We start from the raw sequence: 54,936 nt of genomic DNA on the forward strand, positions 1-54,936 counted from the left end.
CTATTAATTCTGATGTAATCATAGCCTGCATAGATACTTTCTTTGCTGTGGTGGAGCGGCCAACCGTTATTGTAGTAGATCAAGCTTCTATTCATACTAGCAATGCCATTTTCGAGAAAATTGAAGAATGGAAAGAACGCGGTTTAACTATATTTGAATTGCCTACTTATTCACCTGAATTGAATTTAATTGAGATTTTGTGGCGGTTTATCAAATATCAATGGCTCGAAATAGATGCCTACTCGAGCTGGCAATCTCTTGTTTCATCTGTAGAAAAAATTCTTAAAGAATTTGGAGATAATTATGTAATTAATTTTGCTTAACTACTTATCTAGGACTAATTCAGCAACGGAGGAAACGGCATTGCCGTTTCCCTACCGCAAAATAATCAATCTTCCTGGCTTGGATGTAACCATCACCCGATTAATTGTAGTGCCGTGTCCTGACTGAAAGCATCCAGGATACAAGCCCCCGGATTCATTCCGAAAGCAGACTCAGGACCCAGAAATAAAAAACCTGTATCCGAGAAACTTGCCGAACGTATTTATCCGTGGGGTCAATGTTTCAATCTAAAATCTAAAATCTAAAATCTAAAATCGATTGACTGTGGGTAATATCAATCGCTAGCTGCTGTTTCCAATTTCTGCCCAATTCTCGGTTCCGTACCATTCAACAACCGCTGAATATTGCTGCGGTGTCGCACAATTACAAACACACCGCCCGCAATTCCAAACAATACATAAGCCAGCGGCTGATGTAAAGCAAACATCAATCCAGCCACGCTAATTGCCCCGATAATCGAACTTAAAGAAACAATTCGCGAAACCGCAAATACTATCCCGAAAATTCCGAAAGTTCCCAAACCAACGGGCCAGTACAAACCCAGCAAAACTCCCAAACTCGTAGCCACAGATTTACCCCCCGTAAACCCCAGCCAGATTGATTTGCTGTGGCCCAAAACAGCCGAGAAACCCGCCAAAGTTGCCATCCAAGGGAGGAGAGTTGCAGTATTTTCTAAACCTGCTGCGGTTGCTAGCTGGCTGGTAAAAGTGAGAGAGTAAATGTAGCGGATTAGGACGATCGCACTTACCCCCTTCAACACATCCACCAACAAAACCCCCAACCCCGGCCACTTCCCCAAAGTCCTCAGTACGTTAGTCGCACCAGTCGAACCCGAACCAACCTCTCGAATATCAATTCCTAGCATCCATTTCCCCAAGGCGTACCCCGTAGGAATCGAACCAAGCAGATAAGCTGCTATTAGCAATGCGCCATTTAAAATTATCCAGCTAGCCATTTTTTAATTTGAGATTTCCTGTACTTTTAAAATTTGCAACCTTTCCCTAGCATAATTAGCAATTAGCAATTAGCAATTACTAATTAGCAATTACCAATTACCAATTACCAATCAAAAATCCTTAGCAGTCGTCAAAGTTTGCGGATCTGCAGCAAAGGCCAACCATAACGGAAATTGCAGGATTGACAAACTAATTAAATCCTCAGTTTCATCAATGACAATTAGGGGCAATTTGCCATCTTTCACCAGTCGATCGGCTTTTTGAGCCAAAGCCTCCGCAGACTCAAACATAATAATCCCCCTTTCCGGGCCAAAATCGCTGCGAGTAATGCCCAAACAGTCCTGCAAACCCCGGCGCCACTCTCCCAAACGTTCGGGACTGTTCGCGAGCACCAAAGTCCGCACCCGTCCACCGTAGACGCTTCTGAGTACAGAAATAATTGTCGAAGTAATCAAGATATTTTGCAAGCGCGAACCCATAGTCCGCAAAGCACCCCTTCCTCCTTGGGTGAAAAACCAGTTAGAAACTCGTTCCGCGTGGATGGGTTCAAAAGTGCGGCGGAGTTGCCAAGGCGGGCCGTAGTAGTCGGGGACAGTGCGATATTGATCGAGGGTGCGGCGAATTTGTTTGGCTTGTTCTTGAAATCCCTGTTCGGCAAATTTGGGATTTACCGGTGCTGAGGATTGAGACTCCTCAGCAGCAGTTCGCTGTGGTGTCTCTTGCACCGGCGGTGTCAAATCTAAGAGTTCGGCGGTAGCGGCCAAATCCTGCAAACTGCCTACTAAATAGTCTTTGAAACCCTGGACTCGAATTGCTAAATCTTGGGAAACGCCGGCAAAAGTGGTTCGCATTTCCTTTTGAATTCGATCGCGCCGCCGTTCTAGTTTTTCAACTTCGATTTGTAGCGCTTGTTTGCGCTGATCTAGTTGAATCAAGCCGTCTTGTACTAAACGCCCGATCGATGCTTGAGCCGCGCCCAACGCTTCTATAGCATTGGCTTTGTCGGCTTCCAAGGCGGCAATTTTTTCAGTCAAAGCTTGTTCTTGCTGCTGCAATTCTTTGACTCGCTCTGCCAACTGTTCGGTAACATTTTCTGGGATGGGCGTTACCGTTTCTTCGGTTGCTGTTGGCTGCGAGTCTGTGGGAGGCTCGATTTGAGCGATCGGACTTTCTGATTCGCCATCGTCGGTGTTGGGCCCAATTTGGGCGAGTGCGCCTGCTTCGTCCACGAATTGGGCGATTTCGGCATCTTCCTCGTCCAGCGGCGGGTCTGTTTCTGCCGGGTGTTGGGCTGGCATTTCATTTTCGTCGAGCCACAAATCTTGTGTTTGAGATAGAAGTTGGTACTCCGTCTCATTCACGGGTAAATCGACTTCGCCGTCACCGCTTGGGGCGGCTGGTTGTGGTTGCGGTTCTTGGGTTGGAGATTCGTCTGAATTCATGGGAAATTTTGTTCGGCGTGGGGCACAGAAAAGTTAAAAATTTAAAATTAACAACTTTTTTAGTCTTGACGGGGACAGCGCTGTTCTAAGCAGGTCTGTAGCATTTTACGATCGAACAGAACCGGCAGAAAGTGAATGCTGTTAATTTCTTTGAAATAGAACAAAATCGGCACCGCGGGCCAAAATATCCGCCAATTTTGCCATTCTCGGTAAGGAAAGCGGCGGATTAAGTTGGACGATCGATAAATGTCCAAATCTGTTGGGGTAAATTGCAGCCGGATGGTGGCTGCTTGGTACATCAGAAACAAGCCGAACAGCGCAAGTGGCAAACTCGCCCACTTCTGCACGAACAGCAGCGGTAGGGCCGCCAGTACCAGGACTAGGGGAATCGCATAACTCGGGGCGAGTTCGATCGTACTTGTCGGCGCAGTCGAAGAGGCAGTTGTAGTCACGGTTTTAAATCAAGGGTAGTAAACTAATGTTGCCAATTATTCATATTTTATCCGTTTCTTAGCTTACAGGCCTTTGAGTACGCTAGAGCCCGTCCCCTGAAACATCAGCCAAGTCAGGAAAAAGTTCACAATAAAAATAGCCAGCAAAGCCGTCACCACCGCTGTGGTAGTCGATTGACCGACGCCTTTTGCCCCGCCGGTGGTGGTCAAGCCCCAGCTAGTGCCGATTACAGCAATCAAACCACCGAACACAAAAGCCTTAATTGCCGCGCTGCAAATATCCCACAGACTCAGGAAATTGCGGACTGATTCTAAAAACACGCTTTGAGAGATGCCGTACATCGTCGTAGCAATCAGCAGTCCACCGAGGATGCCGGTGACGAGACACATGATTGTTAAAATTGGCAGCATCAAGCAGCAAGCTAGGACGCGGGGAATTACTAAATAGTCGATCGGGTCTGTTCTGAGCATCAGCAGGGCATCTATCTGCTCTGTCACCTGCATCGTGCCGATTTCCGCCGCAAAAGCCGAACCTACCCGTCCCGTCACGATGACGGCTGTTAAGACGGGGCCGAGTTCGCGAGTCAAAGACAAAGCCAAAACGCCACCGACGACATTGCCGGCACCGAGGTTAATAAACTCCCTCGCTACCTGAATAGTAAATACCATGCCGACAAAACCCGCAGTCAGCAAAGCAATCAGCAGAGATTCCGGGCCGACTGCTGCCATTTGGTCGAGGGTGTTGCGGCGGTGAATTTTGCCCTTCAGTAAGTGCAGCATGACTTGGCCACCCAATAAAGCTGCTGCCAGCAACCGCTGACTCCACAAACTGAGGCTGGAAGATGTAGTGGTGCTCAAGGGGATTTCGAGTATAGAACAACTGCAAAAAATGAAATCTATCTACAAATCTTAAACAAGTTTTTTCTCTAACATTTAAGATTTCTGACAGAACCGGCCACTGAGGGCGATCGCTGCCTATCGTAGAAAAGGACAAGTTTTGTTTGCTTGTACCTTTCGGCAGTTTAGCTGAATTTACTGACTCTTATGAGCATTTTTCCCAATTTTCTTCGCTCTCTACTGCTGACGGGCCTGTTGAGCTTTGTCGCCCCCTTATTGTTAATCGGCGCGGGATTGACTAGCTTTTCGCTGATTGGCTTCGTGCCTGCTCTCCAAGGAGTTGGTCGTTCTGGAGAAGACCTGATTTTGCAGTTCTTAGCTACTTTCGGCAGCGGCTGTCCCCTCCAGGGTTTTTTGGTGATCGGTCTAACATTTAGTTTGGTGGGTGCTTTGTTTGATACCTACGCTTCTTATCAGCATTCGCGGTGGAGTTAATCGAACCTTCGATTTTAGATTTTAGATGGCAATTCCTCGCTCGAATCTAAAATCTAAAGTTGCTGGGTTCGGGTTGGATCGGATACCCGCCCCTTTTGATGATTTTACAATACCGATCGCGAATGTTCGGAAATGCGATCGGCCTTTTTGCGGAAAACCGAATCCCCCTATTTCGGAAGCTGGAATATATTAAATACAGGTTGAGTCAAGTGTTTCTCAACCCTAAAAACTTCAGATAGTCGAGGTATTAGTTATGGCACTTATTCGTTGGGAACCTTTGCGGGAAATGGACTCCTTGCAACGAGAAATGAATCGGTTGTTTGATAGCTTGACACCGGCAACCGATCGCGCATCTAACGGTTCTGCTTTTCTACCCCCCGCCGAACTCGAAGAAACTCCCGAAGCCATCCACCTTAAGTTAGAAATTCCGGGCATGGAAGCTAAGGATTTGGACGTACAAGTAACCGCAGAAGCTGTTGCTATCAGTGGCGAACGCCGTCAGGAAACTAAGAGTGAAGATAAAGGCATGACTCGCTCTGAGTTCCGCTACGGTTCGTTCCGCCGGGTGATTCCCCTACCCGCACGGGTTCAAAATGACAGCGTAGAAGCTGAGTACAAAAATGGAGTTTTAAACCTGAATTTGCCCAAAGCGGAAGCAGAAAAGAACCGCGTGGTTAAGGTTCAAATCGGTGGCTAATAATTGTTTCCTACTTTAGTTAGTTAATTAGTAGGGGGGCGCAAGGCACCCCCTATTTGTTTTGGGAATAGATTATTGGTCATTGGGAATTGATAATTGGGCCGAAAAGCATTGGGCCTTGCGAGTTTGAGGAATGATCCTTCCATCTTCCATCTTCCTCTTCCATCTTCCATCTTCCATCCATCCTTACATCCGAAGAAAGCGAATCCGTTGTCGAACTTCCTTGTTCCGATTCTTCAACCGTGCTAAACTCCAATAAGCAATGGTTGGTGAGGAGACTTGCGTGCCCAGTCAGGGAGTTGGAGGAAATGGAATTGCATCTGAGTTTGGAGACTTAACCGGGATGACTCGCGAAGAAGTCGATGATTTTTTGCGCGGATTGGGTGCTAAGGTAAAAATTTCTTCAGGAAATTATGTTGAATACAAATTTTCTGACAGGTCAAAAGTCATAATTCGCACTAATAGTGAAGTTGTTCGCCTGCCAGCACCGCGATATGGCTCAGATGGTAGAAGAATAAACTGGGGTTTGCGTCTTGACAAAGATGGTAGCGTACTCCAAACACGCGATGAATTTGGCAATCAGATTCCTGATACGCACATTACTGGAGAAAAAGTGAGTAATTAATATGCCTGATGACTACAACTTGCTTAATTTAGGTGGACTTACATCCCTCGTGAAAAATGTCAATGTGTCTTTGTGGGGGAATGAAGTATTACTGGAATGTATCTACGATCCTACAGGCGATCAATTGCCTTACTCTTTAGTTTTTCAAGACTGCCGAGAAATTATGTGGGAGGTGCATGATGAAGAGGAAGTAAAAGAACCATTAGCTGATTTGATTGGTTTTCATTTGGGTGAAAACGCGCACCGGAAAGCAGCTTTGATTCATACGGATATTTTTGAAATTTCAATTTTGTACGGCAGTTTTAGCATTCACAAGGGAGAAAACCTAAATGCTGAAGATTTAGAGACAGAGGTTTTGGTATCACAAGCGCAAGCAGTCGTTTAGTAATTTCGATTTTAGCTGTGAGATTTTAGATAAAAGACTTGGCAATGAGTTGAGAAACAGAGGTTTTGGTATCACAAGCGTATTGCGTAGCTACTTGCAAAAGGTAATGTGCTAAACTCGAAAAGGCAATGGTTGGTGAGGAGACTTGCGTGCCGAGTCAGGGAGTTGGAGGAAATGGAATTGCATCTGAGTTTGGAGACTTAACCGGGATGACTCGCCAAGAAGTCGATGACTTTTTGCGCGGACTGGGTGCAGAAATCAGAACTACTAGAGATGGTTATGTTGCATATAAATTTTTTGATAAGTCAACACTAATGATCCGTCCTAACGGTGAAGTGATTAGAACGCCTGCACCAAAATATGGCTCAGATGGAAGAAATATCAACAAAGGTTTGCGTCTCGATAGAGATGGTAATTTATTGCGAACGAGAGACGAATTTGGTAATTTAATTCCAGGGACTCACAATACGGGAGAGAAATTAAATGAGTGATTGGAAGGATGACTATAACTTGCTTGGATTGGGTGGTTTTACATCTTTAATCACAAAAGTCAACGTATCTTTATGGGGAAACGAAGTATTAATTGAATGCGTCTACAATCCAGAAGAAAGATTGCCTTATATGCTGGCATTCAAAGACTGTCGCGATATCAGTTGGACTGTACACGATGAAGAGGCTGTGGGCGAATTGGAAGCTGAATTCTTCGGAATTTCTTTGGGCGAGCCGGAACACCGCAAGCCTGCGGTGATTACTACAGACATTTTTGAAATTTCTATTTTGTACGGCAGTTTTAGCATTCACAAAGGAGATAATTTTAACTCACCCATAGCAGATTTAGAAACAGAGGTTTTGGCATCGGGTACGCCAGTATTGTACAAATAACCAATAATATGGTTTCCGGTTGCATCGGAATGATTTAACCGCAGAGAACGCAGAGAACACAGAGGGAGATAAGAGAGATGAATAATTCCGATGCTAACAGATTTGATATAACCAGTAACCAAATCAGTTTACGATACTTAATAGAACTTTTTTCCCAGATGAGGTAAAACACAATGCCTGATATTGTTGATATTGCCGTAGGTGCAGGTTCGTTCCAAACCCTCGTAACAGCCGTGCAAGTAGCTAATTTAGTAGACGCGCTCAAAAGTCCGGGCCCTTTTACTGTCTTTGCACCCAATGACGATGCTTTTGCCAAATTGCCGCCAGGAACTATCACAACCTTAGTGCAGAACGTTCCCCAACTGACCAGGATTTTGATGTTTCACGTCGTATCGGGGAAGTTTATGAAGGCTGATTTGGCAAAACTCGGTTTTGTTACTTCCTTGGAAGGTTCGCCGATTAAAATTGATTGTTCTGACGGTTTTGAGGTGAAAAATGCTACAGTTGTCGCTGCGGATATCGAAGCTGATAACGGCGTCATCCATGTGATCGATAATGTGATTTTAATGGGCTAGTTTCACGGTCTATTGATTTTCAATTTTCGATTTTTGATTGACTCTACAGATGAATTTGAGGGTTTGAACTTTGGTCTAATTTTTTTGGGTTTAAGCCACGGAAGTCTGGATATCGCATCTATCTTTAGGTGTGATGTTAAGTCGCAGCGGGAGCGAGAGCTTGCATTGAGCAGTGTCTCTTTGCTCCCGATCGCGCCTTGGTTTTTTAGCGCGTGAAGGTAATTTAAATATAAAACCGTTGTCTTTTCGTCGGATATATTTTAAGATGATTGTTTACAAAAATTTGAAAATCAATAATTATTATAATATAAGCAAACCAGTGTGGTGAGCACTATGCAAATCCTAGCCACCAGCCTCAAAGCAACAGTCCGCCAGCGTACCTTGGAACTGCAAGTTCTCAACGAACTTACTGCAAAAGTTCAAGCCAGTCTCAGTGCTGATGAAATTTGGTCTGCGTGTCTGGCACATCTCGATCGCCTCATTCCCACACAGGCGATCGCCCTTTTGACGCTACCGGACGATCGAATATACCTGGAACACTTACAGCCGTTAAGTGCTAGCACCAAAGCCGAAATGGAAGGGCGCTTGCAAGCTGCTCGCGCTGAATGGCTTGCTGGCAATCGGGACTGGGCGCACAACATCACTCCCCCACCAATTGCTCAGTTTCAGTCGGTCTTGATGGCACCAGCCAACCTGGATGAAAGTGAAGAATTGTTGGGAGTATTTTTCATTGGTGCAGAGCAGGCCAATGCTTTTAATTTGGAACACCTTTGTTTGCTCCACACGGCCGCTCAAATTTGTACAAAACAGTTAAATATACTAGCAGCTAAAACGACCAGTGTCAAGGATAAACTAAAAAATAATTTTGCTCTGGATTCGGAAAGTCAAGAACTATTGTTGCGGGCTTTAATGACAGGTACGCCGGACAGAGTTTTTGTGAAAGATAGAAACTTTAGATACATTTTTGTCAATCAAAGTTTTGCTGAATATTTGGGGAAAAATGTTGAGGAAATTATCGGCAAAGATGATATTGAATTAGGGTTTTCAGCCGAATTAGTATTTGGCGATCGCAACGGCCAAATTAGGGGCATCCGCGAGGAAGATCGAGCTGTGCTGGGGGGGGAGAGGGTTCGTAATCCCTACCAGACGATCCTCTTTGAAGGTGGCAAACAGCAGATATTTGACACGCAAAAAGTGCCACTGTGCGATGCAGAGGGTAATATATTTGGGGTTTTAGGTTTTTCTAGAGAGATTGGTCAATTGCAGACCACAGATGAAGCCAGGAATCAAAGCCAAGCCAAACTGCAAAAAATTACTGCTAGCGTACCGGGTACGGTATATCAAATAGACTTACATCCAGACGGCTCGATGGCCTTCTCGTTCGTGAGCGCGGGCTGCCGAGAATTGTATGAAATAGAACCAGAGGCTGCTCAGCAGAATTTTAATGTAATTGTTGATATGATTCATTCCGAAGATCGAGATGATTTTATCAACTCGGTGACGCTTTCTGCTGAAAATTTGCAGCCTTGGCGGTGGGAAGGAAGAATTGTCACTCCGTCGGGAAAACTTAAATGGGTGCAAGGAGCTTCCCAGCCAGAATTTCAAGCATCGGGGGAGATAGTTTACTACGGCTTATTCACGGATATTAGCGCCCGGAAACAAGCTGAACTGAAGCTGCAACTTTATCAACAAATCTTTTTGAAATCCAACGATGCGATCGCCATATTAGACCCCCAAGGCTATTACTTAGAAACAAATCAAGCTCACACGGCTTTGCTGGGTAACAGCGCGTCAAAATTGTGGGGAAAAACACCTGCAACTCACATGGGAGAACAGGCATTTATGTCTGTGCTGCAAACCTTGGCAGAAACAGGGAGTTACCGAGGCGAAATGACCTGTATTAAGGCTGTGCAAGAAGGAATAGTTGAGGTGGAGGTTTCGGCTTTTGCGGTTTTAAATGATGCTGGGGATGTAGTTTGTTACGTAAGTGTCAAAAGAGACATCACTGAACGCAAGCGAGCTGAGGAAAAACTAAAACTTTACCGAGAAATATTTTTAAACTCCAATGATGCGATCGTCATTATCGATGCTGACGGGTTTTTCGTCGAACAAAATCTTGCTCACCAAACGCTTCTAGGATACACAGACGCGGAATTAGAAGCAGAAGCTTCGCCGCTGGTTGCGGGGGATCGCTTTTTGGCAATTGCCCAAAGTTTAGCAAAAACAGGAAGTTTTCGGGGCGAAATTATTAACTCCACTAAAAAAGGCCACACGCTGGCGATCGACGTTGCGGCATACTCTGTGATTAACAACGCCGACGATGTAATTTGTCATGTCTGCGTCAAGCGCGACATTACCGAACGCAAAAAAGGAGAAGAAGAACGGCAAAAATTTGTGTCGCTGATTGAAAACAGCAGCGATTTTATCAGTATGGCTACTCTGAAAGGCAAAACGCTGTTTGTCAACGAAGCCGGACGAAAACTGGTGGGTGTAGAGAATCTTTCGGCAGTGCTTTATACGGAGATTTGGGATTATATTGGGCCCTATTTTCAACAGAAATTCAGTCAAGAGATTTTACCAACAATTATCAGTCAGGGCCAGTGGCAAGGCGAAGGTCAAATGCAGCACTTGGCCACCGGACAGCCCATTGATGTTGTGATGAATGCTTTTCTGGTCAAGCACCCTCAAACCACCGAACCGCTGTGCTTTGCTGCGGTAATTCGCGATGTCACCGAACGCAAGCAAGCTGAGAGAATGCTGCGGGAACAAGCAGAACGGGAACGGCTGGTTTCGGCGATCGCCCAGCGAGTCCGGCAGTCTCTCAACCTCACTCAAACTCTGAGCACTGCTGTACAAGAAGTGCGGCAGTTGCTGGCAACTGACCGCACGGTAATTTATCGTTTTGATTCCGAGGAAACAGCGATTGTGGTTGTGGAATCTGTAGGGGATGATTGGATGCCCCTGCTGGGAAGAAAAGTTCAAAGAACATCCTTTGGGGAAAGTTATGTATGGCTGTACAGTGCAGAAACAATTCAAGCAATGGCAGATATTTATACTGCAAATTTGAGCGAGGAACACCGAGATTTACTTGCTAGTTTGCAGGTAAGGGCTAATGTAGTTGTACCAATTTTTATAGGCGATGAAAGTCAGGGTTTGGCAGCAGAATATTCGCCGGAAACTCGAAGTGAACTGCCGGGAAGGAGTTTGGAAACGAGTCACAATCGGTTGTGGGGATTGCTGATTGCCCATCAGTGTAGCGCTCCGCGTGTTTGGACTGATTCTGAGATGGATTTGCTGGGAAGGTTGAGCGTGCAGTTGGCGATCGCCATTCAGCAATCTACTCTTTTTGAACAAGCGCAGCAGGCACGAGAAGCAGCCCTAGAAGCGTCTCGAATGAAGTCGCTATTTTTAGCAAATATGAGTCACGAAATCCGTACTCCGATGAATGGAGTGATGGGGATGACTGATTTGCTGCTGAAAACGAATCTTACTCCAGAACAGCTTGACTTTGTACAGACGCTGAAACTCAGCGGCCAAAATTTACTCTCCATCATTAACGATATTTTGGATCTCTCCAAACTGGAAGCAGGAGAAATGCGCTTAGAAACAATCGAATTTAACCTCAGTATCTGTGTGAATGAAGTGCTGGATTTGTTGGCGACTCCCGCACAAGCAAAAGGTATAGAAGTGGTGGCCCTGATTGACAGCGACGTGCCGCTGCAAATTAAAGGTGATGCAGCGCGGTTGCGGCAAATACTCACTAATTTGATCAACAATGCTATTAAGTTTACAGAAGCAGGAGAAGTGGTAATTGAGGTTGCTAATGCTAGTAATTCTGAGTTATTGGCAGCCAGCGATAATCAGAGAATTTTAGAGAATATCGAGCCGGTAAAAATAGAAAACAATGACTCGATGCTCCTGCTGTTTAAAGTGACAGATACAGGAATTGGGATTGCTCCCGAAGACAAAAGAAAGCTGTTTCAATCTTTTACTCAAGTTGATGCCTCTACGACAAGAAAATACGGTGGCACAGGTTTGGGGCTGGCTATTTCTAAGGAGTTGGTGGAGTTAATGGGTGGCAAAATCGGTGTGGAAAGTACCCCTGGCAAAGGCTCGACTTTTTGGTTTACTGTGCCGACAGTTACGGAAAATTTAACTGCTGTCGGGACAGCGTGCGAAGTTAATTTTGAAACGGTGCTGGCGGGGCGAAAAATGTTAGTTGCCAGCGACAAGCCGACAGTGCGGAAAGTGCTAGTGAGAATGGCTGTTTTGTGGGGAATGGAGGTTGAGGAGGTTGAGAACGGTTGGATGACGATCGCATCTCTGTACAAAGCTGTCAGCCTTAATTCCCCTTACGATATCGTTTTGGTTGATATTCAGTTGCCGGAAATGGTGGCGGGAAGTCTCGAACGCTTGAGGATTTCTGAGCCGGCAATGCAGCAGACGCATTGGGTGGTGCTGACTTCAATGACTCAGCTTGCAGAGGCGAAACGCTTGGTAGATAGCGGTTTTAGCGGGTATTTAACTAAACCTGTTAAAGCTCACCGACTATTTGATTGCTTGGCGAATGCGATCGCCCCGATGACGCTGATTGAGGAGCCGCCGGCAAATCCAACTTCCAATCGAGCCTCAGCTATTGACAACCGGGAGTTAGCAAGTTTAAAGATTTTGTTAGTTGAAGATACTCCTATCAATCAAAAAGTTGGTCTCAATCAACTCAGAGTTTTGGGATGCACTGCGGATGTCGCCAATAACGGCGCAGAGGCGCTATCTATGGTTGCTCTGAAAAAGTATGACATTGTGTTGATGGACTGTCAGATGCCGATTTTGGACGGTTACGAAGCAACGCGGAAATTGCGCCGCCGGGAAGCGGCAGATGCTGCTGGCAAGATGGAGTCGCATCAAAAGACGGTGGTGATTGCGATGACGGCGAATGCTTTGAAGGGCGATCGGGAAAAGTGTCTGGCGGCGGGCATGGACGATTATATTAGCAAACCTATTGCGATCGAAAAGTTAAAATCGGTACTAGCAAATTGGTCGGTCAAACTAAAAATTGGAACTCCCAAGTTTAAGGCCGAGGAACTTCAAAACTCTGAGCCAGATATCGAATCGGTAGTAGATATGGCACGTTTGCACGAAATTTCGGGCGCTGATTTAGAGTTTGAGCGGGAAATACTGCAAGCTTTTGTGGTGGATACTGGTAGTTATTTAGAAGCTGCTAAGGGGGCGATCGCCTCGCGAGATATGGAGACGCTGGCCCGCCACGCTCATCAAATTAAAGGTGTCAGCGCTACGGCGGCGGTGCGGTTAATGCCCGATATGGCAGATCAGCTTCAAAGTCTGTCCGAATCAAATGATTTGGAGGGGGCTACAAAAATCATCGCTGAATTAGAAATAATTCTGGCGAGGGTTCAAAAGTTGGTGGCTACTGAGTAGTCAATTTTATTGTGCACCGGGCCCGTGGAGCCCGATCCCTGACAATCAAGCATCCAGGATACCCGCCACGTGATTCATCCGTCCAGAAATAAAAAACCTGTATCCGATGAAACTTGCCGAACGTATTTATCTCGCGCAAGTCAATGCTTCAATCCTAAAATCTAAAATCTAAAATCTAAAATCTAAAATCGATTGACGGCTCTTGGCAGCCCCCACGAGCGAGCGCGTGTAAAGATTGTTAATCTTTTATCAAGATATTTATCTCAATGTGAAGGAATTGGGAACTCTTATAACATCTTGTGTGTTGTAACTTGTGACACTACTGTATTAAGTTATTGTGGTCAAATATAAAATAATCATTAAGCCGATCGCTCTGAGGGTGCTTTTCGTCGATCGGCTTGAGACACCAAGACCCGCTTTTCGCTATCCCCGCCCATTAAGTGCGTATTTACGCTCAACGAGGTTTTATGACTCCAGTCATGTTACGCCAACTCTGGTCATTAATTGAGACCACCCAAGCTACTCTGTTAGTCAATTTAGACGATGCCACCCTGGTACAGTGGCTGCTGAAGCAGTTAAAGACGAACTCTGCGCTTAATGGCAAAGAAGCAGATGTGTTGGACGAATACATCCAGTCTCGGCTTTCCCTAATCCGCGATTTAGCTGAGCAACGGCTAGCACCAGAGCTACTGTGAGCGGATTCAATCAAAATCGGATAAATATTCCAGGGAACGGCGATGCTCGCTCCCGCTGGGCAGAAATAGCAGAAAAGAAACCGGGTTTCGAGGATAAATCTTAGGTTTGACGACCAGGCCTCCAGCCAGAAACCGGGTTTCTAACTCTGGGCTCCTAGTTTGCTCAAAAAAACACAGGCGGGTAGTCGGTGCAGTTGCCACAGTGCAGCACCGGATGCAGAACGGCTAATTTGAAGCCGGAGGCTTTTGTAGATCGCCGATCGCCACAGTTCTCGACAGCTACAAGGTAGGATTGTCAGGAAAGCGTTCTATTAAAATCTATGCGTAAATGGGGATTTCTGCTGCTAGCAAGCGTGTTATTTGCGGCACCGTTGGCATCTTGTAGGGATCGATCGGCACAAACCGGACAAACAACAGCAACAACTGCGGCAGGTGGCAACTCGCAACAAGGTTCCAGCCGGATAGATACAATTGTCAGCCGCGGCAAACTGATTTGTGGCGTCAGTGGCGAACTGCCGGGTTTTAGCTTTGTAGACGAAAAAGGCAAATATTCGGGACTGGATGTGGATGTGTGCAGGGCTGTGGCGGCGGCAATATTTGACGACCCCGAAAAAGTCGAGTACCGAAAACTCAACGCCAAAGATAGATTTACAGTTTTGCAGGCGGGAGAAATCGACATTCTCAGCCGAAATACTACCTACACCGCGAGTCGCGACAGCACTACCGGACTCGAATTTGCCCCGGTGATCTTTTATGACTCTCAAAGCATCATGGTCAAAAAAGACAGCGGCATCAAAAGTTTAAAAGATTTTGCGGGCAAATCTATCTGCGTGCAGACAGGTACGAGCACCGAACAAAATTTGTCTGACCAAATGCGAAAAATAGGAGTTAAATACACTCCTGTCGTGTTTGAAGATGTGAATTCTACCTTTGCGACTTATCAAGAAGGTCGCTGTCAAGGTGTTACTGCCGATCGATCGCAACTTGTTTCTAAGCGGACAACTCTGCCGAATTCCGAGAATAATGTTGTTTTGCCGATCGTGATGTCAAAAGAACCGTTAGCCCCAGCGGTGAAAAGCGGCGATCCTAAATGGTCTGACGCGGTGAGATGGATTATTTTCGCGGCGATTGAAGCTGAAGATTTGGGAATTAATTCGGGAAATGTAGACCAAATTGTGGCAAGCACTACAGACCCGAACGTCAAACGTTTGCTAGGAACAGAAGGAGATTTAGGTAAAGGTTTGGGACTCCCGAACGACTACGTAGTCCGCGTTGTGAAGAAAGTCGGGAATTACGGAGAAATGTACGATCGCAACCTCGGCCCCAAAAGTACACTCAAGTTAGAACGGGGTCAAAACAGACTCTGGAAAGATGGCGGTTTGCTTTATTCGCCCCCGTTCCGTTAGTAAAGCTATGTAGGGTGCGTGACGGTAAAAATCCCCATCGCCAATCAAGTAACTATCAAGTCACGCACCAAAGCTATGTAGAGTGCGTGACTTGAAAAATCCCGATCGCCAATCGAGTAACTATCAAGTCATATCAAATCCGGTAGCATCGGAATAATTCATCTCTGTATTCTCTCCCTCTGCGTTCTCTGCGCCCTCTGCGGTTAAATAATTCCGATGCAACCGGAAACGATATCACGCACCAAAGCTCAATCTCGCCTGGATTTGCCAGCAGATTTATCAAATATAATTTAAGTTATGAACCCAGAACCTCCACCGGGCAAAGCCCAGAGATTTCCCAATTTTAAAGATATATCAAAACTGCTGCGGGACGATCGCTTCTGGAAAATTGCCGTACAGGCGATCGCCCTAATTTTAGTAATAGTTGTGATCGCCATTCTTTGGGACAATCTCAGTGCTAATTACTCGCAACTGGGGATTGCATTTGGATTTGATTTTCTCAATTCCCAAGCATCCTTTGACATCGGCGAAAGCGTGATTCCCTACAGTCCAGAAAACAGTTACAGACAAGCTTATTTTGTCGGCTTAATCAACTCGCTGCGGGTGATGGGTATCGGCATTGTTTTCGCAACAGTTGCGGGTTTGACGGTAGGAATTGCGCGCCTTTCCGACAATTGGCTGCTGCGGAATTTGGCTGGTTTGTATGTGGAAATTTTGCGAAATACGCCGTTATTGCTGCAATTATTTTTCTGGTATTTTGCAGTTTTCATTTCCCTGCCAAAACTCGAAGACAATCAGCAGATGAGGGGGCCGATTTACTTCACAAATCGCGGCATTGCTGTACCAACAGCGGTGGCTTTGCCTGGTTTTGAGATTTGGTTGATTTTGCTAACTGTCGGAGTTTTGGCGGCGGCGGGGCTGTGGATGTGGCGGGCGCGGGTGATGTTGGAAGAAGCTAAGCCGGGAAGACAGTTGTTTTGGGCTCTAGGTGCGATCGGGCTAAGTGCAATCTTAGCTTGGATTATCACCAAAAATCTGCCTTTTCGGCTTGATGTTCCGCGCTTGACACCAGCATTGCAACTCGAAGGAGGATTAAAATTCACTCCAGAATTTGCAGCCTTGGTGACAGGACTCAGCTTGTATACTGGCAGTTACATTGCAGAAATTGTGCGGGCCGGAATTCAGTCAGTATCGAAAGGCCAGTGGGAAGCGGGAAAGTCTTTAGGGCTGAAGTCTGGAACAATGATGCGGATGGTAATTTTGCCGCAAGCTTTGCGGGTGATTGTGCCGCCTTTAACCAGTCAGTATCTGAATTTGGCTAAGAATTCGAGTTTAGCGGTTGCGGTTGCTTATCCCGACGTTTATTTTGTGGTGGGCTCTCCGACGTTGAATCAGACCGGTCGGGCGATCGAAGCAATGTTAATTATCATGGTAACATACCTAACAATTAGTTTGATAGTTTCTCTGTTCATGAATTGGTACAATAAAACTGTACAAATCAAGGAAAGGTAAAGAGTTAATGTTGGAATTTTTACAACGGCGATCAGAGGAAATAGAAAAATGGCGTACAGTGATTTTAGTTTAGAGGGCGCAGTCAAAACATTTGAATTAAAGTATTCGGAAGTCGCCGATTTGTTTGGCAAAGAACCCAACTTAGAATGCAGCCAACTACTAGCAGAAACTCTCAAACGCAGTGTACCGTTAGGTCTGGCAAGTAATACCCAGAAATCCCGCGCTGAAATGATGACAGCGCCAATTTTAATTGAACTTAGAGAACAATTACAAAATCGAATTAGCTTATTTTCCGGTATTGACTTTAATGTTGACTCCGAAAGAGGCTTAGACGGTAGTTGCGATTTTATAATTGGCAATTCATCAGGACTTTTGTTAGTTGTTGCACCAGTCATTATAATTGTAGAAGCAAAACCGGAAAATCTCAATAGTGAATTGGGACAGTGCGTAGCAGAAATGCTAGGCGCTAGAATATTTAATGAACGTGAAGGCAACGATATTCCTGCGATTTTTGGTGCTGTGACTAGCGGAAATATCTGGAAATTTCTTCGATTAAAAAATCAAGTAATTGAAATAGATTTGACCGAGTATTACCTCACCGAGGTTAATAAAATTTTAGGTATTTTAGCCAGTGCAATTAATAATTAATAATTAATAACCAACAAATAAAATGGAAACAATACCTGTATTACCGCCCCCAGCCACCGAATCGCCTACCCCTTGGAATTGGGCGCGCAAAAATTTATTTAGTACCTGGTACAACAGCATTCTGACAGTAGTTTGCCTCATTATCGCCTTCCAAACTATTAAAGGAATTATCGTTTGGGCAACAACAAAAGCTCAATGGCGCGTGTTAGAAGCAAACTTGCCGCTATTTTTCGCAGGCAGATTTCCCAGCGAATCCTACTGGCGGCTGTGGATAGTAACGGCCATCATTGCCTTGTTGGGAGGATTAACTTGGGGAAACATTCAGCGGCAAGAACGTCTTTGGAATCCGCCTTTACTAATTATACTCGGTGCTGCAGTTGTGGGTGCGGTCATTTCGCCGATCGACCTAACCTCTCGTTTTTACCTGCTAGCAAATATTATTGTAGCGGCGGCTAGCTATTGGGCGGGGAGACAAATTCACCCTAAAATAATGAGTTGGATGCCTGCAATCTGGGTTCTTTCCTTCCCAATAGTTTTGTGGCTAATTAAAGGCGGGTTAGGTTTGTCCGAAGTGTCAACAAATGATTGGGGCGGTTTAGTATTGACGCTGTTTTTAGCAGTTATTAGTATTGTGCTTTCCTTTCCTTTGGGAGTATTGCTAGCACTCGGCAGACAAAGTTCTTTGCCCGTTGTGAGACTGTTATCAACATTATATATTGAAATTATTCGCGGTTTACCATTAATTGGCATTTTGTTTTTAGGTCAAGTGATGCTGCAACTCTTCTTGCCGCCCGAATATCCGAAATTGGATAGAGTAATTAGAGCGATTGCTGGATTAACCTTATTTAGTGCGGCATACTTGGCGGAAAACGTGCGCGGTGGCTTGCAGGCCGTGCCCAGGGGACAAATAGAAGCAGCTAGGTCGATCGGACTCAATACACCCCTGCTTACAATTCTCATTGTACTGCCTCAAGCACTGCGAATCGTCATTCCGGCGATCGGCGGTCAATTCATCGGATTATTTATGGATACTTCCCTGCTATCTCTATTCGGAATGTTAGAATTAATCGGAATATCCCGCGCCGTTTTAGCAAATCCTTCCTATATCGGCAGGTACGCCGAAGTTTACATATTCGTCGGCATCATTTATTGGATATTTTGCTACTCAATGTCCCTAGCCAGCCGCAAAATAGAGCGAACATTAGGAGTAAGCGAAAGATAAAAAAATATGCGTTCATCCGCGTTCATCAGCGGTTAAAAAACAAAAAAATATGGAAACTAAACCCACAATCCCAGAACAAGTAATCGTAGCAGAAAACGTCCACAAATGGTACGGACAATTTCACGTACTGCGCGGCGTCAGCATGACCGTCAACCGAGGTGAAGTCGTGGTCGTGATGGGGCCATCGGGTTCGGGAAAATCGACGTTTATTCGCACATTCAACGCCTTAGAAGAATACCAACAAGGTAAAATTACGATCGACGGAATCGAACTTTCCCACGACTTACGCAACATTGAGACAATTCGCAGCGAAGTAGGAATGGTGTTTCAGCAATTTAACCTGTTTCCCCACTTATCAGTTTTGCAAAACGTCATGCTAGCGCCAGTATGGGTGCGCCGCTGGCCAAAGAAAAAAGCCGAAGAAGTGGCAATGCAACTCTTAGAAAGAGTGGGAATATTGGAACAAGCAAAAAAATATCCCGGACAGTTGTCTGGAGGACAGCAGCAGCGGGTCGCTATTGCACGTTCTCTGGCCATGCAGCCTAAAATCATGTTATTTGATGAACCGACATCAGCATTAGACCCGGAGATGGTGCGGGAAGTTTTAGATGTAATGCGAAATTTGGCTCAAACGGGAATTACAATGGTGGTTGTGACTCACGAAGTCGGGTTTGCGCGCGAAGTTGCCGATCGCATTGTATTGATGGATGGCGGCGTTTTAGTGGAAGAAGCGAAGCCGGAAGAGTTTTTTCAGAATCCGAAGGAAGAACGCACGCGCAAGTTTTTATCTCAGATATTGTAACTGATTTTCAAGTTTAGTCGGTGGGTTTGGCGACGGTAGCAGCAGTAAAAATAGACATAATTAAGGTAAAATAAAAGAGTGTACAATCAGTCTCTATTTTGCTGAGATAGCTTGCAATGCCATCCACAAAAACTCTGCCGTTAGTTAAAGACTCGGAACGCCTAGAAAGTCGCCTCAAAGAAATCCCGGCGGTTCCTGGTGTATATTTAATGCGAGACGAGAGCGATCGCATCCTTTACATCGGCAAATCAAAAAAACTCCGAAACCGCGTCCGTTCCTACTTCCGTGAAAGCCAAAATCTCAGTCCCCGCATCGCGATGATGGTGCAGCAAGTGCGCGAAATTGAGTTCATCGCCACCGACACAGAAGCGGAAGCTTTAGCGTTAGAAGCAAACCTCGTAAAACAGCACCAACCTTACTTTAATGTCCTCCTCAAAGATGATAAAAAATATCCTTATTTGTGCATAACCTGGTCGGAGGAATACCCGCGCATTTTTATCACCCGCAAACGCCGCGCCGGTAATGCCAAAGACCGCTATTACGGCCCCTACGTCGATACAGGGGCACTGCGGAGTACGCTGCATTTAATTAAGCGAATTTTCCCCCTGCGGCAGCGCCCTCAACCGCTATTTAAAGACCGTCCTTGTTTGAACTACGACATCGGGCGCTGCGTTGGCGTTTGTCAAGGGTTAACTTCGCCTGAAGAATACCGGAAAATAATCCAAAAAGTAGCGATGATTTTCCAGGGAAGAACTCAGGAATTACTCGATATTTTAGAGCCCCAAATGGAAGAGGCAGCCGAAGATTTAAACTTTGAAACGGCGGCGCGCCTTCGCGATCAAATTAAGGGTTTGCAGTCTTTGAGTGCGGGTCAAAAAGTGTCTTTGCCCGACGATACGGTTTCCAGAGATGCGATCGCACTTGCGGCCGACACCCAGCACGCTTGCGTCCAATTGTTCCAAATTCGTGCAGGTCAATTGGTCGGAAGATTGGGATTTATGGCGGAAATCCCCCCCCAACCCAGGGCGGGCACGGGGGCACCGCCCCTACAATCGGGGGGGGAAGAGTTATCTCAACTTTCTCTTTCCTCCCCCCCTTGGCAAGGGGGGGAACGAGGGGGGGTAGAGGCCGGAGCGATTTTGCAGCGGGTGTTGGAAGAACACTATCAAAATGTCGAATCTGTAGAAATTCCCAGCGAAATTTCAGTGCAGTACGAATTGCCAGAAGCGGAAATATTAGCAGATTGGTTGAGCAACCGCAAGGGTCGAAAAGTTACGATTTTGACACCGCAGCGGCAAACTAAGGCAGAATTGATTGAGATGGTGGAACGCAACGCTGAATATGAATTGGCGAGAATGCAAAGATTGAGCGATCGCAATTCTCAAGCAATGGAAGATTTAGCAGAAATTCTCGATTTGCCCGAAGTTCCTCGCCGCATTGAAGGTTACGATATTTCTCACATTCAAGGTTCTGACGCTGTAGCTTCCCGCGTCGTATTTATTGATGGTTTGCCGGCTAATCAACACTACCGCCATTACAAAATTAAAAATCCTGAAATTAAATCGGGTCATTCTGATGATTTTGCTAGTTTAGCAGAAGTTATCGGTCGCAGATTCCGAGGATTGAAGGAAGAAGAAAGTTCGGCAACGGATTTTATAACGGATTTAACGGATAGAACGAATAAGGAAGAAGAATTTAGCGATTTAGGAAAATCGAAAAAAATCAGCAATTTATCCTCCGTTTCTCGTACTATCTCGGACAAACCCGACTTAATTATGATAGATGGCGGCAAAGGTCAACTGTCAGCAGTTGTGGCTGTTTTGCGGGAGATGAATTTGCTAGAAGAGTTGCGCGTTGTCAGTTTGGCAAAGCAGCGAGAGGAGATATTTTTGCCGGGGGAATCTTTGCCACTGCCCACTAATTCTGAGCAGCCTGGGGTACAATTATTGCGCCGGGTGCGGGATGAGGCGCACAGGTTTGCTGTGAGTTTTCACCGGGATCGAAGAAGCGAGAGAATGAAGCGATCGCGCCTTGATGAAATTCCCGGATTGGGACACCACCGACAAAAACAATTGTTGGCCCATTTTCGGTCGATCGACTATCTCCGTTTAGCGACTCCCGAACAGTTGGCAGAAGTTTCTGGGATTGGCCCGCGTCTGGCTGCTCAAATTTACGATTATTTTCATCCGTAAAGTCTTACGCAGCATGGGAGACGGGGATTTTTGGGGCGAGGGGGCGATCGGCCCGCAAGTCCCGATTCAGCCCGGATTCAGTCACTGTGAGGGAGGTCTTCAAAATTTTTGCACAGACCTATTGCAATCCCCAGAGACTTGTGGTATGTTTAGTTTCTGTGCGCGGGCATAGTTTAGTGGTAAAACTTTAGCCTTCCAAGCTAATTATGCGGGTTCGATTCCCGCTGCCCGCTTGCGTCTACAAAAACCTCAAACCAACGATAAATCAACGGTTTGAGGTTTTTTATTGCTGATTTTTGGGGTTATCAAGGGGTCTAGTTGACTAGAAATTGACTAGAAATTGGAGACAATTTGCCTCGTTTGAATACAAATTGAATACAATCCATACCTAGACTAGGTTTGAGCCGTTCTCATCCGCTAGAAGTCCCAGAATAGCGTTGATGTCAGCACCGACAACTTTCGTCGTTTTGCGCTGCGCTCTCAACCTATTGAGCAAGTCGGCCGCTTCTGGAAAATCGGGAAAATTTTTACTGGCTGCATCATTTTTTGATTTTTGTCTCAGGTCGGAGAGTTCCGCCTCAATTCCCTCGCGATCGGCGCGTTCTGCTTCGAGTTGCGATCGCACTTCGGCTAATTCCCGTTCGAGCCTGTCGGATTGCTCGGCTGCTTCTGTAATGGTTTCATCCTTCGCTGCCAGTCGAGAATTTAACGTCGTGATTTCCTGATTCCTTAATTTGATGAGCGTATCGCTTCTTTCCAAGCTCCGGCGCAAGATTTCGACTTCTTCCTCAATCAATTTGCGATCGGCGCGTTCTGCCTCTAGGTTGCTTAATTCATTCTGCAACCGTTCTACAACCTCGTCATGTACTTTGGGCAACTCTAGAGAATCACCCGGCTCGAACTTTCCCGGCAGTGCTTCCTGTAACGCTTCAACGGCTTTTAGTAATGTCGCTACCTGCAACTCTAACGCTGTTATCCTACTTTCTACAACCCGTTCTGCAACCTGCGAGACTTCTGCAACTTCTGCAACCCGTTCTGCAACCTGCGAGACTTCTGCAACTTCTGCAACCCGTTCTGCAACCTTCTCAGTCCGTGGCACTGGGGGTATCTCCAAGGCTTCTGCAGTCTCTTCAAGCTTGACCACGCTGACTTCTGAGCTTTTGCCTATGTATTTTTTACGTACCTTTCCTGCAATCTTTCTGCAACCGTACCAGTATTCACCATTTTTACCTTCTTTGCGGACTGTGTAGGGCTTGCCGTCTCCTGTGGGTTCATACCTAAAAGAGCCGATTGTGTCCAACCATGCCGCACCCTTGGGGGAGTCTAGCTCGAACACTCTGCCGTCCTCTGTCTCTATCAATCCTTGCATCACCGATGGAATTTTCATAAGTTGCCTAATGGTTGCTTAATTGCTTCTGCAACCAGTCTAAGCAACCTTTAAGCAACTGTCAAGAGTTGCTTAAAGGTTGAGTAAGTTAAAGCTTCATCAGGTCAGAAGCGTCAAATTCACCTTCACTCTAAGCCTTCAATTTTTCCAGACGTTCCTCAATGACAGCTATTCGTTCAATTAGTGGAGCAATGCGATCGGATATAAGTAGGTCTAGACTTTCGGCGGCTACTGTAGACGCGAGGTTAGTGTCCCTCTCTGTAGACGCTACTGTAGACGTGCCTGAGACTTCCTTGAGAATACGTTGTGCTGCTTGACTAACCGACTCACCGTCTAGCTTCTGAGCTTCTATCCAGTTCAGGAAGTGACCAGAAGCCCTGAACGATACGACTTGACTTTGACTCATTGTAGACACCTGTATACGTTATTTGTCTACACTAACTGATATCTGTCTACACTGTCAACATTTTGTAGACAAAACTTGTAGACACAAAAATCCCCCAATTAAGGGGGATGAGATTGAGTCGTTAGTCAGCGGCTTCCAAGTCCTTGGGGTCAAGCCATGTAGTAAAACTTCCGTCTGGCTTTACGCAAGCAATCTCTCTGTATTTATTGACTTCATCCACCACCAACTCTAGACCCGCTAGCTGTTCGGCGTACTTTGTCCCGATGTAACGGACTCGGAGACCCTTCTTGGCAGGTACGGTCTTGGACTGGGTTAGCAGTTCAACCAACTTCCGCCGCTCGTCATCGGTAAGTTGAGGGAGTAATTTGCAGACTTGACTGAAAGGTGAGGAAATTGTGGAGCCATTGGAGCCAGCGCTCTGTGTAAGGGTTTTTGGGTAGCCAACTGTGGAGCCAGTATTGTTTGGCTCCACAGTTGGCTCCACAGTTGGCTCCACAGTTGGCTCCACAGTTGGCTCCACAGTTGGCTCCACAGTATCCCTTGCTCTGTCTACTGGCTCCAATGGCTCCACAGTTTTTGTGGAAGTTTGCACAAATCCAATTCCAAGCAGATATCTTTGGTTCCTCCGCTCCATGTCATCTCGTTCGCAATAGCGACACACTTGGAGTTTAGGGAAAATCTCGCTAAACCTTGACCCCAACTGGTTTATAGCTTTTACAGGAGCGTCATACTTACTAGGAAGTTCATTCCAAATCAGCTTCTCCTTGGTGCCGCTAGTCTCTCTCTCTAGAATCCCTGCATCCTCATACCAAGCTTGCAATTGCTCCCACAAGTCTTTAACCCAAACACGGCCCCCAGACTGAACCTCCAAACCAACCTCGCGGGCAAACTGCCACAAGTGCCGGCTTCCCTCCTGAGCTTCCCGCATCGCCTCACGGGTTGCCTTGTAGTCAATCCCTTCTTTCAGTAGCAGTGGCAACCGCTCCAACATCTTGTTAAGCATCGCCGGCGCAATCCGTTCAAGGATGAAGTTCTCATCATCCTTAAAGCGCGGGTCAGCTTCCAGTTCACCCTGAGACGGGTCAGCATTGTGCTTGTAAGTTTTCTTGAAACTCAGGATACCGTAGCGGTCATCAATTGCAGCCGTCCCCCCGGTGATGGACGGTAGTTTGTTGCAGTTGGCAAAAAAGATGGCCGCAGGCTTGTATTCGTAGCCGTCCTTGCCCTTGCGTTCAATATCAAGAATGTCACCTGTAATTAACTGCTTAAGGCTCTGGATAGTGTCGAGGTCTACTTTTGCAGTATTCTCGGAAGCCCAATTACAAATACTTCCTTCAATTCCTGCCAGAGAGAACTTGCGGCCATTGTCATAGGACTTGAAGTCTGACAGCGACTTCCCGGTCATCCCCCGCCCAAAGACAGCGGACAACACAGCCCGCAATGTATCTTTACCGTTAGACCCCTCGCCGTGGCACAGCAAACCTTTAACGCCCCGTCCCGTCAGCTTGGAGCGGACAAGCTTCAAATTCAACGCAGCAGCAGCAGTCCGCAAAAATACCTCACGCTGCGACGGCTCCAAGCATTCCAAAAGGCGATCGCAATCCGTCGAGTCAATGTCAGGGTCATACTTGCAGCCAACATAGGTATAGACCTGGTTGGGGTCATGTGGCACAAACGAGTGAGAACCGTCAGGGTTAATTTTCACTACCCCGTTAGAGCAGTTCAAGCCGTCAGGATTTATTTTGTTTGGGTCAACCCAGTTCTGATCGATAACCCACTTCAGTACCTCGGTTCCGTTACTAGACCTGGCTCGGTTGTTGACCCAAACACCCTTTACCTTCTCCGCGTAGGTATTGAGCCAGCCACCTATACGGCGCTTTTCCTCGGATTCCGATCGCAATTCGTAGTGACTGCCGACATAGCGATAAAGCTGACCTCCAATAGCTTTCCAGTGACCGTCTGAGTAAAGTGCAGCCTCTGCCTTCTGTACGAAGTTTTGTAGTGCAGTCGGCGCTGTGTCTGGGATGTAGTCACTTTCACTACTGTCATACTTCTGGCATACTACTTCTTCTCGTGTGCGCGGGTGAGGAGTTAGAGAATTATTAGAGTTTGTGTCATTTTTGCGATCGCCTTTCTTAAGCTGTTTCTCCCACTTGTCTAGTGTTGGCGCGCTCGCTACAGCTTCCTTGAATGCCTCACCGCCCTTAGCTTTGATGAAATCATCCATCCCTTTGAATTGCGTATTCCAAACAGTGATGTGTACCTCACAGCCACACTCAACCAACAAGTGGCCAAACTTCAAAATGGCTGCACGGCAAGATGGGTTGGCCGCATAGTCGGAGTCAAAGTCTATGTAGTGGATGGTGTCGGGTTGCGCCCATTCCTTCACAAAGGGTGCTAGTTCCCCGTCTTTGCCCCAGTTCCACACGCCTGTTAGAGCAATGGTTGCCAGTTCAATACTCAACCCAGCCCCAGTTTTTTTGACTCCCTCAGTCCAGTGACGGGGGATGGACTTGTCAGCGTGAACTTTTGACCAATAATCCTTATCTGGCATGGCAAGGAATATGGCGTCGGGTTCCATGCCGCTACCTGTGAGGTACTTGCGGGGCTTAGAACCTTCTGGTTGATGTGGCTTGTCTGGCTTGCCTTGGCCGCACCAGTTGCCGGCCCGTTGACCAGTTTTCCAAAGGACGCCACGACACCACCAGCCCCCCGTTTTAATGGGTTCCTTTGGACGGATGCGCTCGTTGAGTTCTTTGACGGTCAGCGATTCGATGTTGAGAGAGGCGATCGCTTCTGATACTGCTGAGCCTTCAACCCATTCAGTCAGGTGCTTGCGGATGAAAGCATTAAATTTTGGGAATGCAGAATTTTCCCCAGTGGGGTATGATGTATTCACGAGTTTACGACTCACCGCCTGGTGAGAGTGAATCCAAAAAGCCGTTGCATTCAGGTTCCAATTGAGAGCAGCGGTTTTTTGGCGTTTATAGTTTTTGAAAGATTTTAAAACACAGGTGGAACCGCCCCGCGCGTTAGATTACGGGTGCGATTAAGCTGTCGTTACGGGCACAGCCACCTATCTCAGCGTCGGGAAGCGGCACAAATCCTTTAGGCAGGCTTCGATCGCCTTCGTTTCCCGATGGCTCTATTCTTGATGGAGTTTGCGAGAATATAGCCCAACCGTCTTCAATAATTCCGCTCGAACTAAAACTCAGAATAATCGCAAATTTTTCGCTTACAGCCCGCTTGAAACTGTAGACCTTGAGCAGAAATTTTCTGAGAACGCGGATTAGAATCCGCCAAAACATTGAACGGTTAGGCTTTAGTTCTCTCTGGCGCTCCCAGACAAATTCCCATGAGTCGCCCTCCATCGGGCGAAACACAAATGTTTCTAATTTTTTCTTGAGCGCTGCGATATCCATCGTTTGATTTTAGCGGCAAACCATTGCCTAATGTGTCCAAAAATTGGCTGCCAGTGGGTGTGAGTGCTATCTCGGAACACTTAAATAATCCGAGACAACTTACAACACCTAAAACGCCCGTCCAGAGAGGGTTGCAGGTATACACTGCGATTACGGAACATTTAAGTCTTCCCCCACAACTTGTAACCATCTAAGCAGCCTCTAAAAACGGTCACTGAATATCATCAGTTAAGCCTCTCCAACTAAGCGTTTATACTCAGCCTCAGCAGCCTTGTATTTAGGGGAGCCACCTTTGGATACTCCCCAAATTTCAAGGATGATTTTTGCCTTACCCCAGCCTTTTGCTTTCAATTGCAGCACCCGTTCAGCGCGTTCTGTTTCAGCGTTCTGGGAGCCGTTCTGTTCGCGTTCAGCTAGTTGTTTTTGAGCAATCGGTTCTGATTCTTCTTCTCCATCGTAAGTCAGTTCTAGTAGGCGTTCTAGCTGTTCGCGCGGGTTCAGAATTTGTTCTGCTTCCTGCTGCCTTTGTTTCTGCGAAACGTAAACCTCTGTTGCGATTTCATCTGCAATATCAGCGTTTATGGCACGGGTTTTGAGTTCATCAATCTCTGCCTCATCTGCCAGTTTACGGGCGATGTTGCCAGCGGACACTGCACAAGCAATTGCAGCACATAAACTCACCCCTTGCAGTGCTTTGTGAATGTCTAGCTTTTTGTCTAGTGCTGCTAGTGGAACCAACCACAGCACGACAGAAGACGCGCTCAACACAAACAGTTTTAGCTGCATAGAAACACCCCCAAACCAATCAGCAGCATCGCCAAACCACCGATTAACAAGGCTTGTAAGTCAGCGACTGAAATCTTGAGCAACTTACTCAGGGAGTAATCGAGTAGCCAACTCAGCCCCCAAGCAATCGCAACTGCTGCTAATAGAAATAAAACCGCTTTCATTGCCATCGGATGCAGACTCGCTATCCACCCCAGAAGGGAGAAAGCGACGCATCCAGCAACGAAGTAGTTTGCCAGATACATCGCTTTCATTTAGTTAGTCCCTCCCGTCAACTTGGCTTTAATTTCATCAATGCGACTGCGGGCATCGCTGTCAGCCTTATCAATCCCTAAACCCAGTCGTGCATAACCGGGACGCAAACTGTGCAAGTGCTTAGCCAGTCGAGTGTCTGAGCGTTTTTTACCCAGTTCATTATCAGCCACAGCACCCTCATATTTGCGGTGATGACGGTGAACTTTAGCATCGGCTTCTTCAACTTTTGCCAGTGCTTCATAGGCGCGCTTAGATTGTTTTGCACCGTCTGTTTTTTCCTTTGCCAAGTCTTTCATAGCGTCCGCTTCTTCCTTAGTGAAGTAGCGCGGTGCTGGCACAACGGGAACACTACGAATGCTGGAAAAGTTACCGGGATTTAGCGGTGTGATGACACTTGCGTCAGTGCTTGCTAAAACTTTTGATTTGTCGATAGCGTGTCCGCCGTCGTTGCTGGCAGTGAGTTTTCCAGCATCAGAATTGCCGCCAAAAAGGCGTAGTTGTAAGCTCATAATTTTGTCCCGATTTGAATGTTGATGCGAACTGGGGAAGGCAATAGATTGAGAGGATTGATTTGTCGCCACAAATTCATAGCCACCACAAACACCCCCGCCGATGCGAGTACAAGTGCGATGAGTTGCCCTAAATCAACCCAGTCTAAAAAAGTGGAATTCTGGCGGGAGAAACCGCACACAGGGAATGAACCGTCGTTAGTCCAGTCAAGGGTGTCTACACTGTCTACACCAATATTGTCTACAGTGTCTACACGTTGTAAATCAAGCGGTTCATGTGTTGTGTCTACAAAATCTCCCGTACTGTATACAGTGTCTACACTTGCTGTGTCAAGCGATTCACCGTCAACGAGGTACAGTTCTAGCAGCGCTTCCCATGTGGCAGTTTTGCTGAGTTTTCCAAACTGTCTGGCGTCTTCATTGGTGAAGCCACGGTCAAAGGCGATCGCCCGCAAGTGGTCAATGCGACGGTAGTTGACGGCGGGCTTAGTCATGGCTGACAAGCCTCAAATCACTGCCAACAGTCAAATGCTCGTCAAAACACGGATAAGAAGAATCCGGCATCTCCCCACTTGTCCAACTGATTAGGTAAGCCCAAGCTTGTTCGTAAGGATGCCAGCAAATACCAAGCACTTCGCCGTACTCAATAAAGTCCTGGTTAAATTCGTCAGTCCAGTGGTCAGCGACTTTGTTGCCGATACTGAATTTCGGGACCGGATATTTCTTAGGACTTTCAAGAGCTGGCTGACTGCGTGGTGCAAAAAATAGCAAAGCGGCCGATGCGATTTTCTGCAATAACTCGCGACGGGGAAATGTAAAGTGTTGCGATCGTCCGTCAAGACAATCGTCTAAAAATGTCATAATTATTCGGCTCCAAACGTTGTACAGAAACGGTTTGGGGAAGTCGTGGTTTGGCTAGCATTGCAAGTGCTCGTCAACCGCGCATCAATCTTCCTTAGTTACTCACGATTGCAGACTTCCACTTCCTTGTCAACACCGGGACTGTAAAGTTTTGTTTCGCAAAAGTTGCCCCTAGAATCAACATATTAACAGTATCAAAGCGGGCGTAAATGCTCCAAAATCTTGCCATCTAAATAGACAGTATTAATCACTTTCTCCGACGTATCGCACCACTTAGCAACAACAGCACTCGGTACACCTTTGCCTACCTGTTCGCTGATAAAAGTATCCCGACAAGAGTAAGGCGTGGTGGTCTTACAATCCTGTTGATGTTGGCGGGTGCTTTGAGTAATCGGGTCAACCAATTTATGCCATACCTGCTTAGAGAAATTATTGTAGTTAATCGCCCCGCCCTTAATAGGTGAGGGAAAAACCAATCTGTCTTTATCAGTCAGATTTTGTGGCTTAATACTCTTCAACAACCGAACCAATTCTTGATTACAAGGAAATTTGCGCCGCTTGTTGTTTTTACTGCCGTCAACCCTTGTTTCCTTACCGCTTGGGTGTTGTATACTCCCGTTGAACACAATGTGAGAAAAGTCAGGGGCGATGTCACTCCATCGCAACCCCACAGCTTCCGAGGGACGGCATCCAGTCAGCAGCCAGAATTGCACCATAGGGTAGTAAAAACAAAACTTTTGCCCCGTTTCTCCCCTCCCGTTCCAAGTGCCTCTGTGGTTCTTAAAAGCCTCCAATACCAACTCTTTTTCTTGGGCTGTAAATGCGTTCGGTTCCGGGTCACTTTCCCAGTTATGTTTAGGCAGTTCCGCTGCCAGCCCCTCAAACGGGGATACAGTTAAACCTTTGACAATCTTGAACTTAATCCCCCACTTTACCGCTGCATTTAGGTGAGTCAAAATCCTTTTGGTCATGCTGTTAGTCGTATCCTCCAACAGCCAAGCGCGTACCTGCAAAGCACAGTCCTCTGATAGAGGCTGGTAGGGGCAACGGTCAATATAACTCTGAATGCCCGTCACCATGTAATTAAATGTCGTTGTCTTGAGTGTGGGCTTCTTGAACTCCAAATATCTCTCAAACAATTTAGTCAGCGTCAATTCCGGCTTAGGCTTGACTGTCTCAATAACTGTCAAGTGAGTCTGTGACTTGTACTTTTTGAGTGTGGGGTCAAACCGCTCAAACTTGATATCGGATTCAATCAACTGTGCTTTGGCTTCTGCCAGTTCCCAGTTTTCCGGGGTATCCGCCAGATTAAGGTACAGGAATTTTTGCTTGCCCTCAAAAAGATGTCTCGGCATCTGCAAGCGTAGTCGCCCTTCATTGGTTTGAACGACTACGGAACCTTTTTTAGCTCTGCTCGGTGGAAGATTGACCATAAAATTCTGTCAACTCAACACCCCCATAATACCCGTTTGAATACAGAATGAATACAATTCTCTGTCAGCTTCATGTCGCCGTCGCTAGAAGCCTGTACAGACAAGCGGTTCAAGATTTTCTTCATTCAGCCTTCCAAGCTAATTATGCGGGTTCGATTCCCGCTGCCCGCTTATGTCTATAAAAACCTCAAACCAACGATAAATCAACGGTTTGAGGTTTTTTATTGCTGATTTTTGGGACTATCAAGGGGTCTAGTTGACTAGAAATTGACTACGATTTGACTAGAAAACGACCAAACTGAGTATCGTTTGAATAGAAATTGAATAGAAATATTCACTTTCTATTCAACCTCTCCCCAATTGCTACTACCCGCAGTCGGCAAGTCAAGACGCCCTGACTACTCATCCGCCCAACAATCCTAAAATTACCTCCACGTCTTCCCGTTCGGCCCTCGTCTTTTTGCGCTGCGCTCTTAACTGATTGAGTAGGTCGGCCTGCTTTGGAAATTGAGATGAGCGTGCACAAAGAGGTAAGAAAGTTGCAAAATGGGCGTTAGAGTTGCTGCAGAGTTCCTGGTTTTTAGTAAAAGTAGTAACTGAGATATTGCACCATGCTCAAGAACAGGCAGGATGCCTGTTCCATAAAAATTCAATTTTATTGTGGGGTGGGCATCCTGCCCGCCCCTGAAAGGCTTATTTAAAATGGTGCAATATAGAAGTTACTACAATTTTTTTACCACCGCAAATTTCAATCATCAAAAATATCCAACTGTTCGCCCTCAGACTCTTTTTTGCCATCTTTTTTAACACCTTTCCGCAGCCCGATCGCAATTTTGCTATGTTTCTCAATCTGCTTCATCACCTGTCTAGCCCTGTCAATCACTGACGGCGGTAAACCAGCTAATCTGCCCGCTTCAATTCCGTAAGATTTGTCCGCACCTCCCGGCTGAACTTGGTGCAGAAATACGATTTGATCCGGCAATTCTTTCACTGTCACCTGATAATTTGCGACATTATCTAAAATAGAAGCTAACTCATTTAACTCGTGATAGTGAGTCGCAAAAATTGTCCGCGCCCGAATCTCATTTGCTAAATATTCCGCCACAGACCAAGCAATCGAAAGTCCGTCAAACGTCGCCGTTCCCCTGCCAATTTCATCTAACAAAACCAATGATTGTGGCGTGGCGTGATTGAGAATATTTGCAGTTTCGTTCATTTCCACCATAAACGTAGACTGACCGGTTGCCAAATCATCTACTGCGCCGACGCGGGTAAAAATCCGATCGCAAATTCCCAAACTCGCAGCTTTCGCCGGCACAAAACTGCCCATCTGCGCCATCAACTGAATCAAACCAACCTGCCGCAAATAACAACTTTTGCCGCTAGCATTTGGGCCTGTTAAAATAATTAAATCTGGGCGGTTTAGCGATGCTTCCCGACCCAAAAAAGCAGAATTAGGTACAAAAAATCCCGGCGGCAAAGACTTTTCCACCACAGGATGACAACCTTCAATAATTTTAATTTCCCGACTTTCTGTCATAGTCGGGCGACAGTAATTCTGGTAAACTGCTACTTCTGACAAACCGCACAAAACATCGACCGCCGCCACGGCGCGGGAAACGTTGCGAATAATTTCGGCGTGTTCTCCTACCTCCGATCGCACTTGAGCAAAAATATCGTATTCCAATTGATTTAAATCTTCCCGCGCTGTCAGAATTCGCACTTCCCTTTCTTTTAATTCTTCAGTGCTATAACGTTCTTCATTGGTGAGAGTTTGCTTGCGGGTGTAGTCCTTCGGCACTTGATCTACTTTCGATTTTGTAATGCTGATGTAATAGCCGAAAGCTTTATTGTAGCCTACTTTTAAATTAGAAATTCCCGTGCGTCTTCTCTCAGTTGCTTCTAAATTTGCAATCCATTCTTGGTCTGCTGATGCAGTGTGGCGCATTTCATCTAGCATCGGATTAATTCCCGCTCGAATCAAACCTCCTTCTTTTAAATGAATCGGCGGTTCATCAACTAAATGAGCGTGAATTTTACTTGCTAATTCTTCTAAAATTGGCGGTACATTTTGCAGCGCTTTCAAATAGGGCGAGATCCCTTGGGCTGCGATCGAGGCTAATTCCGGCAGTTTCGAGAGAGAATCAGCTAAAGCGACCAAATCCCGCGCGCTAGCTGTTCCAGAACCCGCGCGGCCTGTCAGTCTTTCGATGTCGTAAATTTGGCGCAGCAACTGCTGAAAATCTTGGCGCAGACCGTTATTTTCTACTAATTCTTGAATCGTGTCGTGTCGCGCGCAAATGCCTTTAATGTTGAGCAAAGGTTGCAGCACCCAGCGGCGCAAAGCGCGGCCTCCCATTGCGGTGCTGGTTTTATCTATCGCCCACAGCAGCGAACCGTGAAAAACCCCATCTCTTACCGTTTGAGTAATTTCGAGATTGCGGCGGGTTTGGTAGTCGAGTATGAGAAAATCGGTGAGAGTGTAAGTGTGCAATCTTTGCAAAGAAACTGCTTTTTCCTTTTGAGTTTCTTCGAGATATTGCAGCAAACCGCCGGCGGCGCGCACTGCGAGGGGCAAATGGCCGCATCCCATACCTTCAAGCGATCGCACTTTGAATTTTTGCAGGATTCTCTGTTTTGCTTCGGGCAAAGTAAACGGAATTTGCGATCGCAAAGAATAGCAAAACGAATTCGGCAAACAATCGGGTAAATGCTCGGATTTCTCTCCGGGCCTCAACATAGTCACCAAATCCGGCGCATTAGTCGGTACCAAGACTTCCGAAGGCTGCAAGCGCAGCAATTCAAGGGTTAATTGTTCTAAACTGTCTGCTTGGGTAGTGACGAATTCTCCCGTAGAAATATCTGTATAAGCCAATCCCCAATGTTCCCCCGCTATCACAATTGCTGCTAAAAAATTATTTTGCCTGGGTTTGAGCATTCCGTCATCAGTCAAGGTTCCGGGAGTGAGAATGCGGGTAATTTCTCGCTTGACTTGGCGGCCTTCTTTAGCAGCTATCGAGGCATCTTCAACTTGGTCGCAAACTACCACAGCATAGCCTTTTTCTACTAACATTGAGGTGTAGCGGTCTAGGGCGTGGTGCGGCACTCCTGTCATCGGCACTCTGCCGATTTCTTTGCCGCTTTCTTTGCTAGTACAAACAAGTTCTAATTCGCGCGAAATCGTAACTGCATCTTGGAAAAAACACTCAAAGAAATCTCCGACTCGAAACAATAAAAGTGCATGGGGATACTGTTCTTTCACTTCCACATACCGCTGCATCATCGGAGTTAGCTTGGTGAATTCTAGTAGGCGGTGGTCGGCATTGCGGATGTTGGGTTGATTGGGGTCTGTTGGGGTAGATGCAGTGTAAGGCATAAAAGGCGATCGATAAATTTTAATCTTTAACAACTTTAGCGCAAGCTCGGCTTTTAGCTATAACTAATGATACAATATTTGACGATTAATCTCCCTTAAGCAGGGTGCGTAATTCTCAATATTGGGGAAGGGTGTTGAGCTATACAAAAGTCACGCACCCTACTTAATAATCTATAAACCCGCTTTTACTTGAGAATTTTTAGGTCGCTTTTATCTAAAGTGAGCCAAAACATCGGCTTTGGTGAGATTAAGTGAGAAAAGTTTAGTTTTTGTGAGATGAGAGCGCTCGCCGATCGACAAAAACAATCTCAGCTATGTAGTTGTTAGCTGTTATGGCAGAAGGAAGAAGCAAGGATTTCAGCAATTAAGAATGTTCTAACCGTCGGGTGCGGTTGCTATAACTGTTGGGGCTTAACAGAAGAATGTGAAATCTCCCGCACTTTAGCTGGGGGAGAAACTTTACATTTTTGTTATTGAAAACAGCCGGAAGATAGATTTGGAAATTATACCTTGGATAGAGATAAAGTATATTTTATATGCTTAGAATTAAAAAAATCCAAGTTACTAATTAATCGGCGTAGTAAGTTTAAGATTTACAATCAAAAATCTGCTAGCTAGTAGTTAACTAGAGGAGAACGAAATAATGAAAGCTCTTTGCTGGCACGGAGCAAATGATGTGCGAGTTGATAATGTACCAGACCCAACAATTATCAACCCGCGCGATGCAATAGTTAAAATCACGTCTACAGCAATCTGCGGCTCAGATTTGCACCTCTACGATGGCTTCATCCCGACAATGCAATCGGGCGACATCATGGGGCACGAATTCATGGGGGAAGTAGTCGAACTCGGCAGCCAAGTCAAGAACTTAAAAAAGGGCGATCGCGTCGTCATTCCTTTTACTATTTCTTGCGGCAGTTGCTTCTTTTGCAACCGCGATTTGTGGTCGCTGTGCGACAACTCCAACCCCAATGCTGGGCTGGCTGAAAAAATGTTCGGCCATTCGCCGGCGGGATTGTTTGGCTACTCGCATTTAACGGGCGGCTATGCAGGAGGTCAAGCAGAATACGCGCGGGTTCCGTTTGCAGATGTCGGCCCTTTAAAAATTCCCGACGGACTTTCGGACGAACAAGTATTGTTCCTCACCGATATCTTTCCTACCGGTTACATGGCGGCCGAAAACTGCGACATTCAGCCGGGGGATACGGTAGCAGTTTGGGGATGCGGGCCAGTCGGACAATTTGCGATCAGAAGCGCGTTTATGCTGGGGGCCGATCGAGTAATTGCGATCGACCGCGTACCGGAACGCTTGCAAATGGCGGCCGCGGCCAAAGCTGAAATCATCAACTACGAAGAAATGGACGCCGGGGAAGCCGTCACCGAAATGACGGGGGGACGCGGGCCCGACTCTTGCATCGACGCGGTGGGGATGGAAGCCCACGGCACCGGTCTCGACGCTTTGTACGACAAAGCTAAGCAAGCCGTGCGGTTGGAGAGCGATCGACCTACGGCCCTGCGACAAGTGATCCTCGCCTGTCGCAAGGGCGGCACAGTGTCAATTCCCGGCGTTTACGGCGGCTTTGTGGACAAAGTGCCATTAGGTGCAGCTTTCAACAAAGGCTTGACCATGAAAATGGGACAGACGCACGTTCACCGCTATTTGCGGCCTTTGCTCGATCGCGTTCAAAAAGGCGAAATTGACCCGTCATTCGTAATTACGCACCGAATGAAATTGGATGAAGCGCCCCACGCTTACGATATTTTCAAACAGAAAAAAGACAACTGCATCAAAGTTGTCCTCAAACCCTAACTCGCATTTACCCTTCACGGAGAAACTATGCTTTTACAAGAAAAAGAATCAGGCGACTTGATTGAAATTCTCGATGTAGATGCTTTAATCAGCCCTACAAAACAAGAAGTGCCGGGAAAAAATCAAGCTGGTCAGGAAGAGCAAGAGACAGCAACTTTTGCAAAAAGCAAATTAGTGTTTCCTTCCGGTGAAACTCTGCCGCGCTGTTGGACTGAGGAAAATTATCAAACTAGCTGATTCAACACATTCCCCCTAGTCCCCCTCGTTAAGGGCGGGACACGGCACATACCATAGATGTTAACTTAAGGTAAGACCCAGCCAGAGATTGCTGTTTGACCATTAAATCTAGATCCCCCCTAGCCCCCCTTCTTAAGGGGGGAACAAGAGTCTTCTCAAAGTCAACCCCTACTCCCCAACAATCAGGGGGATTTAGGGGGATCTAGACTTAGCGTAAAAACGAGATTTCTCAGGGGTTTCAGTCTTAAGTTGACACGAAGAAGGGCACATAGCTGTCAGCTAAACCAGAAAAACCGCTCTCCCAAAGGGGTTAAAACCTCTGCAGGAGGGGGGTTTTGACGTGTTTTTTGAGGCCCGGAGGACACGGCGCCGTGTTTGTTTAAATAGAATGTACGATCGACAAAATTTAATAGAGTCTTTAGTTCGCGGGCGGGAGAAACCGCATTAAACTAAAGTGATAAAGATAACCGGATTTGATTTAATTTCTTTATGACTAAAAGCTGATTCCCTCCCTCACGGGCAGCGTTAAAACTAATGAAAGTTAATCAAACAACCCTGGGAGGAATTCCCCATGTTTTACCATAAGAAGCCACTACAGTATTACAAAAGACCAGAAAAGCCAGATGCCGTTTACGCCAAGCAAATTCAAGAACTAATTGGCGGTACATTTGGCGAAATGACTGTGATGATGCAGTACCTATTTCAAGGTTGGAACTGCCGAGGCCCAGCCAAATATCGCGATATGCTGCTTGATGTCGGTACAGAAGAAATCGGGCATATCGAGATGTTAGCAACTATGATTGCTCACTTGTTAGATAAAGCTCCTGTATCTATGCAAGAAGAAGGTTTCAAGGATGCTGTGGTGGGTGCTGTGATGGGTGGAAACAGCCCGCGAGATACGATCATCGGCAGCATGAATCCGCAGCACGCAATTGTATCGGGTTTGGGCGCACTTCCTAGCGACAGCGTAGGGTATCCCTGGAACGGCCGTTTTATCGTTGCTAGTGGCAATCTTTTAGCAGATTTTCGCTCTAATTTGCACGCCGAATCGCAAGGAAGATTGCAGGCTGTGCGGCTGTATGAAATGTCAGACGATGCGGGCGTGAAAGACACCCTGAGTTTTATGATTGCCCGCGACACGATGCACCAAAATTTGTGGCTGGCGGCGATCGAAGATTTAGAAAGTTCGGGAATGGAAACAACCCCCGTTCCGAGTTCCTTCCCGCAGGAGTTGGAAAAGTCAGAATTTGCTTATCAGTTTTGGAATCATTCTGAAGGTTCCGAAAGTAGCGAGGGACGCTGGGCGAAAGGCAAATCAATGGACGGCAAAGGCGAGTTTGAATATGTAGCCAATCCCCAACCGTTAGGGCCAGAACCAGTACCGCCGCCGCCCGAACCAAAATTGCACGGCACTGGCATGAAATAGCCACTCAAAAAGTTAATAGTAAGGTTTGCATTCCCCTATTGACTAATTAAGTAATTCAGGAATAAACTCCTTATTACTAAGCTCAAAAAAAACTAAAGTTCTTACTACTAACCACAGGTGCGTCGTAAGAACTTTACTCGCTGATTGGCTAATTAATTAGTTAACAACTGAAGTGCTTACTACAAACCAGGTTTTGACAATAAGTCTAATAACTAACAACAAATAAGTTATGCAATTGCAAGCAGTAATTCTCGATATTGACGGTACTCTGACGCTCAGCAATGACGCCCACGCTCAAGCTTGGGTAGAGGCATTTGCCGCTTACGGCTACGAGGTGCAGTTCGAGAAAGTTCGCCCGCTAATTGGCATGGGAGGCGACAAAGTTATACCCAAAATGGTATCAGGACTTTCCGACGAAGCAGGCGACGGGAAAAAGATTGCACAGCGGCGCAAAGAACTGATTATTAACCGCTTTTCTCCCGAACTTTCTCCAACCCCTGGTTCCCGGGATTTGCTGTTAAAAATGCAGCAAGAAGGATTGCGGCTAATTATTGCTACTTCAGCTACCACTGAAGAACTTTCCGGTTTGCTGAAAGCTGCACAAGTTGAGGATTTATTGGATCAAGCCACGACATCGAGTGATGCGGAAGCTTCTAAACCGGAACCGGATATTGTGGAAGCTGCTTTGAGCAAATTGCAGATGGAAGCGAGTCAGACTGTGATGTTAGCTGATACTCCTTACGATATCGAAGCTGCGGGCAAGTGCGGGGTGCCAGTAATTGCTTTTCGGTGCGGAGGTTTCGATGATGCTTCGCTGGCAAATGCTGCGGCAATTTACGATCACCCTGCTGATTTGTTGGCGCATTATGACGATTCTCTTTTAGGGAAAAAGGAATTGGTAGCGCGTTGAAGTAAGATGGCTAACTGGGGCGCATCGCCCCTCAAGTAACCTAATCGGTTACGATCCGATCAACTTGATGCGCTTCTGTGATGTCTGGAATATCCAGCCGCGCAGCTAATTTGCGAATGACTGATTCTGGTACTGTTGCTGTGCGCGATCGATTCTGCTGCAATATTTCTTCTAGAGGTACTTCTAGATAAACAATGCGAATGCGCGCTTGGTAAGCAGCAAAAAAATTAATTAATTGCTGCCGCATTTGTTTAGTGGTATTCGTGGCGTTCCACACAAAAGAGCGCCCGTCATTCATGTATTCGCGTGCTCTTTTTTTGGCGGCTGTGACCACATTTCCAGGGGTTTCGTCGGGAGGGAGATTCATCTCTTTTCGCAGTGCATCCAGCGAGATTAATGGAAAATCTGGGAGATTTTTCCGAATCCAATAATCTTTACCGCTTCCTGGCAAGCCAGACATCAAAATTACTTCGCATTTAGTATCGTCAAATGCTTCGTAATCCGGGTTGCCGTTGTCTTTGCGGAAGTAGATAAATCGGCTGTGTGCTGATGGGAATTGTCGGGGAGAATCCCAACAATTATTTTCTTGACAAAACTCCCGAAATAGTTCTATTTTATCGAGCAATTCTTGTTTGTCGGCGCAGTGGCGGCCGCGCACGTCTGCTTCGGCTAAAAGTGCGAGGAAATCGCAGCGGACAACTTGACTAACTTTAATTACAGACTGCTGCGGGTTGGGTTTGTCGATTAACCAGATGGGTAAACTGCCGAATTGGACGATCGCCACCACTGTTTCGCGAATCTCAAACTGCACAGGCGGCTCGAATTGAGATAAAATTTGTCTGACCATTCTCGCACCTTGGCGGGCGTGACCTTTTGAGCTAATTCTGCCGTCTGCTTCTATTTTTGTAAAGGCTGGTTTGGCGACATCGTGCAGCAAAGCGGCCGCAAAAAGTATCGATCGTTCTTTTTCGGGAAGTTGCCGCCAATTTGGGGATGAGATTAAGGCTTCGCAGACCATTTTGGTGTGAATAAAAACATCTCCTTCGGCGTGGTAAATCGGGTCTTGCTGACATCCTTTAAGGCTGTCAATCCAGTCGAAATGATTTTGAATACCCTCCCAATCCAGGAACCAATCGGGCGGTTGGGGACAAAAGGGAAAAGTCCAAGTTGGCGATAACAGTGCCGTCATAAATTCACCTGCGGGTTAACTAAAATTAAATAAATCTGCGCCGGGACGCAGAATATTGGGTATGATTGGGCGATTTAGCCAATGTCCTTCGGCATTTTTAATAGCTGTCAAAAAACTGGCACGCACGTATTTGTAACGCGCTTTTACTATGCCATATTCTTCGATTTTAATGTACAGACCTTCCATAATCTCGCTCTTGTCAGTCTCTTTCAAACATCGTTCTTCATCTAATCCCAATTCCCCGCAGTACAAACGCAAGCGTTCCAAATGTCCGGGTTGAATAAAATTAGACTTTGCCATAAACTGCATCATTTGCTTGGGAGATTTCAGCACTCCAGAAAACAGCACGGGAACGGACACTAACGGCAGTCCGTTTAACAACTTGCGGCGCGATTCTGTACTCAGAAATTGACTGGTTTCTAAGTCGAGCACGTCGTATTCCATAAAATAGTGCGGCAAAAAATCATAAAAGACAGTGTGTTTGGCATAAAGCCATTCGCCGTAAAGAATGTAGCGATTTCCCAGCACTTCTCCCAGGGTTCCGCTAAGACTGAAAGCCCACTGTTTGAATAAGTTAAAATGTTTTTCCCTCGGCCCGCCGGTGAGATAGTGGCCGCGACTTTGCAGCAGCATTTGTCCATCTGGTGCGAAGCTGATGCCTGTATTAGCGCCGTCTACCTTTTCTTCTATAATTAGAGGGCGATCGCTCAAAACGCTAAATGGCACGCTGTCGAGGTCTTCATCACCCGGTTGGAAACGCGAACCTTCGATGTGATAAGTTCTAGGATATTTAACAATTTTGCTCATCAGCCAATCCATTTTAGATTTGAGAGGCGACCCATCCATTTGAGATTTGAGATTTGAGACTTGAGAGGCGACCGAATCTATTTAACCATTATAATGGAATAATCACAAAGGAGCGTGTATTTTGAAAAGTCAAAGTTTCCAGAGCATATCATCAGCAATCGCAGGGATTCTATTAGTAGGCGCGCTACTCATCGGTTTAAACTCTTTTGTCGTCATCAATCCAGGCGAAGCAGGGGTGGTTAGCGTTTTAGGAAAAGCCACAGATGGAGCATTGTTAGAGGGGTTTCACCTCAGACCCCCGCTAATATCCAAGGTAGATGTGTACGATGTAACAGTGCAAAAGTTTGAAGTTCCCGCCCAGAGTGCTACTAAAGACCTTCAGGATTTAAATGCTAGTTTTGCGATTAACTTTCGCCTCGATCCTGCGAGAATAGTTGATGTCCGAAGGACTCAAGGAACTTTGGAGAATATAGTCTCAAAAATTATTGCTCCTCAGACGCAAGAAGCCTTTAAAACAGCGGCTGCACTGAGAACCGCCGAACAATCTATTACTCAAAGAAGTGAACTGAAGCGAGACTTTGATACGGCGCTGAAAGAGAGGCTATCAAAGTATGATGTAATCGTACTCGATACGAGCGTTGTTAACATTCGATTCTCGGCAGATTTTGCGAAAGCGGTTGAGGAGAAACAGGTCGCTGAACAGCGGGCGCAAAGGGCTGTTTATGTTGCTCAGGAAGCAGAACAACAGGCTCAAGCTGACATTAACCGCGCTCAAGGTAGGGCGGAAGCTCAAAGACTTTTGGCTGAAACTTTGAAGGCCCAAGGCGGCGATTTAGTGCTGCAAAAAGAGGCGATCGAAGCTTGGAGAAGCGGCGGCGCTCAGATGCCAAAAGTGTTGGTGATGGGCAGCGGTTCGAGTCGGGTTCCTTTCATTTTTAATATGAACGATATTCAGGAAGAACCCGATCGCCCGCAAGTGACCAACAATTAAAATATGGCTGAGGGTTACAAACTCGGTGCCTCCGAAAATATTGGCTTTGCTAACCAGAAATCTCGCAATAAACCGAGTTTCCTCAGAAAGCGCACATAACTCCTATGAGAGTTGCGGGAATATGCTACACTTCTGAAAGCCACAATATAACGACAGTTTGAAACCTGTGGTTATAAAAGCGAAGTCCGCAATTAAAACGCAGGCAACACACTCATTTTAGGAAGCCAGGAGAAATCATGACCCGCGCTATTATGGAAACCGACAAAGGCACAATCAATTTGGAATTGTTCGATGCGGATGCGCCTAACACAGTGAAGAATTTTGTTGACTTGGCGGAAAAAGGTTTTTACGATGGATTGGCTTTTCACCGAGTCATTCCTAACTTTATGATTCAAGGTGGCTGTCCAAAAGGCAATGGAACGGGCGGCCCCGGCTACAAAATCAAGTGCGAAATTAACTCCAACAAACATTTAGCAGGAACTTTATCGATGGCTCACGCAGGCCGCGATACGGGTGGTAGCCAATTCTTTATTTGCCATTCTCCCCAGTCTCATCTAGATGGAGTTCACACAACTTTTGGCAAAACTGAGGATATGTCTGTCGTCAATGCTATCCGCCAAGGTGACAAGATTATTTCGCTCAAAATTGAGCATTAATTTCCAGTAATTAGTTGTGTTTGCAATAAGGGCTAAAATCCTTATTGCAAACAAAATTTGTGAAAGTTCAGAGTTTTAAAATCTACAATTTATGAGTGTAATAAATGATTCTGCTGTGGCGGCTGAGTTAACTGAACTATATTTAAAATACGAAAAAGCTCTTTGTACGAATGATATTGAAACTCTCGATAATTTGTTCTGGGATGCGCCGGAAGTCGTGCGGTTTGGGGTGACGGAGAACCTGTACGGGAGTGATGAGGTGAGGGCTTTTCGCAAAGGGCGATCGCCTGTAAATGTCGATCGAGAAATGTTCAACCTCAAAGTCGTGACATTCGATGCAGACACGGCGGCTGTGACGCTGGAATTTCGCCGTGTAATGGATGGAGTGGTGCGCCTGGGGCGGCAGAGTCAGATGTGGCGGAAGTTTCCTCAAGGGTGGAAGATTGTTTCCGCTCACGTTTCTTTGTTGCCGAGCGAGGGATGAGCGGTGACATACCTCAGATCAAGGTGAAATAATTTCCCCAGTCGGTATTTGAATTTGATTATTGCTGAGCAATTTAATTCGGCAGATATTCTTTTTTTCCTTTACTATTAGTGCCTCTCTCTGCCTTCTCACCTATCTTCTGCTTTCTTGGTTATCCACTTTTGCAGTAGCTTCCTGATTACCGCTATTTTCCCTGCTCCGAATCCCCTAATACAGTTCATATTTGAGCAAAGTACACGGAATCGATCCATTAAAAACCGGAATTCGCCGCGATGTCCTGAGTCCCACCTTTTTACCCAACTCCTTATTCCCAGTCAAAATAAACGCATTCCAACCTTTAAAACGATTCTTGAAAATATCCCCCAACATCTTGTACAAATCTCCCAATTCGCTAGCATCTCCCAGGCGCTCTCCGTAGGGAGGATTGCAAATCAAAACGCCTCTGTCTGCGGGTGCTTCCAACTGAGATAACTCGGTTTGAGCAAACTGAATCTTACCGGAAATACCAGCTTGCTGCGCGTTCGTGCGAGCTTGAGTTAACATATCGGAATCGCGATCGCACCCGGCAATCACCTCTTTAAGTTCCGGTAACTCACTATTTTCAGCTTCGGCCCACAATTCATCCCACAAAGGTTCGTCAAAATCCCGCCAAGTCATAAATCCAAACTTTTCTCTAAACAATCCCGGTGCAATATTCAATCCCTTTAAAGTCGCTTCCAAAGGCAAAGTCCCAGAACCGCACATCGGGTCTAAAAACGGCAAATCAGGCGTCCATTCTGCCATCTCCAACAAAGCCGCAGCTAGGGTTTCTTTGAGGGGAGCAAGCCCCATCGCCGGTCGATATCCCCGGCGGTGCAAACTGCCGCCAGAACTGTCTAAGCTTAAAATAGCTCTATCTTGATGAATGTGAAGGTTAATTAGCAAATCGGGATGCTCTACATCAACATTAGAACGCTTGTTAAATTGAAGGCGCTGTTGGTCGGCGATCGCATTTTTGACCTGCAAAGCTGTAAAGTGAGTGTGGTTCAACTTTTCGTTGCCGCCGGTGCAGTTTACTGCTAAAGTATTGTCGGGATATAAGTATTCGTCCCAAGGGATTTTCTGCACTTCGCGGTAGAGCATATCCGAGTTGTAACACCGGAATTCGGCGATCGGCATTAGCACTCGAAAAATTGTTCTCGACCAAAGATTGACGCGGTATAATAAAGCCCGATCGCCCGCAAAGTAAACCCCTGTAAAATCTGGCTTAACATCCTGGGCCCCTAAACGTTCTAATTCTTGGGCGGCAATAGTTTCTAAACCGCGCGCAACTGTAGCAAAATATTGATTCATTGATAATTGGTAATTGGGAATTGGGAATTGGGAATTGGGAATTGTTACTAACAACAGACACCAGACTGATGACTATAATAGCTGGTTTTAATCCTAACTATCAAAATAAATACTCTACCTTTACGATAAATCACTCGCATTAATCTGGGTGGGGGCGGGTTTGAGAGATTGTTCTTTGTTGGCTGTGATTGTTTGTGAAACCCGCCCCTACAGATTGTTAGAAATGTGTGAGTCACAAACTGTCAGTAATACTCGTGAAATTAAAAGCTTTCACGCGCACTCCGGGCACGACACTACCGCCGTAACGCTTCACCGCACTAACTGCATCCACATCGCGCAACATATCAGGTAAAACTTGATTGAAACGCAGGTTTTTGATCGGGTAAGCAATTTTGCCATCCTCAATCCAAAAAGTACCGTCGCGAGTCATTCCCGTTACTTCCAATGTTTTCGGATTAACGTAACGCACGTACCAAGCTCGACTGACGAAAATTCCTCGCTCGGTTTGAGCAATTAAATCTGCTAAACTTTGGTCGGAACCTCTCATCACCATCGGGTAATAAGCACCTTTTGCCTCTTTGCGTTTTTGTGCGGCCCAGTAGCGGGAATAAGACAAACTTTGAGGGATGCCATTTTTGATGATTTCCAAATAGTTATTGCTTAATCCGTCGTCGAAAAAAGTATTCGATCGCAACAAAGGATGAGCCGGATCGCGCTGCACTTGCACTAACGGGCTAAAAAGTTGTTCCCCCGCGCGGTTTCCCGCTGGTTTTCCCTCTGCATCGGCGATCGACATAAACGATCGCCCCTCATCCGCCGCCCTCGCATCCAAGCTCCAAATCACCCACGGTAGCAAGCCCGCAAAAGCAGCACCGTCAAGGATTACCGGATAAACGCCGGGAGTGATGGGGCGCGGGTTGCGGGATGCGATCGCCCGATCGAGCACTTGTTCTGCTAATTGGGCGATCGGCAATTCGTTGATACTCCAAGCAGTGCTCTTCGCCCAACTAGAACCGTCTTCAACGCGAGCAGTAAAGCTGAAATCCGCATCTGTAGACTGGTTGCAGGCACGGAGTCCGGTTGACGAGGCGATCGCGTACAGCGACGCCTCAGTGCTCAAAGTGCCGGAACCATGAGCGCCCCCCTGGGAGGCTCTCGCGCACGCTTGCTGCACCATTTCGGCCCGCGCTAGAGGCGATACAGTTGCCGTTGCTGTGTCGAAGGCGGGCGATCGCAAATCGTAGGTTTGAGGCGGCAGCAGCGGCATCCATTCGGGGTCTGCCGGCGCAATTCGGGCCAATTCTTCCGATCGCTTGACTGCGGAGGCGATCGCATCTTCATCAAATTCTGTAACAGCAGCAGAGGCACTTTTGTTACCGAAATAGCTAGTAATGCTCAGGCTAAACACAGTTTTGCTGATATTTTGGCTGATTTGATTTTCCGAGAATCTCGAAAGAGATTCCTCGCCAGTAGAGATACTGACAAATACTTCCTCTGCTTTGGATAGTTTGACTGCTTTTTCTACTACAGATAAGGCTTGGTCTTCACTTAAAGTTGCGGGCGATGTTGTTACAATCATGATTGGTAATTAGGCATTGCGAATTGGGTATTGCGAATTGGGCACTGCAAATTGGACATTGGGAATTGGGCATTGTTAGCAATTAACTAATAACTAAGAACCGATGACCCATGCCCCATGCCCTATTACCCAATTTGAATATCCCTCACTCGCACGGGCACACAAGCGTGAGTCATTTGAGCCACCTGCATCGGCTCGCCCTTTCCGCATATATGAGTACCGCACTGAACCAGCTCCGAAGCCGGCCCGATCGCATCTATTTGATTCCAGAAATCAGTAGTCATCGCCTGATAAGTTACATCCTTCAACATACCGACCACTTTACCTTTTTCAACCTTCCAAAAAGCATCGCCGCCGAATTGAAAATTGCGCCGCTGCTGGTCGATCGAATAACTACCCATACCGTCGATTAAAATCCCGTCTTCCGTATCAGCAATCATCTCGGCCAAAGTAGCAGTATGGCTGCCGCCATCCGGGCCCGGCTCCAATCCCAAATTGGGAATTCTCACCATCGGCACGCTAGACCAACTGTCAGCGTAAGCAGAACCGTTGCTGCTGGCACGTCCGAGGCGATAAGCCGTCTCTCTGTCAGTGAGATAATCAACTAAAATTCCATCCTTGACAACGTACCACTCTTGTGATTTTACGCCCTCATCATCGTAACCCATTGTACCGCGGCCACCTGGTTGAGTGCGATCGCACTTAAAATTCACCCAAGGTGCAGCGTATTGCAGTTTATTTAACTTATCAGTAGTAGCAAAGCTAGTGCCAGCAAAATTAGATTCGTAGCCGTAAACCCGGTCTAATTCAGTTGGATGACCGACAGATTCGTGGATTGTCAAAAACAAATTTGTCGGCTTAAGAATCAGGGATTTGCAAATACCAGCCGGGACTGTGGGAGCGCTGACTTTCTCAATAGCTTCGGCGGCAACTCTTTCGACTTGACTCAACAAATCATCGGGATTAATATGTTCGTAACCGATATTCAGCGGCGGGCGTTCGTAACTGCGACTTTGGGCATCGCCGCCCGCAATTGCCGTACAGTCAAAACCCGGATAGCTGCGGTAGATTGTTTGTTCGATTAGCGAGCCTTCTGTAGAAGCAAAAACCTTGTCTTCGCGGCTGGACTGCAAAAAAGAAGAAGCTTTTTTGATGCCTTGTGCGCCGTGTGCTAGCAGCTTCTCGTTGATAGTTAGCAACAGTTCAGCTTTCTCAGCAACGGGTACAGAAAAAGGGTCAATGGCGATGGGAGTAATGTAGGTATCGACATATTTTTCGACAGGCACCAACCGCACCGGTTCCTTTTGAGTTAATCGGCTGCCTTTCGCGATTTCTACAGCCAAAGCGACTATTCTTGCAACCTCTGCGGGTGTTTTGCTGTGACTGGCGGCAAACCCCCAAGCGCCGTCTAGAAGCACTCGCACGCCAAAACCGGAACTTACATTATCTGACAGTTGACTTAAAGATCGATCGCGCGCGTAAAGATTCTGCCTTCGGTAACTGCAAAAACGCACATCACCGTACTCGCAACCTGTTTTCCGAATCAAATCTACAGCCAAATTTGCTAACTCGTTAGCAGAGATTTTTGCAGTTAATTGCACCATAGTTATTCGTCATTCGTCGTTAGTTGTTAATTATTATAACATATTGGAATAAACCGCGAAGATGCGAAGAGCGCGAAGGAAGGAAATAGAGAGGTCTTTCTCATATCGTTTACGGTTTTTTCGGAATGATTAAACCGCAGAAGCCGCAGAGACCGCAGAGGAAGAAAAGAGAGAGATAAATAATTCCGATGACAACGAATTTGATGTCATTTCTAAGTAGAGTTTTTACCTAAAAACATCTTCTTCTTTCTCTTCCTTCTTCGCGTCCTTCGCGTCTTCGCGGTTCGTTAAATCCTACTCCATCTCCTGCAAAACCCCTGTCAAAATTTCCACAATGCGATCGATATGTTCCTTCTCAATAATCAGCGGTGGCGACAAAGCAATAATATCACCCGTAGTCCGAATCAGCAACCCTTTTTCATAGCACTGCAAGAAACAATCAAAGGCCCGTTTCCCCGGCTTCCCAGCAATAGATTCCAACTCAATACCTGCCACCAGTCCCAGATTCCGAACATCAATTACGTGCCGCACCCCCTTCAAAGAATGCACCGCATCTTCCCAGTAACCGGCCATCTTATCGGCCCGTTCAAATAACCTTTCTTCCTCATAAATATCCAGCGTCGCCAAAGCAGCCGCACAAGCCACAGGATGACCAGAATAAGTATAACCATGAAAAAGCTCGATCGCATTTTCAGGAGCATTCATAAAAGCATCATAAATGCCTTCTTTCACAAACACCGCCCCCATCGGCACCGTACCGTTAGTTATCCCTTTCGCCGCCGTCACAATATCGGGAACCACCCCAAAATATTCCGTAGCAAAACTAGAGCCTAGCCGCCCGAATCCGGTAATAACCTCATCAAAAATTAGCAGGATTCCATATTTGTCGCAAATCGCCCGCAGCCGCTCCAAGTAACCTTTCGGCGGAATCAAAACACCCGTAGAACCAGCCACCGGTTCCACAATTACCGCTGCAATATTAGACGCATCGTGCAAAGCGACAATCCGCTCCAATTCATCCGCCAAATGCGCTCCCCATTCCGGTTGTTTGCGGCTGAAAGCATTGTGTTCGAGATTGTGAGTGTGAGGCAAATGATCGACTCCCGTCAGCAAACTGCCAAAAAACTTGCGGTTTGTACCGATACCGCCGACAGAAATTCCCCCAAAACCAACGCCGTGATAGCCGCGTTCCCTACCGATCAATCTTTGGCGAGTTCCTTCACCTTTCACCCGGTGATAAGCAATCGCAATTTTCAAAGCAGTTTCTACTGATTCCGAACCCGAATTAGTAAAGAAAACGCGATCGAAATTGCCCGGAATCATCTTTACCAAACGTTCCGCTAATTCAAAAGCACCTGGATGTCCCATCTGAAAAGCCGGAGAGTAATCCAAACGCAAAACCTGCTGTTTAACTGCTTCGGCAATTGTCTCGCGGGCGTGCCCTGCATTGACGCACCACAGCCCCGCAGTACCATCCAAAATTGAGCGGTTATCATCGCTTGTAAAGTGCATATCTTTTGCCGAAACCAATATTCGCGGATTCGCTTTAAACTGTCGGTTGGCAGTGAAGGGCATCCAGTAAGCGTCCATATTTGTCATCGTTTTTTTATCTTTTTATATTGATGATTCTGCATCCAAACTATAACTTGCTACCGATTGCCGATCGCCAGACGCTTATTATAATTTTACAAAACACCTCTATCCCTCTTTCTATCTTTTCTATCTCCTCTGCGCCCTCTGCGTCCTCTGCGGTTAGTAAAAAAAATATCATTCACAAATGAAATAAAATCACCGCCACAATCCTAAATCTTGGCGATGGCTTTCCTAGCGGCAGAGATATCAGATTAAAAACCCGGTTCATTAATTAACATAAAAAACCGGGTTTTTAAGGAACATTAAAACTTGATGTTTAATGACAAAAACTAGCTAATTAACGATCGCCTCCACAGACTCATGCTGCAACAAACCAGTTAGCATTTGGGCCGGTTGCTCCCCGTAAGGCCACGCGAAAGCATGGCGGAAAGCGGCATTTTGACACGCTTGCAACTGCCGAAAATCAATGATATCCAAAGTTAACAAATTCTCGTACTCAAAAGGCAGCCGCACGTTGTGCAATCCCGCGTTGTCGGTACAAATGGCAATATCGACACCAGCTTCAAAACATCGATCGAACACAACCTTCAATTCGCGCATATCCTGCAACGTCCCCGTTTTGAGATAGGTAGTCGGGCAAACTTCCAAGCATTGACCCCTGCGCGCGACTTCTGGCAGCAGTTCGGGATATTTTAACGGAATTTGAATCCCGTGGCCGATCCGCATCAGATAGGGCAGAAGTTCGGGATAACAGCCAGAGGTAGTTTCGTAGAGGTGGCCGGTAGTTTTGATGCCGATCGACCTCGCGTACTGGTACAATCCGACAAACTCATCTAAACGATCGCCAATACAATCATCGCCGCCAGCTATATCGATCGCACAAACATATTCTCCCATCCCGGCCGCCAAATCTACGATCGCCCGATTCACCTCATAGGGTAAACGCGAGTGCATACACAAAATTTGGCTAGTAACAATCGGACAATCGCTAATTTGACTTGCCTTGCCCACAACTTGTACAATTTCTGCCATCAAATCAATGCGTTCTGACTGATTCAAATGTTCTGGAGTCCGCAAATAAGGCGTATAGCGCAACTCCAAATAAGCCAGATTTTCAAACACGTAAGCGCCCCGCATCAACCGATAGATGAAATAAGGCAAAGTCTCAACAGTTTGAACGCTTTCTACCAGTGTGTGCAGTTCCAAATACTCATTGAGAGTATTGCGCGGACGAGTGTAAAACTCCTCAAACTCCGAGTATTCTTGAAATCGATTAACCATCTCAGCATTGTGGCGATCGAAATACCGCCACAGCACCCTAGGAACGACAGAACCACCCAGATGGCGGTGCAACTCAGCGTGTAAACTCATGGCAACAAAGCCTCTATTTTCTCAATCTTAACAAAAATTAATTAGTCAGTAGTCATTAGTCAGTAGTCAGTAGTCATTAGTCATTGGTTATTTGTTAGTTCCAATGCCTAATGCCCAATAGACATCTCCCATAATTCTTGTGGAACAGGCATCTTGCCTGTTCAAAATAGGCTTTTTGGGAGATGCCCCATGCCCCATGCCCCATGCCCCATGCCCCATGCCCCATGCCCCATGCCCCATGCCCCATGCCCCATGCCCGTATCTAAAATCCCAAATCTAAAATCTAAAATCTAAAATTGATTGACATTTAGGACGCATTCATACATAATCGGAGATTGTGTCAACCTGAACAGAACGCGAGAAACCCTTGGCTAACGTAGTTGTAATCGGCGCCCAGTGGGGCGATGAAGGAAAAGGCAAAATTACCGATTTGCTCAGCAAATCCGCAGATATCGTTGTCCGCTACCAAGGGGGCGTCAACGCGGGTCACACCGTGGTAGTCAACGGTCAGACTTTCAAGCTGCACTTAATTCCGTCTGGGATTCTCTACCCTGATAAAGAGTGTATTATCGGCTGCGGTACGGTCATCGACCCTAAAGTTTTAATTGCAGAGTTAGATCAGCTAGAGGCACTGAATATTTCGACAGCCTCGCTGATGATTTCGGAGACGGCTCACGTCACGATGCCCTATCATCGATTAATTGATGTAGCATCGGAAACGCAGCGGGGAAATTATAAAATCGGGACGACGGGACGCGGCATTGGCCCTACTTACGCCGACAAGTCGGAACGCACTGGCATTCGGATGCTAGATTTAATGGACTTGGACGGGTTGCAAGAACAATTGGAATGGACGATTAATTGTAAAAATGTCCTTCTCGAAAAACTCTACAATTTGCCGCCTTTAAATCCGCAAGACGTAATTGATGAATATCGAGTTTATGCGGAACGTTTGCGGCCGCACGTAGTTGATAGTTCCCTGAAGATTTATGAGGGAATTCACAAGCGGAAAAATATTCTGTTTGAAGGCGCGCAAGGCACTTTATTAGACTTAGATCACGGTACTTATCCTTACGTTACTTCCAGCAATCCCATCGCTGGCGGTGCTTGTGTGGGAACCGGAGTCGGCCCAACAGCGATCGATCGCGTAATTGGCGTAGCAAAAGCTTATACAACCCGCGTCGGAGAAGGCCCCTTCCCTACCGAAATGGTAGATGGAATAGGAGCAATTTTGGGCGATCGAGGTGCAGAATTCGGCACGACAACCGGCCGCAAACGCCGCTGCGGTTGGTTCGATGCGGTAATCGGTCGGTACGCAGTCCGCATCAACGGCCTTGACTGTCTGGCAATTACCAAACTAGATGTTTTGGATGAATTAGAAGAAATAAAAGTTTGCGTTGCTTACGAAATTGACGGCGAAAGATGTGTTGATTTCCCGAAAAGTTCCCGGATATTTGCTCGGTGCCAACCTATTTACGAAACCCTTCCCGGTTGGAAACAGTCTACGGAAGAGTGCCGGAATTTGGAAGATTTGCCGCAGCAAGCTTTGGATTATCTGAAGTTTTTGGCAGATTTGATGGAAGTGCCGATCGCGATCGTTTCTCTAGGTGCGAGCCGCGACCAAACTATCATTGTAGAAGACCCCATTCACGGCCCGAAGCGGGGGTTATTGTCGGCTGACAGTAGGCCTGTAGCTCCTCTATCCTAAGATTTTGAGTCATAAAACGTCAGACTGCTAGAAAGAGCGTAGCTGAACTGAGCTATTGCCCGCACTTAGTGCAAGGAGCTATAATAATGATCGATAAAAACTGGAAGACTGACGAAGACCAGCAGATATCCAGGTTAGAAGTTCACAGAGACCTCATTGGGTGGGTGATCCAAGAATTGGAGCGAGCAAATATTTACTCACAAAGAACTATTGGGAACGATCCAAAGGGTGATATTTTAATTATCAATCCAGAAGATGCTCCTAAAGTCAAAGAAATAATCGCAGATATTCAAAGGAAATTCAATGGATAGAGAAAACGATGAAAGAACCGCACCTTGAAATCAAGACTCGATATGTCCATGCTGGATTGGCGAAAAAAATCATTAACAAAGGTACTGTAATAGGAGTTATAACTACAAAAAAAATCTCTGAACCAGCTAAAAAATTATTTGACAATGCGGATATAGCGTGGGCTGAAAATATTCCAGAAAGTGCATTTAAGCTATCTGAATTGGAGGAGTAATTATTTATGTTAGATATCAGCTTCTACACCACAAATGGATCGGAATCGGAAACGGTAGATGTAGGAGAAACCCTTTACGAATGGTTAGCCAAATCTGATTTTTCAAAAATAGGCGGGGAATCAATCGACACCGAAATTTACCTAGATGAAGAAAATGTAATTCTGCCTCTAGTTGAATTAAATCAAGATATTCGCCAGCAGTTCAAGAAAATTTTCAGCGAAGCAATCATCAGTGAAAGCGATGAAGTTCTTACTAAGCTTGGTGATTACCCTTCAAAAGAAGAGTATCAATCAGGAACCTACCGTCTGAGAAAAATGCTGGAATTGCTCAAGTGTGTGGAAAACGAAAATTATCAATACCTTCAGCGAATTTAATTGAGCGCGATCGCAATATCACAATTCTGGTAAAATGTGAAAACAATCAGCAGAAAGTCATAAAATGGAACTCGCAGTAGAATGTCAAAAGCGGGCAGAAGGCAGCAAACCTAACGCCCTCCGCCGCTCTGGATTGATTCCCGCCGTCCTCTACGGTCACAAAGGCTCTGAATCCATTTCCCTTACCATCAAAGCCAAAACAGTCGAACACCTGCTCAAAAAGCACGTAGTCAACAATGCCCTAATTGACCTCAGCATTCCCGACCTCTCTTGGAGCGGAAAAACCTTGCTCCGGGAAGTTCAAGTTCATCCTTGGAAGGGCTATCCTTACCACCTGAGCTTTTTCTCCGTCGCAACTCAAGACAGTCTGGAAGTTGAAGTGTCGCTGAATTTTGTCGGCGAACCCGTCGGCGTCAAGTTAGAAGGCGGCATCTTGGATACCGTGCTGACGCAACTGGCAGTTAAGTGCAAACCTGACAGCATTCCTGAAGCAATTGAAGTAGATATTTCTCATTTAAAGGTTGGGGATGCGCTGCACATTCACGAGTTAGTTTTGCCCGCAGGAGTGGTAGCTCTGGGCGAACCAGATCAGGTGGTTGTTAGCGTGCTGGGAATTCAAGCAGGTTCTGAAGCTGAAGACGCAGAAGAAGACGCAGCCGCAGCAGCTTGATTAGTAATTGCTAATAGTTGTTAACTAATTGTTGAAAAAAAAAGGGCGATCGCTTTCTCGCAAAAGGGCGATCGTTTTTTGCTAAAAAGGCTATTCTCGTTTGGGCGCGATCGCACTTACTCTACTCCGCCTTGAATCTGCTGTCGCACCCATTGACTAAAATCAATCTGTGCGGCAACTTCATCGATGAAAGCCACTTCTAGAAACTGGTATAAATCCGTTTTTTCAATAATGGGAAAAGTCGGAGATCGATCGCGCTCGACATAAGCCCCATCGACTAATTGCAAAATCCGCCATACCCGCCCGTTAAACCGCCAAAATTCCGGCACGCCCATACTGGCATAAAGTGTATTTTTATTGAGATCGGTATGGGTAATATCCACTTCCACCACTAAATCCGGGGCTGGATCGACATTCAAATTAACCAGGCGATCCGCCACTAAGGCATAATTCTGGATGTAATACCCATTGTCAGGCTCGGCGCTCTTGAGTAGGTCTTCTCGATCGAGCCTAGTCGATCCCATCGTCTTCATTCTCATCCCCATCTCAACGATCAGGATTAAGATGAATCGTTCAATCAAGCGAGCAGAGCGTTCGTGTTCTTCGAGGGGCATGGTGATTTCTAACACCCCGTTATCGTAAGTAAAGCGGGCGTGAGTGCGCTCCGCCAGCAAACTTTGAATTTGCTTAAAGGCTTGCCAATCGAGGTCGCGAAAGGTGAGGCGCTTTTCTCCGACAAGTTGAGGTGGTGGCTCTAACAACATCAAAATTACCGCAATTTAAGCGAAAGTTGACAGAACATTTACTGTTAATTATTTTAACTCCTCGCTCCTGTTGTCCCCCGCTATAACTGTACCCAGTGTCTTCGGTGGGATGAAAGGCAGGGAGATTGTAGGTACGGAAATCTCCAAATCTTTATTTTTGTAGATATTTTACTGAAATGTTTATAATACAGTAAGGAGGCAATGAGATGCTGCATACTGCTATCAAGGTTCGACTTTATCCAACATTAGAGCAACAAGCCCTACTATCTGGGCACTTTGGCTGTGCCAGATGGTGGTGGAACTATGGTCTAAATAAGTCAATTGAGACTTATAAAGAAACGGGTAAAAGCCTTGGTCAGTCAGCACTCAATGCCTTTTTACCAAAACTCAAGAAAACCGAAGAAACACTTTGGTTGTCTGAATGTTACAGCCAAGTTTTGCAAGCAACAACGCTCAACCTCACAACCGCCTATAAAAACTTTTTTGCAGGTCGTGCTAGGTTCCCGCGCTACAAGTCAAAGCATGGTAAGCAATCGATTCAGTATCCTCAAAATGTCAAGGTACTTGATGGGTTTATTCAGTTTCCGGGCAAGGTCGGCAAAGTTAAAGCCAAGTTGCACAGGAACATAGAAGGAACAATCAAAACCGTAACGGTTAGTTTAAATCCTTCTGGGAAATACTTTGCCTCAATATTGACGGAGAGTGAAGGCGACAATCCGACTGTTTCAACGGTCGGCAAAGTAATTGGAATTGACTTGGGATTGACTCATTTTGCTATTACGAGCAATGGCTGCGTCTCTAAGTATGATAACCCTAAGCATCTAGCCAAACACGAGAAAAACCTCAAACGCAAGCAACAAAAGCTAGCTAA

Annotated in this window: 52 protein-coding genes and 1 tRNA gene; 30 read left to right on the forward strand and 23 right to left on the reverse strand. The window is 46.3% G+C overall.

Annotated features, from left to right (window positions below):
* A partial coding sequence (locus tag QUB10_RS21545; RefSeq protein WP_333205337.1) for a transposase occupies positions 1–323 on the forward strand: 323 nt, incomplete at its 5' end.
* 293 nt (positions 324–616) lie between these two features.
* On the opposite strand, the gene plsY is transcribed toward QUB10_RS21545, so the two are convergent.
* The 4 genes from plsY to QUB10_RS21565 form a co-directional block, all read right to left on the reverse strand.
* Positions 617–1,297, reverse strand: coding sequence for a glycerol-3-phosphate 1-O-acyltransferase PlsY (plsY, locus tag QUB10_RS21550; RefSeq protein WP_333141024.1), 681 nt, complete (start codon positions 1,295–1,297; stop codon positions 617–619).
* Positions 1,298–1,408: 111 nt separating this feature from the next.
* The gene (locus QUB10_RS21555; RefSeq protein WP_333205338.1) at positions 1,409–2,740 is read right to left on the reverse strand and encodes a DUF3086 domain-containing protein; all 1,332 of its coding nucleotides are present in this window, start codon (positions 2,738–2,740) and stop codon (positions 1,409–1,411) included.
* Positions 2,741–2,799: 59 nt separating this feature from the next.
* On the reverse strand, positions 2,800–3,192 hold the full coding sequence (locus tag QUB10_RS21560; protein ID WP_333155133.1) for a DUF3119 family protein: 393 nt from the start codon (positions 3,190–3,192) through the stop codon (positions 2,800–2,802).
* 63 nt (positions 3,193–3,255) lie between these two features.
* Positions 3,256–4,050, reverse strand: coding sequence for an MlaE family lipid ABC transporter permease subunit (locus tag QUB10_RS21565; protein WP_333205339.1), 795 nt, complete (start codon positions 4,048–4,050; stop codon positions 3,256–3,258).
* 186 nt (positions 4,051–4,236) lie between these two features.
* On the opposite strand from QUB10_RS21565, the gene QUB10_RS21570 reads away from it, so the two are divergent.
* From QUB10_RS21570 to QUB10_RS21645, 16 genes are all read left to right on the forward strand, one after another.
* On the forward strand, positions 4,237–4,524 hold the full coding sequence (locus tag QUB10_RS21570; protein WP_333205340.1) for a hypothetical protein: 288 nt from the start codon (positions 4,237–4,239) through the stop codon (positions 4,522–4,524).
* Between the two features lie 253 nt (positions 4,525–4,777).
* Complete coding sequence (locus QUB10_RS21575) at positions 4,778–5,221, forward strand: Hsp20/alpha crystallin family protein (protein ID WP_333205341.1); 444 nt, start codon at positions 4,778–4,780, stop codon at positions 5,219–5,221.
* A 262-nt stretch (positions 5,222–5,483) separates the two neighbouring features.
* The gene (locus QUB10_RS21580) at positions 5,484–5,846 is read left to right on the forward strand and encodes a hypothetical protein (RefSeq protein ID WP_333141012.1); all 363 of its coding nucleotides are present in this window, start codon (positions 5,484–5,486) and stop codon (positions 5,844–5,846) included.
* A 1-nt stretch (position 5,847) separates the two neighbouring features.
* The gene (locus tag QUB10_RS21585; protein WP_333205342.1) at positions 5,848–6,231 is read left to right on the forward strand and encodes a hypothetical protein; all 384 of its coding nucleotides are present in this window, start codon (positions 5,848–5,850) and stop codon (positions 6,229–6,231) included.
* Between the two features lie 128 nt (positions 6,232–6,359).
* A complete protein-coding gene (locus QUB10_RS21590) occupies positions 6,360–6,722 on the forward strand; it encodes a hypothetical protein (RefSeq protein ID WP_333205343.1) in 363 nt (120 codons plus the stop codon).
* Positions 6,715–7,113 carry a hypothetical protein gene (locus QUB10_RS21595; RefSeq protein WP_333205344.1) on the forward strand — a complete coding sequence of 133 codons (399 nt, stop codon included), beginning with the start codon at positions 6,715–6,717 and terminating at the stop codon, positions 7,111–7,113. The genes QUB10_RS21590 and QUB10_RS21595 overlap by 8 nt, the downstream gene beginning before the upstream one ends.
* Before the next feature lie 173 nt (positions 7,114–7,286).
* Positions 7,287–7,688 carry a fasciclin domain-containing protein gene (locus QUB10_RS21600; protein WP_015178455.1) on the forward strand — a complete coding sequence of 134 codons (402 nt, stop codon included), beginning with the start codon at positions 7,287–7,289 and terminating at the stop codon, positions 7,686–7,688.
* Positions 7,689–8,021: 333 nt separating this feature from the next.
* Complete coding sequence (locus QUB10_RS21605) at positions 8,022–13,124, forward strand: PAS domain S-box protein (RefSeq protein WP_333205345.1); 5,103 nt, start codon at positions 8,022–8,024, stop codon at positions 13,122–13,124.
* 467 nt (positions 13,125–13,591) lie between these two features.
* Positions 13,592–13,819, forward strand: coding sequence for a hypothetical protein (locus tag QUB10_RS21610; RefSeq protein ID WP_190656515.1), 228 nt, complete (start codon positions 13,592–13,594; stop codon positions 13,817–13,819).
* Positions 13,820–14,139: 320 nt separating this feature from the next.
* Entirely contained in the window at positions 14,140–15,225 is a 1,086-nt protein-coding gene (locus QUB10_RS21615) for an amino acid ABC transporter substrate-binding protein (RefSeq protein WP_333205346.1), read from the forward strand.
* Between the two features lie 297 nt (positions 15,226–15,522).
* The gene (locus tag QUB10_RS21620) at positions 15,523–16,737 is read left to right on the forward strand and encodes an ABC transporter permease subunit (protein WP_333205347.1); all 1,215 of its coding nucleotides are present in this window, start codon (positions 15,523–15,525) and stop codon (positions 16,735–16,737) included.
* 48 nt (positions 16,738–16,785) lie between these two features.
* Positions 16,786–17,385 carry a hypothetical protein gene (locus tag QUB10_RS21625; RefSeq protein ID WP_333205348.1) on the forward strand — a complete coding sequence of 200 codons (600 nt, stop codon included), beginning with the start codon at positions 16,786–16,788 and terminating at the stop codon, positions 17,383–17,385.
* Between the two features lie 22 nt (positions 17,386–17,407).
* On the forward strand, positions 17,408–18,607 hold the full coding sequence (locus QUB10_RS21630; protein ID WP_333205349.1) for an amino acid ABC transporter permease: 1,200 nt from the start codon (positions 17,408–17,410) through the stop codon (positions 18,605–18,607).
* A 49-nt stretch (positions 18,608–18,656) separates the two neighbouring features.
* Positions 18,657–19,409 carry an amino acid ABC transporter ATP-binding protein gene (locus QUB10_RS21635; protein ID WP_333205350.1) on the forward strand — a complete coding sequence of 251 codons (753 nt, stop codon included), beginning with the start codon at positions 18,657–18,659 and terminating at the stop codon, positions 19,407–19,409.
* Between the two features lie 116 nt (positions 19,410–19,525).
* On the forward strand, positions 19,526–21,601 hold the full coding sequence (uvrC, locus tag QUB10_RS21640; RefSeq protein ID WP_333205351.1) for an excinuclease ABC subunit UvrC: 2,076 nt from the start codon (positions 19,526–19,528) through the stop codon (positions 21,599–21,601).
* A 162-nt stretch (positions 21,602–21,763) separates the two neighbouring features.
* Positions 21,764–21,834 (forward strand) — tRNA-Gly (locus QUB10_RS21645).
* Positions 21,835–21,989: 155 nt separating this feature from the next.
* Here QUB10_RS21645 and QUB10_RS21650 read toward each other — a convergent pair.
* From QUB10_RS21650 to mutS, 11 genes are all read right to left on the reverse strand, one after another.
* Positions 21,990–22,988 (reverse strand): hypothetical protein, encoded by a 999-nt coding sequence (locus QUB10_RS21650; RefSeq protein ID WP_333205352.1) that lies wholly within the window; start codon positions 22,986–22,988, stop codon positions 21,990–21,992.
* Between the two features lie 130 nt (positions 22,989–23,118).
* On the reverse strand, positions 23,119–23,394 hold the full coding sequence (locus tag QUB10_RS21655; RefSeq protein ID WP_333205353.1) for a hypothetical protein: 276 nt from the start codon (positions 23,392–23,394) through the stop codon (positions 23,119–23,121).
* Positions 23,395–23,515: 121 nt separating this feature from the next.
* Positions 23,516–26,293: a DUF3854 domain-containing protein gene (locus QUB10_RS21660; protein WP_333205354.1), complete on the reverse strand. Its 2,778-nt coding sequence runs from the start codon at positions 26,291–26,293 to the stop codon at positions 23,516–23,518.
* Positions 26,294–26,426: 133 nt separating this feature from the next.
* Entirely contained in the window at positions 26,427–26,816 is a 390-nt protein-coding gene (locus QUB10_RS21665; RefSeq protein ID WP_333205355.1) for a hypothetical protein, read from the reverse strand.
* A gap of 228 nt (positions 26,817–27,044) precedes the next feature.
* The gene (locus QUB10_RS21670) at positions 27,045–27,602 is read right to left on the reverse strand and encodes a hypothetical protein (RefSeq protein ID WP_333205356.1); all 558 of its coding nucleotides are present in this window, start codon (positions 27,600–27,602) and stop codon (positions 27,045–27,047) included.
* Complete coding sequence (locus QUB10_RS21675) at positions 27,593–27,856, reverse strand: hypothetical protein (RefSeq protein WP_333205357.1); 264 nt, start codon at positions 27,854–27,856, stop codon at positions 27,593–27,595. Before QUB10_RS21675 ends, QUB10_RS21670 begins: the two co-directional genes overlap by 10 nt.
* Positions 27,857–28,366, reverse strand: coding sequence for a hypothetical protein (locus QUB10_RS21680; protein ID WP_333205358.1), 510 nt, complete (start codon positions 28,364–28,366; stop codon positions 27,857–27,859).
* The gene (locus QUB10_RS21685) at positions 28,363–28,860 is read right to left on the reverse strand and encodes a hypothetical protein (protein ID WP_333205359.1); all 498 of its coding nucleotides are present in this window, start codon (positions 28,858–28,860) and stop codon (positions 28,363–28,365) included. Before QUB10_RS21685 ends, QUB10_RS21680 begins: the two co-directional genes overlap by 4 nt.
* Positions 28,853–29,227 (reverse strand): hypothetical protein, encoded by a 375-nt coding sequence (locus tag QUB10_RS21690; RefSeq protein WP_333205360.1) that lies wholly within the window; start codon positions 29,225–29,227, stop codon positions 28,853–28,855. Before QUB10_RS21690 ends, QUB10_RS21685 begins: the two co-directional genes overlap by 8 nt.
* A gap of 194 nt (positions 29,228–29,421) precedes the next feature.
* A complete protein-coding gene (locus QUB10_RS21695) occupies positions 29,422–30,660 on the reverse strand; it encodes a tyrosine-type recombinase/integrase (protein ID WP_333205361.1) in 1,239 nt (412 codons plus the stop codon).
* Positions 30,661–31,408: 748 nt separating this feature from the next.
* Complete coding sequence (gene mutS / locus QUB10_RS21700) at positions 31,409–34,036, reverse strand: DNA mismatch repair protein MutS (protein WP_333205362.1); 2,628 nt, start codon at positions 34,034–34,036, stop codon at positions 31,409–31,411.
* 643 nt (positions 34,037–34,679) lie between these two features.
* On the opposite strand from mutS, the gene QUB10_RS21705 reads away from it, so the two are divergent.
* From QUB10_RS21705 to QUB10_RS21720, 4 genes are all read left to right on the forward strand, one after another.
* Positions 34,680–35,846 (forward strand): zinc-dependent alcohol dehydrogenase, encoded by a 1,167-nt coding sequence (locus tag QUB10_RS21705; RefSeq protein WP_190742724.1) that lies wholly within the window; start codon positions 34,680–34,682, stop codon positions 35,844–35,846.
* Between the two features lie 27 nt (positions 35,847–35,873).
* Complete coding sequence (locus tag QUB10_RS21710; protein WP_333205363.1) at positions 35,874–36,083, forward strand: acetyltransferase; 210 nt, start codon at positions 35,874–35,876, stop codon at positions 36,081–36,083.
* Between the two features lie 571 nt (positions 36,084–36,654).
* Positions 36,655–37,509 (forward strand): manganese catalase family protein, encoded by an 855-nt coding sequence (locus tag QUB10_RS21715; protein WP_333205364.1) that lies wholly within the window; start codon positions 36,655–36,657, stop codon positions 37,507–37,509.
* 229 nt (positions 37,510–37,738) lie between these two features.
* Positions 37,739–38,419, forward strand: a complete 681-nt coding sequence (locus tag QUB10_RS21720) for an HAD family hydrolase (protein WP_333205365.1) — start codon at positions 37,739–37,741, stop codon at positions 38,417–38,419.
* A 40-nt stretch (positions 38,420–38,459) separates the two neighbouring features.
* On the opposite strand, the gene QUB10_RS21725 is transcribed toward QUB10_RS21720, so the two are convergent.
* Together QUB10_RS21725 and QUB10_RS21730 are read right to left on the reverse strand one after the other, a co-directional pair.
* The gene (locus QUB10_RS21725; protein ID WP_333205366.1) at positions 38,460–39,608 is read right to left on the reverse strand and encodes an AAA family ATPase; all 1,149 of its coding nucleotides are present in this window, start codon (positions 39,606–39,608) and stop codon (positions 38,460–38,462) included.
* 15 nt (positions 39,609–39,623) lie between these two features.
* Positions 39,624–40,415, reverse strand: a complete 792-nt coding sequence (locus QUB10_RS21730; RefSeq protein WP_333205367.1) for an RNA ligase family protein — start codon at positions 40,413–40,415, stop codon at positions 39,624–39,626.
* A gap of 121 nt (positions 40,416–40,536) precedes the next feature.
* Here QUB10_RS21730 and QUB10_RS21735 point away from each other — a divergent pair, with 121 nt between their 5' ends.
* The 3 genes from QUB10_RS21735 (at position 40,537) to hpxZ (ending at position 42,546) form a co-directional block, all read left to right on the forward strand.
* A complete protein-coding gene (locus tag QUB10_RS21735) occupies positions 40,537–41,406 on the forward strand; it encodes a prohibitin family protein (protein WP_333205368.1) in 870 nt (289 codons plus the stop codon).
* Positions 41,407–41,642: 236 nt separating this feature from the next.
* Complete coding sequence (locus tag QUB10_RS21740; RefSeq protein ID WP_333024554.1) at positions 41,643–42,062, forward strand: peptidylprolyl isomerase; 420 nt, start codon at positions 41,643–41,645, stop codon at positions 42,060–42,062.
* A gap of 91 nt (positions 42,063–42,153) precedes the next feature.
* On the forward strand, positions 42,154–42,546 hold the full coding sequence (gene hpxZ, locus QUB10_RS21745; RefSeq protein ID WP_333153194.1) for an oxalurate catabolism protein HpxZ: 393 nt from the start codon (positions 42,154–42,156) through the stop codon (positions 42,544–42,546).
* Between the two features lie 207 nt (positions 42,547–42,753).
* On the opposite strand, the gene QUB10_RS21750 is transcribed toward hpxZ, so the two are convergent.
* The 5 genes from QUB10_RS21750 to QUB10_RS21770 all read right to left on the reverse strand — a co-directional run bounded on the left by QUB10_RS21750 (position 42,754) and on the right by QUB10_RS21770 (position 50,025).
* Positions 42,754–43,878, reverse strand: a complete 1,125-nt coding sequence (locus QUB10_RS21750) for a THUMP domain-containing protein (RefSeq protein WP_333153195.1) — start codon at positions 43,876–43,878, stop codon at positions 42,754–42,756.
* 232 nt (positions 43,879–44,110) lie between these two features.
* Positions 44,111–45,457 (reverse strand): TldD/PmbA family protein, encoded by a 1,347-nt coding sequence (locus QUB10_RS21755; RefSeq protein ID WP_333153196.1) that lies wholly within the window; start codon positions 45,455–45,457, stop codon positions 44,111–44,113.
* A gap of 125 nt (positions 45,458–45,582) precedes the next feature.
* Positions 45,583–47,061: a TldD/PmbA family protein gene (locus tag QUB10_RS21760; protein ID WP_333205369.1), complete on the reverse strand. Its 1,479-nt coding sequence runs from the start codon at positions 47,059–47,061 to the stop codon at positions 45,583–45,585.
* A 294-nt stretch (positions 47,062–47,355) separates the two neighbouring features.
* Complete coding sequence (locus tag QUB10_RS21765) at positions 47,356–48,660, reverse strand: aspartate aminotransferase family protein (RefSeq protein WP_333205370.1); 1,305 nt, start codon at positions 48,658–48,660, stop codon at positions 47,356–47,358.
* A 327-nt stretch (positions 48,661–48,987) separates the two neighbouring features.
* Positions 48,988–50,025, reverse strand: a complete 1,038-nt coding sequence (locus tag QUB10_RS21770) for an adenosine deaminase (RefSeq protein WP_333205371.1) — start codon at positions 50,023–50,025, stop codon at positions 48,988–48,990.
* Between the two features lie 367 nt (positions 50,026–50,392).
* Between QUB10_RS21770 and QUB10_RS21775 the strand changes: the two genes are divergently transcribed.
* From QUB10_RS21775 to QUB10_RS21795, 5 genes are all read left to right on the forward strand, one after another.
* Positions 50,393–51,733, forward strand: a complete 1,341-nt coding sequence (locus tag QUB10_RS21775; protein ID WP_333205372.1) for an adenylosuccinate synthase — start codon at positions 50,393–50,395, stop codon at positions 51,731–51,733.
* An 86-nt stretch (positions 51,734–51,819) separates the two neighbouring features.
* Positions 51,820–52,044: a hypothetical protein gene (locus QUB10_RS21780; RefSeq protein WP_333205373.1), complete on the forward strand. Its 225-nt coding sequence runs from the start codon at positions 51,820–51,822 to the stop codon at positions 52,042–52,044.
* Between the two features lie 8 nt (positions 52,045–52,052).
* Positions 52,053–52,256, forward strand: a complete 204-nt coding sequence (locus QUB10_RS21785; RefSeq protein ID WP_333205374.1) for a hypothetical protein — start codon at positions 52,053–52,055, stop codon at positions 52,254–52,256.
* A 6-nt stretch (positions 52,257–52,262) separates the two neighbouring features.
* Positions 52,263–52,631 carry a hypothetical protein gene (locus QUB10_RS21790; RefSeq protein ID WP_333205375.1) on the forward strand — a complete coding sequence of 123 codons (369 nt, stop codon included), beginning with the start codon at positions 52,263–52,265 and terminating at the stop codon, positions 52,629–52,631.
* A gap of 64 nt (positions 52,632–52,695) precedes the next feature.
* On the forward strand, positions 52,696–53,301 hold the full coding sequence (locus QUB10_RS21795; protein ID WP_333205376.1) for a 50S ribosomal protein L25/general stress protein Ctc: 606 nt from the start codon (positions 52,696–52,698) through the stop codon (positions 53,299–53,301).
* 116 nt (positions 53,302–53,417) lie between these two features.
* Here QUB10_RS21795 and QUB10_RS21800 read toward each other — a convergent pair whose 3' ends face one another.
* Positions 53,418–54,065 carry a Uma2 family endonuclease gene (locus tag QUB10_RS21800; RefSeq protein WP_333205377.1) on the reverse strand — a complete coding sequence of 216 codons (648 nt, stop codon included), beginning with the start codon at positions 54,063–54,065 and terminating at the stop codon, positions 53,418–53,420.
* A 206-nt stretch (positions 54,066–54,271) separates the two neighbouring features.
* Between QUB10_RS21800 and QUB10_RS21805 the strand changes: the two genes are divergently transcribed.
* Positions 54,272–54,936 (forward strand): transposase (locus tag QUB10_RS21805; protein ID WP_333205378.1); only part of this gene is annotated, 665 nt, incomplete at its 3' end.

The organism is Microcoleus sp. B5-D4 (genome assembly GCF_036705145.1).
In the GTDB taxonomy this organism is placed as follows: Bacteria; Cyanobacteriota; Cyanobacteriia; order Cyanobacteriales; family Microcoleaceae; genus Microcoleus.

Coding starts and splice junctions, on each gene's coding strand:
- QUB10_RS21800 (WP_333205377.1), bottom strand. CDS start 54,065: ATGTTGTTAGAGCCACCACCTCAACTTGTCGGAGAAAAGCGCCTCACC.
- uvrC (WP_333205351.1), top strand. CDS start 19,526: ATGCCATCCACAAAAACTCTGCCGTTAGTTAAAGACTCGGAACGCCTA.
- QUB10_RS21770 (WP_333205371.1), bottom strand. CDS start 50,025: ATGAGTTTACACGCTGAGTTGCACCGCCATCTGGGTGGTTCTGTCGTT.
- hpxZ (WP_333153194.1), top strand. CDS start 42,154: ATGAGTGTAATAAATGATTCTGCTGTGGCGGCTGAGTTAACTGAACTA.
- QUB10_RS21685 (WP_333205359.1), bottom strand. CDS start 28,860: ATGACTAAGCCCGCCGTCAACTACCGTCGCATTGACCACTTGCGGGCG.
- QUB10_RS21595 (WP_333205344.1), top strand. CDS start 6,715: ATGAGTGATTGGAAGGATGACTATAACTTGCTTGGATTGGGTGGTTTT.
- QUB10_RS21590 (WP_333205343.1), top strand. CDS start 6,360: ATGGTTGGTGAGGAGACTTGCGTGCCGAGTCAGGGAGTTGGAGGAAAT.
- QUB10_RS21790 (WP_333205375.1), top strand. CDS start 52,263: ATGTTAGATATCAGCTTCTACACCACAAATGGATCGGAATCGGAAACG.
- QUB10_RS21665 (WP_333205355.1), bottom strand. CDS start 26,816: ATGGATATCGCAGCGCTCAAGAAAAAATTAGAAACATTTGTGTTTCGC.
- QUB10_RS21710 (WP_333205363.1), top strand. CDS start 35,874: ATGCTTTTACAAGAAAAAGAATCAGGCGACTTGATTGAAATTCTCGAT.
- QUB10_RS21615 (WP_333205346.1), top strand. CDS start 14,140: ATGCGTAAATGGGGATTTCTGCTGCTAGCAAGCGTGTTATTTGCGGCA.
- QUB10_RS21575 (WP_333205341.1), top strand. CDS start 4,778: ATGGCACTTATTCGTTGGGAACCTTTGCGGGAAATGGACTCCTTGCAA.
- QUB10_RS21730 (WP_333205367.1), bottom strand. CDS start 40,415: ATGAGCAAAATTGTTAAATATCCTAGAACTTATCACATCGAAGGTTCG.
- QUB10_RS21585 (WP_333205342.1), top strand. CDS start 5,848: ATGCCTGATGACTACAACTTGCTTAATTTAGGTGGACTTACATCCCTC.
- QUB10_RS21605 (WP_333205345.1), top strand. CDS start 8,022: ATGCAAATCCTAGCCACCAGCCTCAAAGCAACAGTCCGCCAGCGTACC.
- mutS (WP_333205362.1), bottom strand. CDS start 34,036: ATGCCTTACACTGCATCTACCCCAACAGACCCCAATCAACCCAACATC.
- QUB10_RS21785 (WP_333205374.1), top strand. CDS start 52,053: ATGAAAGAACCGCACCTTGAAATCAAGACTCGATATGTCCATGCTGGA.
- QUB10_RS21570 (WP_333205340.1), top strand. CDS start 4,237: ATGAGCATTTTTCCCAATTTTCTTCGCTCTCTACTGCTGACGGGCCTG.
- QUB10_RS21795 (WP_333205376.1), top strand. CDS start 52,696: ATGGAACTCGCAGTAGAATGTCAAAAGCGGGCAGAAGGCAGCAAACCT.
- QUB10_RS21620 (WP_333205347.1), top strand. CDS start 15,523: ATGAACCCAGAACCTCCACCGGGCAAAGCCCAGAGATTTCCCAATTTT.
- QUB10_RS21690 (WP_333205360.1), bottom strand. CDS start 29,227: ATGACATTTTTAGACGATTGTCTTGACGGACGATCGCAACACTTTACA.
- QUB10_RS21655 (WP_333205353.1), bottom strand. CDS start 23,394: ATGAGTCAAAGTCAAGTCGTATCGTTCAGGGCTTCTGGTCACTTCCTG.
- QUB10_RS21555 (WP_333205338.1), bottom strand. CDS start 2,740: ATGAATTCAGACGAATCTCCAACCCAAGAACCGCAACCACAACCAGCC.
- QUB10_RS21725 (WP_333205366.1), bottom strand. CDS start 39,608: ATGACGGCACTGTTATCGCCAACTTGGACTTTTCCCTTTTGTCCCCAA.
- QUB10_RS21720 (WP_333205365.1), top strand. CDS start 37,739: ATGCAATTGCAAGCAGTAATTCTCGATATTGACGGTACTCTGACGCTC.
- QUB10_RS21680 (WP_333205358.1), bottom strand. CDS start 28,366: ATGAGCTTACAACTACGCCTTTTTGGCGGCAATTCTGATGCTGGAAAA.
- QUB10_RS21580 (WP_333141012.1), top strand. CDS start 5,484: ATGGTTGGTGAGGAGACTTGCGTGCCCAGTCAGGGAGTTGGAGGAAAT.
- QUB10_RS21740 (WP_333024554.1), top strand. CDS start 41,643: ATGACCCGCGCTATTATGGAAACCGACAAAGGCACAATCAATTTGGAA.
- QUB10_RS21630 (WP_333205349.1), top strand. CDS start 17,408: ATGGAAACAATACCTGTATTACCGCCCCCAGCCACCGAATCGCCTACC.
- QUB10_RS21600 (WP_015178455.1), top strand. CDS start 7,287: ATGCCTGATATTGTTGATATTGCCGTAGGTGCAGGTTCGTTCCAAACC.
- QUB10_RS21705 (WP_190742724.1), top strand. CDS start 34,680: ATGAAAGCTCTTTGCTGGCACGGAGCAAATGATGTGCGAGTTGATAAT.
- QUB10_RS21750 (WP_333153195.1), bottom strand. CDS start 43,878: ATGAATCAATATTTTGCTACAGTTGCGCGCGGTTTAGAAACTATTGCC.
- QUB10_RS21755 (WP_333153196.1), bottom strand. CDS start 45,457: ATGATTGTAACAACATCGCCCGCAACTTTAAGTGAAGACCAAGCCTTA.
- QUB10_RS21695 (WP_333205361.1), bottom strand. CDS start 30,660: ATGGTCAATCTTCCACCGAGCAGAGCTAAAAAAGGTTCCGTAGTCGTT.
- QUB10_RS21650 (WP_333205352.1), bottom strand. CDS start 22,988: ATGAAAATTCCATCGGTGATGCAAGGATTGATAGAGACAGAGGACGGC.
- QUB10_RS21715 (WP_333205364.1), top strand. CDS start 36,655: ATGTTTTACCATAAGAAGCCACTACAGTATTACAAAAGACCAGAAAAG.
- QUB10_RS21765 (WP_333205370.1), bottom strand. CDS start 48,660: ATGACAAATATGGACGCTTACTGGATGCCCTTCACTGCCAACCGACAG.
- plsY (WP_333141024.1), bottom strand. CDS start 1,297: ATGGCTAGCTGGATAATTTTAAATGGCGCATTGCTAATAGCAGCTTAT.
- QUB10_RS21760 (WP_333205369.1), bottom strand. CDS start 47,061: ATGGTGCAATTAACTGCAAAAATCTCTGCTAACGAGTTAGCAAATTTG.
- QUB10_RS21670 (WP_333205356.1), bottom strand. CDS start 27,602: ATGCAGCTAAAACTGTTTGTGTTGAGCGCGTCTTCTGTCGTGCTGTGG.
- QUB10_RS21610 (WP_190656515.1), top strand. CDS start 13,592: ATGACTCCAGTCATGTTACGCCAACTCTGGTCATTAATTGAGACCACC.
- QUB10_RS21635 (WP_333205350.1), top strand. CDS start 18,657: ATGGAAACTAAACCCACAATCCCAGAACAAGTAATCGTAGCAGAAAAC.
- QUB10_RS21625 (WP_333205348.1), top strand. CDS start 16,786: ATGGCGTACAGTGATTTTAGTTTAGAGGGCGCAGTCAAAACATTTGAA.
- QUB10_RS21780 (WP_333205373.1), top strand. CDS start 51,820: ATGATCGATAAAAACTGGAAGACTGACGAAGACCAGCAGATATCCAGG.
- QUB10_RS21675 (WP_333205357.1), bottom strand. CDS start 27,856: ATGAAAGCGATGTATCTGGCAAACTACTTCGTTGCTGGATGCGTCGCT.